We start from the raw sequence: 57,552 nt of genomic DNA on the forward strand, positions 1-57,552 counted from the left end.
TTTCTCAGTAATCTGCCACAGCTCCGCAGTTTCCGTCACATAACCGGCGGCAATCGCGGCATCCATCTGTGGGCGGATCACCTGCTCTGACAAACCGGTGTAGCGGCTGAACTCGCTGCGCGGCGCCGCTTCAAGCAGACGAAAGCGGTTCATAAAATATTCAAACGGCTTGTCACTCGCCGCGACCTCATACTGCTTCTCGCGGTAGTTGCCCTGCATAAAGCCGCGCGGATGACGAGTTTTCACCGTGCGGATAATGCGGCCATCAGGCTGGGTCAGCTTACCGTGCGCACCGCAGCCAATCCCCAGGTAGTCACCGAAGCGCCAGTAGTTGAGGTTGTGTTCACAGCGATAACCGGGCTTCGCATAGGCGGAGGTTTCATACTGCTCGTAACCAGCGGCGCGCAGCAGCTGATCGCCCTGTTCGAAAATATCCCACAGTGCATCATCATCCGGCAGCACCGGCGGCCGTGAACCAAACAGGGTGTTGGGTTCAATGGTGAGCTGATACCAGGAGAGATGCGGCGGATTAAGCGCAATCGCCTGGCGCAGATCGTCGAGCGCCTCCTCCAGCGACTGATCGGGCAGGCCATGCATCAGGTCGAGGTTAAAGCTGCGCAGCGACAGCGACTGCGCCAGTTCAGCGGCGCGGATCGCCTCTTCCGGGCCATGAATGCGGCCAAGACGTTGCAGCTTCTGCGGACTGAAGCTCTGCACACCAATGGAAATACGGTTGATCCCGGCACGCTGATAGGCGCTGAAGCGGTCAGCTTCCACTGTCCCCGGATTCGCTTCCATCGTCACTTCCGCATCTTCCGCGAGCGTCAGGCGCGCCCGCACGCCATCCATCAGCATCTGCATTGCGCTACTGCTCAGCAGGCTGGGCGTACCGCCACCGATGAAGATAGTACGCACTTCCCGGCCATTGATCAGCGGTAAATCGATCTCCAGGTCGCGCAGCAGGTGCTGCACATATTCAACGTGCGGCACCTCATCTTTCAGCGCGTGGGAGTTGAAATCACAGTAGGGGCACTTCTGGACGCACCACGGAATGTGAATGTAGAGACTTAACGGCGGCAGATTAGGCATTACGCATCGCTTCCAGCAGCAGCGTCAATGCTTTACCCCGGTGTGAAACGGCACCTTTTTCCGCTTTGCTCAACTCGGCCGCGGTTTTACCCAGCGCCGGGACAAAGAAAATCGGGTCGTAACCAAAGCCACCTGCTCCGGCGGCGGCGCGGGTGATCTCCCCCTGCCAGCTGCCGTGGAACACCAGCGGCGTAGGATCTTCCGCATGACGCAGATAGACCAGCACACAGTGAAACTGCGCCTGACGCTCTCCGTCCGGCACGGTTTCCAGCGCCTGCAACAGCTTCTCCAGATTCTGTTGATCGCTGGCCCCTTCACCGGCGTAGCGCGCCGAGTAGATGCCAGGCGCGCCGCCCAGCGCGTCGACCGCCAGACCAGAGTCGTCGGCGATGGCTGGCAGCCCGGTTATCTGCGCCGCGTGACGCGCTTTGAGAATCGCGTTCTCAATAAAGGTCAGGCCGGTCTCTTCCGCCGATTCGACGCCAAGATCGGTCTGCGCGACGATGTCCAGACCAAAGGCGGAGAGCAGCTCCGCCAGTTCACGCACTTTGCCGGGATTACCGGTGGCGAGCACAACTTTTTGCATAACAGTTCCAGTTTGATTCATTTACAGCAGATACCAGAGACCCGGGAACAGGTCCATGCCGAGAAAGTTCAGGGCATACAGCACCAGGATGACGATCATCGCGGAGAAATCGATGCCGCCCATGGCAGGCAGAATACGGCGGATCGGGGCCATCATCGGTTCGGTTAACTGCACCAGCAGATAGTCGACCGGGCCACGACCCTGGCTGATCCAGCTCATCAGCGAGCGGATAATGATCACCCAGAAGACCAGATAACCCGCCGATTTAATCAGCGACAGCAGGCCAACCAGCAGGTTGGTGGGATCGACCGAGAAAGCACCTACCTGAATCAGCAGTAAAATCGGGTATTTCAGCGTGGTCAGCACAAACGCCAGCAGCAGCGAGGCGGTGTCAATCGGACCCAGCGCCGGTAGCACGCGGCGCAGTGGCTTAACAACCGGCTGCGTCACTTTCACCACAAACTGCGCCACCGGATTGTAGAAATCGCAGCGGGACCACTGCATCCAGATGCGTAGCAGCAGCACCATGACGTAGAGATCGATCAGCGTTTTTACTAAAAACGTCAGTGTTAACATGAAGTTCCTCTATTATTGTTGTGGGTTGTGCGCATAATCTCGTGCGCCAAATATGGCGGTGCCGATACGCACCATCGTACTGCCTGCGGCGATAGCCGCCTCCATGTCATCGCTCATTCCCAGCGAGAGCGTATCAATGCCAGCATACTGCTGTTGCAGCAGCCGGAAGGCCTCAGCCATCTGCTGACACACCGCCAGCTGCCGCTGATAATCCTGCTCCGCCGCCGGGATCGCCATTAATCCGCGCAGACGCAGCTGCGGCAGAGCCGCGATCTGCTCAGCCAGCCCGGAAACCGCATCCAGCATGATGCCAGATTTGCTGTTCTCGTCACTGATATTTACCTGAATTAACACATTCAGCGGCGGCAGCGTCGCCGGCCGCTGATCGTTGAGCCGCTGGGCGATGCGCTGGCGGTCAATGGTGTGGCACCAGGCAAAGTTCTCCGCCACCAGACGGCTTTTGTTGGACTGCAACGGGCCGATGAAGTGCCACTCCAGCTGAGGATGTGTAGCCAGAGCCTGGACCTTTTCAACCCCCTCCTGAACGTAATTTTCACCAAAGGCGATCTGCCCGGCGGCCGCCGCTTCTTCGACCGCGCTCGCAGGTTTAGTTTTGCTGACTGCAAGCAGGGTAATTTCTTCTGGGGCGCGGCCGCAACGCGCGGCGGCGGCGGCGATTCGCTGCCGCACTTGCTGTAGGTTGTGCTGGATTGAAGTCATAGTCAGGAGAAATCATGAATCTGGATGAAATGGTGGGCCTTAGTGTAAAGCATAATGCCGCCGATCTGCACCTTTGCAGCGGACATTTGCCTTACTGGCGGCGGCAGGGCAGGCTGGAGGCGATCCCGCACCTGACGCCGCTCTCATCCGGCTGGATGGCGCAGTTTGTCGCCCAATGGCTCGACGACCCCCAGCGTCAGCAACTGCAACGCGAAGGGCAGCTCGATTTCGCCCTGAGCCTGGAGAGTGGTCAGCGGCTGCGCGCCAGTCTGTTTATGCAGCGTAACGGCCTGTCGCTGGCGCTGCGCCTCATCGCCAGCGCGTGCCCGACGCTGGAGAGCCTGCAACTGCCCGCCATTGTCCCGGCGCTGCTGGAGCAGCAGGATGGGCTGATCCTGGTGACGGGGGCCACCGGCAGCGGCAAATCCACCACGCTGGCGGCGCTGGTCGATGCCCTGAACCGCCAGCAGGCGCGCCATATCATCACCCTGGAAGATCCAATTGAGTTTATCCATCACAGCCAGCGTTCCCTGATCCAGCAGCGTGAAATCGGCCTGCACTGCGGGTCGTTCTCACTGGGAATCAAAGCGGCGCTGCGGGAAGATCCCGATGTGATTCTGCTGGGCGAACTGCGCGACAGCGACACCATCCGTCAGGCGCTGACGGCGGCGGAGACCGGTCATCTGGTGCTGGCGACCCTGCACACCCGCGGCGCGGCGCAGGCGGTGGATCGACTGGTGGATGTCTTTCCGGCGGAGGAGAAGCATCTGGTGCGCACCCAGCTGGCGGGTAGCCTGAAAGCGGTGATTGCTCAGCGGCTGGTGCCTGCTGTGGATGGCGCGCGCATCGCACTGTTTGAGGTGCTGATCGCCACGCCGGGCATCGCCAACCTGATCAGAGAGGGCAAGATGCACCAGATCCCAGGGCTGTTACAGACCGGGGCGCAGGCCGGTATGCAGACCTTTGAGCAGAGCAGGCTGGCACGGCAGGCGGCCGGACTGATTCAGTAATGGTTTTCGAACCAGTCCTGCAAAATGATGGCGGCAGACTGGGAATCGACCGATCCTTTGTTGAGCGCGCGGTAGCCGCCGCGCTCAAACAGGCCAGCTCGCGCTTCAACCGTGCTGAGGCGCTCATCCTGCAACTCAACCCGGATGCCAAAGCGACCGTGCAGGCGATTAGCAAATTTACGCGCGCGCGCGGTTAACGGCTGCTCGGTGCCATCCATATTCAGCGGTAAACCGACCACCACGAAATCGGGTTGCCACTCTTTCAGCAGTTTTTCAATCAGCAGCCAGTCTGGGGTGCCATCCTGCGCTTTCAGGGCGGTAAGGGGACGGGCGCTACCGGTAAGTTGCTGACCCACGGCGACACCAATACTTTTGGTGCCGAAGTCGAATCCTAACAGGGTTTGTGTTGACATCAGGCGTGTCCGGCGTCGCTGGCCATATTGTGAATATCGACGCCAATACTGCGCGCCGCTTCGCGCCAGCGCTCTGAAATCGGCGTCTGGAACAGGATATTGCTGTTGGCTGGCGTGGTCAGCCAGGCATTTTCCATCAGCTCATTCTCCAGCTGATCTTTTTCCCAGGCGCAGTAGCCGAGCGCCACCAGCACATTACTGGGCTGCGACGCAGTACCAATCGACTCCAGCACATCACGGGAGGTGGTGATGATCGTGTTGTCTGAAATACGAATGCTGGAGGTAAAGGTGCGTTGAGCTGAGTGCAGAATAAAGCCGCGATCTTCCGCCAGCGGACCGCCGGTAAACACCGGTTTGTCCAGCTTGATTGCCGGATCGCGATTGTCAGCAGAGATTTTGAGTTTCTTCAGAATCCCCTCAACCGTCAGGTTTTCCATGGGTTTATTGATGATCAGTCCCATTGCTCCTTCTTCATTGTGTTCGCAGATGTAAACCACAGAACGCTTGAAGAAAGGATCCTGCAATGAAGGCATGGCAATCAAAAAGTGATGTTGTAAATTCATTCTCACAGGATGTACCAAAAAAATGACCGGCACGCGAAGACCGCACCGGTCTTGGGTTGATCACGGAGCCTCGCCCCGGCGTTATGCTCAGCCCAGGCGCTTCTCAATGGCATCCATCAACATGCCGGTGATGGAGATCGGGAACGCAGCCTCAATTTCACGAATGCAGGTTGGGCTGGTCACGTTAACTTCAGTCAGTTTATCACCGATGATGTCCAGACCGACAAAAATCAGTCCTTTTGCTTTCAGCGTCGGCCCCACGCGGCGGGCAATTTCCCAGTCGCTTTCACTCAGCGGACGCGCTTCACCGCGACCACCGGCCGCGAGGTTGCCGCGCGTTTCGCCGCCCTGCGGGATGCGTGCCAGGCAGTAAGGCACCGGTTCGCCATCCACGACCAGCACGCGCTTATCACCTTCGGAGATCGCCGCGATGTAGTTCTGCGCCATGCAGAAGCGACTGCCATGCTCGGTCAGGGTTTCGGTAATCACGCCAAAGTTAGCGTCATCTTTCTTCACGCGGAAAATAGAGGCGCCGCCCATGCCATCCAGCGGCTTCATGATCACATCGCCATGCTCCTGCCAGAAGGCGCGCAGCTGCTCTTTGCTGCGGGTCACCAGCGTGTCTGGCGTGAACTCAGCGAACCAGGCGGTGTAGAGCTTTTCGTTACAGTCGCGCAGGCTCTGCGGTTTGTTCACGATCAGCGTACCCAGCTCCTCTGCGCGCTCCAGAATGTAGGTCGCATAGATAAACTCGGTATCGAAAGGCGGATCTTTGCGCATCAGCACCACGTTCAGATCGGCCAGCGGGATCACCTGCTCAGTGCCAAACTGATACCAGTTGTCCGGGTTCTGCTCCACGCTCAGCAGCCGGGTGCGGGCAGAGGCCACGCCACCGCGCATCGAGAGATCGTGCATCTCCATGTAGTGAATTTCGTAACCACGGCGCTGTGCTTCCAGCAGCATAGCGAAGCTGGAGTCTTTTTTAATATTGATGGACGAAATCGGGTCCATCACGATGCCAAGTTTAATCATTATTATCTCCTCGGGGAGGCGGCGTTTACCGTCTCATCTGGTTCGGTCAGCAGCGGGCCGATGGGCCAGGATGCGATGTCTGCTCTGCTGCCCGCTGAAAGTATCGCTTAACCCAGGTCGCCAAACCTCACCTGAAGTGCCGTAATGGCCGTCAGGGCGGTGGTTTCGGTGCGTAAAACCCGTGGGCCAAGCAGAATGTCGGTAAAATCGTGCTGCGCCGTCATGGCAATCTCATCGGCGGACAATCCGCCTTCAGGACCAATCAGCAGCCGGACCCGCTCAACGGGCTGCGGCAGCGTATTGATACTCTGGCTGGCCCGTGGATGCAGATTGAGCTTCAGGCCGCTATCCGCTTCCGCACACCAGGCTTCCAGCGTCATCGCTTCGCGAATTTCCGGCACGCGATTACGGCCGCACTGCTCGCAGGCGGCAATGGCAATTTTCTGCCACTGTTGGATCTTCTTCGCCAGACGCTCAGCATCCAGCTTTACGCCACAGCGCTCGGAAAACAAGGGTGTAATGACATTCACGCCCAGTTCGATCGATTTCTGGATAGTGAATTCCATTTTTTCACCGCGCGACATCACCTGGCCCAGATGCAGAAAGAGCGGGGATTCGCGATCGTCCGGCTGGCTCGCTGTGACCGATACTTTTACACGCTTTTTATCAACATGCGTGATCTCTGCTGCAAAAGTCAGATTAGTGCCATCAAACAACTCCAGATGCTGACCTGCGGTCATCCGCAGCACCCGGCCCACATGATTGGATGCATCTTCATCCAGCGTAATTTCACTGCCAAGGCTTAATGGCCCGGCGTGATAGATGCGAGGTATGCGCATAAGATCCCTGAGGAGCAGACGCCGCGCTGAAAACCGCGACGTCGTTGGAAAACCGCTAGTTTAGGGCAGGGTTTTCAGCGCTGGCAAGCCTGGAGCACATAAGGGTTATGATTGCCCTGTACCCGCGCGATGCGCTGGTCGCGTTCGCACTCCCATTTTGTCACCGGATAGAGCTTATCCCAGGCGGTAAACAGCTGGGTTTGCTGGCGTGAAAGGCGCAGATGGTACTGGTCACGCATATAGAAGTAGGTGCGGGCAATGGCACCGCGGGCGCGGGCGGGCGGCTGCGCCTGTTTGAGTCTGAAGTCGATCTTCATATCACACTGGCCATACTGCTGCTCACTGCCGTTCCACTGGCTGTAGGCGAAGTTGCCGCGGTCACCATTCACTTCCCCCACCGCCGGTTGCAGGTTATGCAGATCGGTTTCGATGCGGCGGTAGTCAGGATCTTTGCTGCAATTTTTGCGGCCGCCCTCCTGCCAGCACTGGCGCTGATGACCAAACTCCCAGGCGGGCATCACATGTTCCCACTCAATACGTGAGGCGCGATTAGCGTTTTTACGCACCTGATAGCCACAGCTGTTGAGGTCGGGGATCCCCTTTTTTCCCTGCCACTGAATCTTACAGCCGCAGTAAAAGGAGCCCGGTGCATCGGCGTTGATCGCCGCCGCAAAGGCTTTGGCCTGCTGGAAGTTATTCTGGTGGTAATTATTCAGGTTCAGGGCGTTGGCGGCAGGCGTGAACAGCAGCACCAGCGCCAGACTCATTATGCGAGACATATTCCAGATTTCTACTCAGTGCGAAAAAGGGCGGCAGGTTAACAGAATGTCGGATAGGGCGGAATGGGAATCCTTCTCAGGAAGCGGCAAATTCACCCGCTGTCAGCAGGCTGCCGCAGTGAACGCAGCGATATTCACTCTCTTTGCGCAGCACGCGATTGTGGCGGCGCACCGTCAGCTGATGCTGCTGGCACTGACAGCGGTAAGCAAAGGTGCGGCTGCGCACAGAAGCGATCTCAAACTGATGGGTACGGCGGGCGGGCACCCCCAGCACCTGCTCCATCATCCACTGCCACTCTTTGCCGTGCGGCGCGACGCGACCAAACTGCTTCCACACCAGCAGATGCGCCAGCTCATGCGGCACTACTTCATCGATAAACGCCTGCTGATTTTCCAGCAGCAGCACCGGATTGATACGGATCTCCCAGGCGGCGAGCCAGGCGGTACCCGCCGCCGTACCGCGCTGCTGATAGAGCAGTTTCGGTTCAGGATAGTCGGTTTTCAGCGTCTGGTTCGCCCGTTCAAGTGACTGGCGCAGCGACCGCATGACGGCTTGTTGCAGGGCGATGGGGAGGCGAGGTGTTTTCATGCTGCTCAGAATAATCGCCACCGCGCCGGAACTCAATCTCGCCAGCGAAAACCACCCGCCATGCGATGCTGCTCTCAGGCGGCAGAGCCAGAGCGGGAGATTGATCAGGGGTAATAAGATCGGGCGCGGGAATGCTTATTATCCGCCGCTGAGCGGGGTGGCCACGCAGCCGGGGAAATTTTGGGGTTTAAATATTGTTATGGCCTTTTTTAGAATATTCTATTGTTAAAATTTATGGCGGGATGAATGGATGAAAAGCGAAAGGCACGGGGCACGGATAAAGCGATGAATGATAAGAACAGGATCAGGAAACAACGGATTGTGCTGGTAACGGATTTGATGGCGGGTCGCGGCGGGATGGAAAATGTGACCTGTCAGTTGATTACGGCTCTGAATGCGCAAGCCAACACCGAAGCGGGACTGTTTATCATCAACAGTGGTGAAGAGAGCCACTCCCGCGCCTGGACCGCCAACGCCGTGTTAGCCGAGAGTGTCTGTACCCTGCGCAATAAGAAAATAAAGAACCTGATACATACGCTGAGAATGGCGGCCTTTTTACGTCGGTATCAGCCCGATCATGTGCTGACCCTTAACACCATTCCCTGTCTGATGACGCGCCGGGCTATCACTCTTTCGCGCCGCAACATCGTGCTGTCGAGCTGGATGCACCTGCCACCGCGTGAACGCTATCGCCCCCACTATCTGCTGCGCGCCGACCACCATTTCGCTATCAGCAACCAGATTAAGCAGCAGCTGGTGGAGCTGGGCGCCCGCGCCGCCGACGTTGATGTGATCTATAACCCGATCAAACGTAACGACACGGTGATCGGCAGACCGCAGGCGCTGACGTTTCTCTATATCGGCCGCATCCATTTTAAGCGTCAGAAACAGCTTAAAGATCTGTTTGATGCGTTACAGCAGCTCGATGTGCCCTGGCGGCTGGAGGTAATAGGCGACGGGGAAGATCTGGCGCACTGCCAGCACTATGTGACGCAGCTTGGCATTCAGGATCGCATCACCTGGCATGGCTGGCAGGAGCACGCCTGGGATTATGTGGTCAGCCAGATTAAACAGGTGAGCTGTCTGGTGATGACCTCTAACTTTGAAGGCTTCCCGCTGATCCTGCTGGAGGCGATGTCGCGCGGCGTCTATTGCGTCTCATCGGACTGCATCAGCGGTCCGGCGGAGATTATTCAGAACGGGGTCAATGGTCAGCTCTATCCCACCCATGACACCATGGCGCTGGCGGCGATTCTCAACGCCATGGGTGCGGATTTCACCTTTCCCGATCATCAGGTGATTAAATCGAGCATCGCCGGTTTTTATGAGGAGAACTATATGAAGCACCTGATGGACGTCTTTAATCGCCTCTCTGAGGTTAAGCATGACGAATAGATCTGAACAGCGTGGATTAACGTTAATGGTCAATTTTTCAGTGCTGGCGCTCTGCCTGGCGCTGGCGCTGAATATGTTTGTGACCGGTTTGCCGCAGAAAATATTTTACGTGGTCTCTTATCTCTCGGTGGCGTCAGTGCTCTATGGCCTGGTGCGCAGAAGGGAAGATTTCCGGGGAAACGGCTTTTATCTCGCCCTGTTTGCGGCGCTGATCATCTTCGCCCTGATCCGCCTCGCCTGGGCTGTCCACGTTAAGGGGATTGAGACCGCCCCCTCAACCGATGCCATCACCAACATCAGTAACTATCTGCTCGGGGCGAAGCGGCTGCTGCTGGGGGCCTTTGTGCTGCTCAGCCTGGCGGTTTATGGCCATCGCGTCTCGTTAACCACGCTGCGCGCGGGCAGGGTGCTTCTCCTGCTGGGGCTGCTGATTACGCTGGGCTTTGGTATCCATGAGCATCTCTATACCGCCAATATCCGCATCAAGCTCACCACCGAAGCGGCCTCGATGTCCTCCTATATGATTCTGTTTATCTACTGCGCCTGGCTCTGGCTGAGCCGCTATGAGACGCACTCCTGGTGGAAGGTGGCCGATGTTGTCGTGCTGGCGGTGACTTTCGCGCTGCTCTACCTGTGCGCGACCCGCGTGACTCTTATCGCGCTGATCGCTGTGGGGCTGCTGTTCCTGTTGCAGACCTACCGGCTTTCCCTGCTCACCAACTGGCGTATTGGCACGCTGGCGCTGGGGGTGCTGGCGGTTCTGGTCCTGATGACCAGCAACCGCTGGCTGGAAGGGGTGCAGGACATTGAGAACTTTGGCACCAACAGCTCAACGTCGCTTGGCGCGCGTGTGGCGATCTGGGGCGGGGCGATGGACTTTATTGAGCATCACGGCGGTTTCGCCACCCCGGATGCGCGCACCACCGAGGCGCGCCAGTTCATCACCGCGCACTATCCTCACAACGTGGAAGGCTACACCAACGTTAAGTACAACATGCACAACGAGTTTCTGGAAGTGACCACGCTTCAGGGCTGGCTGGGTACGCTGTCGCTGGCGCTGCTCTATCTGGTGGCGCTGGCGGGCGGGATGAAGCGGTGCGACCTGCGTGGCGTGGCACTGCCGCTGCTGGCGCTGTTTATCGCCGGGCTGACCGATTCAGTGCTGCCCTATAATCAGACCGCCACCATTTTCATCATGGCGCTGGCGCTCTGCTGCTTACCGCGCTCGCTGCCGACGGCAGCGCTTACGTCAGAACGATAAACTACGGCACAAACAAAAACGGCGGGGTTTCCAGAGAAACCCCGCCGTTTTTTTTATCGCTCTGCGTTAGTCGCGTGAACCGATGTCGCGCAGTTTTTTACCAGCCATCAGATTACGTTCGATGTGCTCCAGTGAGACGTTTTTGGTCTCCGGGATCAGCATCAGCGTCAGCAGAATAAAGAACAGGTTAAGCGCCGCGTAGACCCAGAAGGTGTTGGCGTTGCCCAGCGTGTTCAGCATGGTCAGGAAGGTTGCCCCGACAATCATGTTGGCGATCCAGTTGGTGGTGGTGGAGACGGTGATACCGAAGTCGCGGCCTTTCAGCGGCTGAATTTCGGAACAGAGTACCCAGATCAACGGACCGGCTGACATCGCAAAACCGATGATAAACATCAGCAGCATACCCACCGCGAAGTACTGTGCGCCCTGCGAATGGATGCCGAAATGCAGCATGGTACCCAGTACGCCCATACCGGCCGCCATCACCATAAAGCCCAGAATCAGGGTAGGTTTACGGCCCCAGCGATCCACCAGACCAATGGCGATAAAGGTGGCCAGCACGTTAACCAGACCCACAATCACCGTACCCCACATCTGCTGGGTGGTATTGGCGAAGCCCGCGATTTCAAAGATTTTTGGCGCGTAGTACATGATGACGTTCATGCCGGTAAACTGCTGCATCACCTGCAACAGGATGCCGAGGTAGACCGCACGACGGAAGTGGCTGCTGCTGGTGAACAGACCCCAGCCAGACTGTTTGATCTTCAGACTTTCACGGATCTCATCCAGCTCACGTTTCGCCTGCTCACTGGTGTCACGCAGACGATCCAGCACCCGTTGTGCATCGCGGAAGTTTCCTCGCGCCGCCAGCCAGCGCGGGCTGTTAGGCAGGAAGAAGACGCCGACCAGCAGCAGTAAGGCGGGGATGGTGATGATGCCCAGCATCCAGCGCCAGTTGCCGGTAAAGCTGAAAGCAGTATCGGAGAGATACGCGCCCAGAATACCGATGGTGATCATCAGCTGATAAAGCGAAATCATACTGCCGCGAATCTTTTCTGGTGCAATTTCAGAAAGATAGAGCGGAGCGGTATAAGAGGCGATACCCACCGCCAGGCCCAGCAGAACGCGGGCGCTGATCAGCATTTCCGGGTTAGGCGACATGGCTGACCAGAGAGAGCCGATGACGAATAAAATCGCGCCGGCCATCAGGCTTTTTTTACGGCCGAGGCGGGATGACATCCAGCCGCTGCCGATAGCCCCGACCGCGGCACCAAACATCATGGAGCTGACGATCCACTCCTGCTGATGTGCGGTGACGTTAAAGTCTTTTGCGATAAATGGCAGAGCACCGGCGATTACCCCGATGTCCAGACCGAACAGCAGACCCGCAAGGGCCGCCAGAAAGCAGACAAATAAGGTCATCGCCTTATTTGAGGTTCTGCTTTTGTGTGTATTGCCAGGCATTGTAGCCTCCAGGTTTATCCATCGTTGTTTTTATCAATGTTAAGAAACTCTTTGCGCGAAAAAAGTGAAACCGATCACATCGGTGTAATCGTTTACACACGCTGAAACCCTGAAATTCAGCATTTTTTACCCGGAAAGGTTAATTAACCAGTGAGGTATAGCACTCATTAAGTTTCTGACAATGCTCTGTTTATTGGCTATCAGACGACGCTGAAAATAACGCATTTTCAGCAGAATAACTACGTGGCGTAAATCCTAAATAGAAGATAAACAAAGCGTTTCCATTTGTAATCGTTAACATATGGCCGTCAGAAAAGGCGCAAGGAAGTGTAGCTGAGATCAGAAAATTTGCCGCAGGCGGGGCAGGGATCGGCGGATTTGCGCTTCAGAGGCGGGGTTCAGGCATAAAAAAACCCTGCCGCAGCGGCAGGGTTCTGATTGCGGACGCTAACCTTACAGGCCAGCCGCTTCGCGCAGCAGTGCCGCTTTGTCGGTTTTTTCCCATGGGAAATGTTCGCGACCAAAGTGACCGTAAGCGGCGGTCTCTTTGTAGATCGGGTGCAGCAGGTCGAGCATCTGAATCAGACCGTAAGGGCGCAGATCGAAGAACTCACGCACCAGCAGGGTCAGCTGTTCAGTGGAGACTTTCTCGGTGCCAAAGGTTTCCACCATGATGGAGGTCGGTTCTGCCACGCCGATGGCGTAAGAGACCTGAATTTCACAACGGTCAGCCAGACCGGCCGCAACGATATTCTTCGCCACGTAGCGCGCCGCATAGGCTGCTGAACGGTCAACTTTAGACGGATCTTTACCTGAGAAAGCACCGCCGCCATGACGCGCCATGCCGCCGTAGGTATCGACGATGATTTTACGGCCGGTCAGACCGCAGTCGCCCATCGGGCCGCCGATCACAAAGCGACCGGTTGGGTTGATGTGATATTTGGTGGAGGCGTTCAGCCACTCGGCAGGCAGCACCGGCTTGATGATCTCTTCCATCACCGCTTCCTGCAAATCTTTCTGGCTGATGGACTCAGCGTGCTGAGTCGACAGCACGACTGCGTCGATGCCGACGATTTTGCCATCGTCATACTGGAAAGTGACCTGGCTCTTGGCATCAGGACGCAGCCACGGCAGCGTGCCGTTTTTACGCACTTCAGCCTGACGCTGTACCAGACGGTGCGCGTAGGTAACGGGCGCAGGCATCAGCACATCGGTTTCATTGGTGGCATAGCCGAACATCAGGCCCTGGTCGCCCGCGCCCTGTTCCAGTGGCTCGGTACGGTCAACGCCCTGATTAATATCCTGAGACTGTTTACCAATCGCGCTTAATACCGCGCAGGAGTTGGCGTCAAAGCCCATATCGGAATGAACATAGCCGATTTCACGTACGGTATTACGGGTGATCTCTTCAATATCGACCCAGGCGCTGGTGGTGATTTCACCGCCAACCAGCACCATACCGGTTTTAACGTAAGTTTCGCAGGCCACGCGCGCTTTAGGATCCTGTTCAAGGATGGCATCAAGCACGGCATCGGAGATCTGGTCGGCGATTTTATCAGGATGTCCTTCTGATACGGACTCGGACGTAAAAAGGTGTTTAGCCATTCTGTTCTTTACCTTACATATGATTTGAAGACGACTGCATAGCGCAAGTGAGTGCAGGCTGACTTAACGCCGGTTCAGGCAAAGCTGCGAGCAGTGAGGTTGTGTCAGCACTAGCGGCCAACACCGCCTGGATATTAACCTGTTTAGATGGAAAACCATCTGGACGGCTATTTTAGGATAGAGGCTGAACGAATTGCCAGCCCTTTTTCCGTTTCCGCACTTTATCTGCAAAGGTTATCGGCATAATTTCCTGACTCTGCACGCAATTATCCGATAATCTTTTTGCATTTTACCCCGCCAGACTGTATAAAACGCCGCTGCTTCGAGAGCAGCAAGGATGACGCCGCTGATGGCGTTGCGCCCGTCAGACTCTGGTCTGGCTTTCACCCAGGTTGTTTTCCATATGCCCCTGGCATGTGTGGAGGTGATACGAGTAATGAACCACGTTTTTTCGCTTCCCGGTTCTCTGCGCTGCGGCGCTGCGCTGGCTGTCCCCTGCCTCCCATCTGTTTCTCTTTCCTGTCGGCAATATGTTCGATGCGGTAATTTTACCGACACAGGCGCCGGTTAACCTGTACCACTATCCTTACGGTTTTGTCTCTTTGCTGCGCGCGCGCAGCGGAACGACACACGTTATCTATGGTCCTCTTATTACAGATCTGTTAAATGCTCGCTGTTTCAACGGATATGGCCAGGGTGTTTTACACTTAACTCATGCGTGAATCGCGCTGACGACGACGTCAGCTGAACAGGACATTGCGTTTAATGTGGCAACAGGTTTTCAGATTAGTAGCCGTAAAGCCGGTTAACAGTTCTATCTTTCAACGGAAAATTGAGGTTCGCGATGTCTGACGACATGAAGAATATCAAAGGTTCGTCAGCTGGCGAACAGGGTGCACTCCGCTCCATGCAGGAGGTTGCAATGAACGATCAGGATGCGAGCAAAATGTTGCGTACCTACAACATCGCCTGGTGGGGTAACAACTATTACGACGTGAACGAACTGGGTCATATCAGCGTCTGTCCCGACCCGGATCGCCCGGAGGTGCGCGTTGATTTAGCCCGGCTGGTTAAAGAGCGCGAAGCGCAGGGCCAGCGTCTGCCCGCCCTGTTCTGTTTCCCGCAGATCCTGCAACACCGTCTGCGCTCAATTAACGCGGCGTTTAAACGGGCGCGTGAATCTTACGGTTACAAAGGCGACTACTTCCTGGTCTATCCGATTAAAGTTAACCAGCACAAACGGGTGATCGAATCGCTGATCCACTCCGGCGAACCGCTGGGACTGGAAGCGGGCTCGAAAGCGGAGCTGATGGCGGTGCTGGCCCATGCCGGCCAGACCCGTTCGGTGATCGTCTGTAACGGCTACAAAGACCGCGAATATATCCGTCTGGCGCTGATTGGCGAGAAGATGGGCCATAAGGTCTATCTGGTGCTGGAGAAGATGACGGAAGTGCGGCTGGTGCTGGAAGAGGCGGAGCGTCTGAATGTGGTGCCGCGTCTCGGCATCCGTGCGCGTCTCGCCTCACAGGGCTCCGGCAAATGGCAGTCAAGCGGTGGCGAAAAGTCGAAGTTTGGCCTGTCAGCCACGCAGGTGCTGAAGCTGGTTGAGATCATGCGTGAAGCGGGCCGCATCGACAGCCTGCAACTGCTGCATTTCCATCTCGGTTCACAGATGGCGAACATCCGCGACATCGCTACCGGGGTGCGTGAGTCGGCGCGCTTCTATGTGGAGCTGGCGAAGCTGGGCGTCAACATCAAATGTTTCGACGTCGGCGGCGGTCTGGGCGTCGATTACGAGGGAACGCGCTCGCAGTCTGACTGCTCGGTAAACTACGGTCTCAACGAGTACGCCAATAACGTGATCTGGGCGATTGGCGACGCCTGTGATGAGCATGGTCTGGAGCATCCGACGGTGATCACCGAATCGGGTCGCGCCGTGACCGCGCACCACACCGTGCTGGTCTCTAACATTATTGGCGTTGAGCGTAATGAGTTCAGCAAGCCGGAAGCGCCGGAGATGGCTGACGCGCCGCGCCCGATCCTCAGCATGTGGGAAACCTGGCAGGAGATGCATGAGCCGGACACCCGCCGTTCGCTGCGCGAATGGCTGCACGACAGCCAGATGGATCTGTTTGATATTCACACCGGCTACTCGTCAGGGATTTACGATCTCAAGCAGCGCGCCTGGGCTGAGCAGCTCTATCTGAGCATCTGCCACTATATTCAGCAGCATCTCGATCCCAGCAACCGCGCGCACCGTCCAATCATCGACGAATTGCAGGAGCGGATGGCGGATAAGATCTACGTTAACTTCTCACTGTTCCAGTCGATGCCGGATGCATGGGGTATCGATCAGCTGTTCCCGGTGCTGCCGCTGGAAGGGCTGAACAAGAAGCCGGAGCGCCGCGCGGTGCTGCTCGATATTACCTGTGACTCCGATGGCACCATCGATCACTACGTGGATGGCGACGGCATCGCCACCACCATGCCGATGCCGGAATATGACGTGGATAACCCACCGATGCTCGGCTTCTTTATGGTCGGTGCCTATCAGGAGATCCTCGGCAACATGCACAACCTGTTCGGGGATACCGAGGCGGTGGATGTTTACGCCTTCGAAAATGGCGATGTCGAAGTGCAGCTCTCCGATGAAGGCGACACCGTGGCGGACATGCTGCGCTACGTACAGCTTGATCCCAACGAGCTGATGGCGCTGTTCCGTAACCAGGTGCAGTCCTCCGATCTGGATGAGGAGCTGCGGGCGCAGTTCCTGGAAGAGTTCGAGAGCGGCCTCTATGGTTACACCTATTTAGAAGATGAGTAATCGATGCTGACGACCGGTAATCGGAGATTGCAGTTGCCGTTAATTCTGTCGATAATCTGACACACTCAATCCCTTCCTCGTCGGGCCTAACGACGCGGCGGGGATTTTTTATATCTATACCTTCATGACTGGCGGGCCTGGCCCGACTTACGCATTCAGAGAGAGCAATTTATGTATAACACCCTTGGCCATCAGTACGACAACTCACTGGTTTCCAACGCCTTTGGTTTCATGCGTTTTCCGCTGAATTTCCAGCCTTACGACAGCGACGCAGAATGGGTTATCACCGGCGTTCCGTTTGACGCCGCCACCTCGGGTCGTCCGGGCAGCCGTCTGGGGCCGGGCGCGATCCGCCAGATCTCCACCAATCTTGCCTGGGAAGGCTGCCGCTGGCCGTGGGATTTCGATCTGCGCCAGCGTCTGAACGTCGTCGACTGCGGTGACCTGGTTTACGCCTTTGGCGACTCGCAGGATCTCTCCGACAAGTTACAGGCCCATGCTGAAAAACTGCTGGCCAACGGCAAGCGCATGATGACCTTCGGCGGCGACCACTACGTGACGCTGCCGCTGCTGCGCGCCCATGCCAAACACTTCGGTAAAATGGCGCTGGTCCATTTTGATGCGCATACCGACACCTACTCCAACGGTCCGACCTTCGACCACGGCACCATGTTCTTCACCGCGCCGAAAGAGGGACTGATCGATCCCAACCATTCGGTGCAGATCGGTATCCGTACCGAATTCGATAAGAGCCTGGGATTCAACGTGCTGGATGCGGCGCAGGTTAATGATCGCAGCGTCGACGATATTCTGGCCGAAGTGAAGCGCACCGTCGGCGATCTGCCGGTCTATCTGACCTTTGACATCGACTGTCTGGACCCGGCTCATGCGCCTGGCACCGGTACGCCGGTGATTGGCGGCCTGACCACGGACAAAGCCACCAAGCTGATCCGCGGTTTGCAGGGGATGAACATCGTCGGGATGGATCTGGTGGAAGTCGCGCCGGGTTACGATCATGCCGATCTCACTGCACTGGCCGCCGCCACGCTGGCGCTGGATATGCTGCATGTGCAGGCCGTGAACAAAGGCTGATACGCCAGAGCCTGCCGGGTTGACCTGGCGGGCTCTGTACCCTTCGCAGCACGCTTCTTCTCCTTCCTGTTATTCCGCTCTCCTTTCTGCCCGCCCGAGTCCTGACGCGGCTTGCGCCAGGCGTGATAGCCCATCAGCAGCTAAACTTGTTCACATCGATTTTTAGTGTGGAGGTAATCACATGGGCTTTCTTGATGAACTGGTGGGATCGTTACAGGGCAGTGAAGGGCATCCGCCCGGCCAGTTGCAGGCGGTCTGGCACTGGGTGCAGGAGCAGGGCGGTATTGAGGTGCTGCTGCAAAAATTTCAGCAGGGCGGGTTAGGGGAGCTGTTTGCCTCCTGGATAGGCACCGGTCATAACCAGCCGATTGCCCATGATGAGATCCAGTCGGCGTTTGGTCAGGCGGAGTTGCAGTCACTGGCGGATAAGCTGGGGACGGATGTGCATGGCGCGGCGGGCACGCTGGCAACTATTCTGCCGCAGCTAATCGATAAATTATCACCGCAGGGACAGATGGATGAGGCGTCGCTGCATGAGAATAAGCTCGACCTGGGTTCGATGGTCGATCAGATATTTAAGCGCTGATTTACGCCTCCGCTGCCGCGGGAGCGCGTAACCGGAGCACGCACCGTCACGGCGGGCGTGCTCCGCGTTAACTATTTCTTCGCGTCGGCAGCAATCCGCTCACGGATATGCTGGGCGCGGGCTTCCGAGGCGGGATGCGAGTCAAACATCGAGCTCTGACGGCCCTGTTCCAGCTTCGCCAGTTTCTCGAAACTGTCCACCAGACCCATCGGGTCGATGTTGCGCTTCTTCATCAGGTCGTAAGAGTAGTCATCAGCCTGGGACTCCTGGGTCTGTGAGAACTGTGCGTTGACCAGTTTTTCACCCAGCTCACCCAGCTGTGACTGCGACAGCGAACCAATCACGCCGCCAACCGAGGCCGCCGCGGTGCGAGCCGCGGTGGTGGCATAGGCCAGCTGCATCGCTTTACGGGTATGGCCCAGCGCAACGTGGCCCATCTCGTGGCCCAGCACGCCTTCCACTTCATTGTCGTTCATCATATCCATCAGGCCGCTGTAAACGCGGATACAGCCGTTGGCCATCGCCCAGGCGTTGACATCTTTGGTCAGATAAACTTTGTAGTTGGCGGGAACACCATTGATGTTGTCGCCCAGCGCGGCGGCGATTTTATTCAGGCGCTGCTGATAGTCGCTGCTGGCCGGTGCAATCTGGTTCTCTTTATCCATCTGCTCACAGGATTGATCGCTCAGCTGCTTCACCTGATCGTCGCTCAGGGTGTAAGCCTGATACGCCTGCGCGCCCGATTGCATCAGCGCATTATTGTCCAAACCCTGACAGCCGCTGAGCAGCGTCGCCAGTCCAAGAGCTAACACCGTTTTCTGGATTTTCATTCCATTTCCCATTCATAACAAGGTAAGAAAAACAAACACCTGAAACTCTGTCAGATGATTAAACGATTTGGTTATAGCGCGCCACCCACTACTTTGCTAGCAGAGTTGGCCGGAAAAGCCATACGAAGCGGTTACATTTAGCGTTTTACAGCATGTACTTTTGCCATGATTTTCATGTACATTGATGGGCAACTTTTTCCTTGTTTTGCCCGGTAACTCATTAATAACAATAAGTTAAGGCGCGAAGCATTAATCCGACCTGGAGTAGAAAATGCCCTCTCGTAAAGAGCTTGCCAACGCCATTCGTGCGTTAAGTATGGACGCAGTACAAAAAGCCAAATCGGGACATCCGGGTGCCCCGATGGGCATGGCGGACATCGCCGAAGTACTGTGGCGCGGCTATCTGAACCACAACCCGACGAACCCGCTGTGGGCCGACCGCGACCGCTTTGTGCTGTCGAACGGCCACGGCTCCATGCTGATCTACAGCCTGCTGCACCTCACCGGCTACGATCTGCCGATGAGCGAGCTGAAAAACTTCCGTCAGCTGCATTCGAAAACGCCAGGTCACCCGGAGTATGGCTACACCGCCGGCGTGGAAACCACCACCGGTCCGCTGGGGCAGGGCATCGCTAACGCGGTCGGCTTCGCCATCGCCGAGCGCACCCTGGCGGCACAGTTCAACCGTCCGGGTCATGAGATCGTAGACCACAACACCTATGTCTTCATGGGCGATGGCTGCATGATGGAAGGGATCTCGCACGAAGTCTGCTCGCTGGCCGGTACCCTGAAGCTGGGCAAGCTGGTGGCGTTCTATGATGACAACGGCATCTCCATCGACGGCCACATTGACGGCTGGTTCACCGACGACACCGCGAAGCGCTTTGAAGCCTACGGCTGGCACGTGGTGCGCGGCGTGGACGGTCACGACGCTGACGCGATCGCTAAAGCGATCGACGAGGCGAAAGCGGTCAGCGATAAGCCTTCCCTGCTGATGTGCAAAACCGTCATCGGCTTTGGTTCACCGAACAAAGCGGGCACCCACGACTCGCACGGCGCACCGCTGGGCGATGACGAAGTGGCGCTGACCCGTAAACAGCTGGGCTGGAACCACGCACCCTTTGAGATCCCGTCTGAAATCTACGCTGAGTGGGACGCGAAGGAAGCGGGCCAGGCGAAAGAGTCGGCATGGGATAAGAAATTCGCCGCCTATGCGCAGGCGCATCCTGAACTGGCCGCCGAGTTTAAACGTCGCGTCAGCGGCGGGCTGCCTGCGAACTGGCAGCAGGAGTCGCAGAAGTTCGTTGAGCAGTTGCAGGCCAGCCCGGCCAAAATCGCCAGCCGTAAAGCCTCGCAGAACGCCATCGAAGCCTTTGGTAAACTGCTGCCGGAGTACCTGGGCGGCTCGGCCGACCTGGCCCCGAGCAACCTGACCCTCTGGTCCGGCTCTAAGCCCATTAACGAAGACGCGGCGGGCAACTATATCCACTACGGCGTGCGTGAGTTCGGCATGACCGCCATCGCCAACGGCCTGGCGCTGCACGGCGGCTTCCTGCCTTACACCGCCACCTTCCTGATGTTCGTTGAGTACGCGCGTAACGCGGCGCGTATGGCGGCGCTGATGAAGATCCGTCAGATTATGGTCTACACCCACGACTCTATCGGCCTGGGCGAAGATGGCCCGACGCATCAGCCGGTTGAGCAGATGGCGAGCCTGCGCACCACGCCGAACATGAGCCTGTGGCGTCCGTGCGACCAGGTGGAATCGGCGGTGGCGTGGAAATATGCCATCGAGCGTCAGGATGGCCCGACGGCGCTGATCTTTTCCCGTCAGAACCTGGCGCAGCAGGAGCGCAGTGCCGCCCAGCTGGCTGACGTGGCGCGCGGCGGCTACGTGCTGAAAGATTGCGACGGCACCCCGGAGCTGATCCTGATCGCTACCGGTTCAGAAGTGGAACTGGCGGTCGGTGCCTGGGATAAGCTGACCAGCGAAGGCCGCAAAGTGCGCGTGGTCTCTATGCCGTCAACGGATGCCTTTGATAAGCAGAGCGATGCCTACCGTGAGTCCGTGCTGCCGAAAGCGGTCAGCGCGCGCGTGGCTATCGAAGCGGGCATCGCGGATTACTGGTTCAAGTATACCGGCCTGAACGGCGCGATCGTCGGCATGACCGGCTTCGGTGAATCCGCCCCGGCGGACCAGCTGTTTGAGATGTTTGGCTTCACCGTCGACAACGTGGTGGCAAAAGCGAAAGCGCTGCTGGCGTAAGCGGGCCTGCTGGTCTGGCACTAAACTTCGGGGGCGACGCTGTCGTCCCTGTTTTTTATTCCTGTAGTAATAACGCTCTTTTACTCAGATTTGTGACGCAGATCCAAATATAAGCAGTCGGATTGATCACAATCATTCCTGTTATTCCTTCCTTCTATTATTGTGGCTGAACCGTTTCAGTTGCCGGGCGACAGGCTCCGGTTTCGGACAATGCCGGGTAAGAATCTCCTGTACAAAATGCAGCGAAACGCTCAGGCTAACGGCACGTTTTTTTCAGTCTGACGTGGCAGGAGAGAAATGACGGTACGGGTAGCGATAAATGGTTTTGGCCGTATTGGACGCAATGTCCTGCGCGCGCTGTATGAAACGGGCAGACGTGCTGAGATCACCGTAGTCGCCATTAATGAACTGGCGGAAGCGACCGGTATGGCGCACCTGCTGAAATATGACACCAGCCATGGCCGTTTCGCGTTTAACGTGCGCCAGGAGCGCGATGTGATGTGGGTAGGGGACGATACCCTGCGCATTCTGCATCGGGCAGAGATTGCCGATTTGCCGTGGCGTGAACTGGGTGTGGATGTGGTGCTGGACTGCACCGGCGTCTATGGCTCGCGCGCCGATGGCGAAGCGCATTTGCAGGCGGGCGCGAAGAAAGTGCTGTTCTCCCATCCCGGCGGCAACGATCTCGACGCCACCGTGGTATTTGGGGTTAATCAGCAGGAGCTGAGCGCCAGCGACCGCATCGTTTCCAACGCCTCCTGCACCACCAACTGTATTATCCCGGTGATTAAACTGCTGGATGATGCGTTTGGCATCGAATCCGGCACCGTTACCACGATCCACTCCGCGATGCACGATCAGCAGGTGATCGACGCTTATCACAGCGATCTGCGCCGTACCCGCGCCGCCAGCCAGTCGATCATCCCGGTGGATACCCGGCTGGCCGCAGGCATCACCCGCATTTTTCCGAAATTCAACGATCGGTTTGAGGCGATAGCCGTTCGCGTGCCAACGATTAACGTCACGGCCATCGATCTCAGCGTTTCCGTGCGTCAGGCGGTAAAGGCGTGTGAAGTCAACACCCTGTTGCAAAGCGCGGCAGAGGGGGCATTTCGTGGTATAGTTGACTATACGGAATTACCGTTAGTCTCAGTAGATTTTAACCATGATCCGCACAGTGCCATTGTGGACGGCACCCAAACGCGGGTCAGCGGTCAACACCTTATCAAGACCCTGGTCTGGTGTGACAACGAATGGGGCTTTGCTAACCGAATGCTCGACACGACGTTAGCGATGGCCGCAAGCGGTTTCAGGTAAGACGCGGTCTGCGTCTGGCAAAACTTATGAGAATCAACGAGAGGGTTCACCATGTCTGTAATTAAGATGACCGATCTGGATCTGGCTGGCAAACGCGTTCTGATCCGTGCCGATCTCAACGTGCCGGTTAAAGAAGGTAAAGTGACGTCTGACGCACGTATCCGTGCTTCCCTGCCTACCATTGAAGCCGCGTTGAAACAGGGCGCGAAAGTAATGGTTACCTCTCACCTGGGTCGTCCGACCGAAGGTGAATATAACGAAGAGTTCTCGCTGCTGCCGGTAGTTAACTACCTGAAAGAGAAGCTGAGCGGTACAACCGTAACCCTGGCAAAAGATTACCTCGACGGCGTGGAAGTGGGCGCAGGCGAGCTGGTGGTGCTGGAAAACGTTCGCTTTAACAAAGGCGAAAAGAAAGATGACGAAGCGCTCTCCAAAAAATACGCCGCCCTGTGTGACGTGTTTGTGATGGACGCCTTTGGTACCGCGCACCGCGCGCAGGCTTCAACCCACGGCGTTGGCAAATTTGCGCCTATCGCCTGTGCCGGTCCGCTGCTGTCAGCAGAGCTGGAAGCCCTGGGCAAAGTGATGAGCAACCCGGAGCGTCCGCTGGTGGCTGTGGTGGGCGGTTCTAAAGTCTCCACCAAATTTGACGTACTGCAATCGCTGGTCAAAATCGCGGACACCGTGATTGTCGGTGGCGGCATCGCCAACACCTTTGTTGCCATCGACAACAACGTCGGCAAGTCACTCTATGAGCCAGACTTCGTTGAAGCGGCGAAAGGTTTGCGCGATCAGTATGGTATTCCGGTGCCAACCGACTCCCGTGTCGGCACGGAATTCTCTGAAACTGCGCCAGCAACCGTGAAAAAGGTTTCTGAAGTCGCGGATAACGAAGAGATTATGGACTTCGGTGATGAAACCGCGCAGGCGATGGCTGCCATTCTGAAGAATGCGAAAACCATTCTGTGGAACGGTCCGGTTGGCGTATTCGAGTTCCCGAACTTCCGTAAAGGCACGGAAATCGTGGCGAACGCGATCGCTGACAGCGAAGCCTTCTCGGTTGCTGGCGGCGGCGATACCTTAGCGGCTATCGACCTGTTTGGCATCGAAGACAAAATTTCCTACATTTCTACCGGTGGTGGCGCGTTCCTGGAGTTCGTGGAAGGCAAAAAACTGCCTGCCGTTGCCATGCTGGAAGAGCGTGCGAAGCAGTAATCCTTTGGGGGCGATGCCCAGCGGCATCGCCTGAAGTCTTGCCCGGTCTGGGCGTTTAAATCGCGGTCCCCACAGGGGATCAACGGTCACGAAACAGGACACAATCATGTCTAAAATTTTTGATTTCGTTAAACCCGGCGTTGTCACTGGTGATGACGTACAGAAGATCTTCAAAGTTGCAAAAGAGAACAAGTTTGCACTGCCAGCAGTAAACTGCGTCGGGACCGACTCTATCAATGCGGTACTGGAAGCGGCGGCCAAAGTTAAGGCTCCGGTTATCGTCCAGTTCTCCAACGGCGGCGCGGCGTTTATCGCCGGTAAAGGCTTCAAAACTGACAAACCTCAGGGCGCGGCGATTTTCGGTGCTATCGCGGGTGCACACCATGTTCACCTGATGGCTGAACAGTATGGCGTGCCGGTTATCCTGCACACTGACCACTGCGCTAAGAAACTGCTGCCGTGGATCGACGGTCTGCTGGACGCCGGTGAAGAGCATTTCAAAAAAACCGGTAAGCCGCTGTTCTCTTCTCACATGATCGACCTGTCAGAAGAGTCACTGGAAGAGAACATCGAAATCAGCAGCAAATATCTGGCGCGCATGGCGAAAATCGACATGACGCTGGAGATCGAACTGGGCTGCACCGGTGGTGAAGAAGATGGTGTGGATAACAGCCACATGGACGCATCTGCACTCTACACCCAGCCAGAAGATGTGAACTACGCTTACGAAAAACTGAATGCCATCAGCCCGCGTTTCACTATTGCGGCCTCATTCGGTAACGTGCACGGCGTTTATAAGCCAGGTAACGTTAAACTGACCCCAACCATCCTGCGTGATTCACAGAAATATGTGTGTGAAAAACATGGCCTGCCGCACAACGCGCTGGACTTCGTTTTCCACGGTGGTTCAGGTTCTTCCGCAGCAGAAATCGAAGAGTCTATCAGCTACGGCGTGATCAAGATGAACATCGATACCGATACCCAATGGGCGACCTGGGACGGCATCCTGCAATACTACAAAAAGAACGAAGGCTACCTGCAATCGCAGCTGGGTAACCCGGAAGGCGCTGACAAGCCAAACAAAAAATATTACGACCCACGTGTCTGGCTGCGTTCTGCCCAGGCCTCTATGGTGGTGCGTCTGGAGCAGGCTTTCAAAGAGCTTAACGCTGTCGACGTGCTGTAACTGAAGCTACGTTACCGTACAAAAAAGGCCCGAAAGGGCCTTTTTTTATGCATCTGTCGCGGAAAATCCCCCTTAAACCACCCGCTGTTTGGCGCTTCAAACAATAATTGATTACCCTTTAGCACGGAGTGTCGGATTACATCTGGCAATTTTGGTCTATTCCCGGCGGGAATCTAACAACAGGGCTTATGAATGGAAGAGTTAAACGTCGTCGACGGCTTAAATAACGCAGGCAGCTGGCTGGTGCGTAATCAGGCGCTGATCCTGAGCTACGCCGTTAATATTGTTGCGGCTATCGCCATCATTATCGTCGGGATGATTATCGCCCGTATCATTTCTAACACCGTAAACCGTTTGCTGCGCGCCCGACACATTGACGCCACCGTGGCCGATTTTCTGTCGGCGCTGGTGCGCTATGGGGTGATTGCCTTTACCATTATCGCGGCGCTTGGCCGGATTGGGGTACAGACCGCCTCGGTGATCGCGGTGCTGGGTGCCGCCGGTCTGGCCGTGGGCCTGGCGTTGCAGGGCTCGCTCTCCAACCTGGCGGCTGGCGTGCTGCTGGTCACCTTCCGCCCGTTCCGTACCGGTGAGTTTGTCGACCTGGGCGGCGTCATGGGGACCGTACAGCAGGTGCAGATCTTCTCCACTACCCTGAAAACCGCTGATGGCAAAATCGTAGTGGTGCCAAACGGCAAGATTATCAGCGGCAACATCGTCAACTTCTCGCGTGAACCGATTCGCCGTAATGAGTTTATTATTGGCGTCGCCTATGAGGCTGATGTCGATGAAGTGATCGCCCTGCTGCAACAGGTGGTTGAAGCAGACAGCCGGGTGCTGAAAGAGATGGGAATTCAGATTGGCCTGAACGAACTGGCGGCCTCCTCGATGAACTTCGTGGTGCGTTGCTGGAGCAAAAGCAGCGATCTGCAAAATGTTTACTGGGATCTGCTGAAGAACTTCAAGCGGGCACTGGATGCCAAAGAGATCGGCATTCCTTATCCGCAGATGGATGTGCATCTGCATCAGAAATCGCAGCCTGAGACGGTCGATCCTCAGGTTCAGCGCTAATCCTTGTTCCCTCATGGGCGACCCGCGTCGCCCATTCATTTTGCTAATCGCAGATTAATTTTTTCAATTTCCGCTAATCCTCCGCGCTCCTTATACTTCTCCTCCTCTACCGATGTGAGGAAATCATCCCATGTTATCTCTCTACTTTCAGGGGCTTGCCCTTGGGGCCGCGCTGATCCTGCCGCTGGGGCCACAGAACGCCTTCGTGATGAATCAGGGAGTAAAGCGTCAGTACCACCTGATGACGGCGGCGCTCTGCTCGCTAAGCGATATTCTGCTGATTTGCGGCGGCGTCTTTGGCGGTAGCGCCCTGCTGAGCCAGTCTCCGCTGCTGCTGATGCTGATCACCTGGGCGGGCGTCGCCTTTCTGCTGTGGTATGGCTGGGGCGCGCTGCGTAGCGCCTGGCGCGGCGATGTGGATTTAACCGACGGCCAGCCGTTGAAGCAGAGCAGGGGACGGATTATCGCCACGCTGCTGGCGGTAACCTGGCTCAATCCGCACGTCTATCTCGACACCTTTGTGGTGCTGGGCAGTCTTGGCGGCCAGCTACCCACCACCACGGCGCGTCAGTGGTTTGCCCTCGGCACCATCAGCGCTTCGGTGCTGTGGTTTTTCGGTCTTGCTCTGCTGGCGGCCTGGCTCTCACCGCGTCTGCGTACCGCCAGAGCACAGCGCATTATCAACCTGCTGGTGGGGGCGGTAATGTGGTTTATCGCGCTGCAACTGGCGCGCCAGGGCATTGCCGGTTTCTGACGAGAGTGCGACCAGGCTGCGGTTATTGCCGCGCGGCGGCCGAACTTTTGCCATAATGACCACTCAAAGCATGGCGCATAGCGATGCGCTGCTGGGCTTCGCCGGTTGGAAGCCGTCATAGTGACCTTTTCAAGGAGGACTTTCATGAAACTGAAAGCATTGGCTCTGGCCGCAATTATGAGCGCAGGGGCATTGCCCGGCGTACAAGCTGATGAGTTACCGAACGGGCCGCACGTGGTGACATCAGGCAAGGCGACGGTTGATGCGCGTCCCGATATTGCTACGCTCTCAATCGTGGTGAACGTGTCGTCAAAAGATGCCGCGGATGCGAAAAAGCAGGCCGATGACCGGGTTGCGCAATATTTCGATTTCCTGCAAAAAAACGGCATTGAGAAGAAAGATATTGATGCGGCAAATCTGAGCACCCAGCCAGAGTACGATTATACCAAAGAGGGCAAATCGGTACTGAAAGGCTATCGGGCGGTGCGTCAGGTGCAGGTGACTCTGCGTCAGCTGGATAAACTGAATGACCTGCTGGATGGCGCGCTGAAGTCAGGTCTGAACGAGGTGCGCAGCGTTGAGTTAGGCGTGGCAAACCCGGAAAGCTATAAAGAGCAGGCGCGTAAGGCCGCGATTAAAAATGCGATTCAGCAGGCCTCGCAGCTGGCTGAGGGCTTTAACGCGAAGCTGGGATCGATCTACAGCATCCGTTATCAGGTCGCCAACTATCAGCCGATGCCGATGAACCGCATGTTTAAGGCCTCCGCTGCCCCGGAGACTTCGGCACAGGAAACCTACGATCAGCAGAGCATTAACTTTGACGATCAGGTTGATGTGGTGTTTGAGCTGAAACCCGCGACGCCATAAAGCAAAACGGGGCGCAGGCCCCGTTTTTATTTTCAGGCTGCGACCTCATCCTGACGCAGAACCCGATGACCATGCGCAATCAGCGCGTCGGTCACCCGCCGCATCAGCCGGCTCTCCGGCGCAAAACGGTGCCAGTAAAGCATCCGGCGCTGGCAGAGGCCCGGCGTTAAATCGATCAGCTCACCGCTCGCCAGTTCACGCTCAATCTGCAAGTGCGGGATCATGCAGCAGGTCGAACCCTGTCGCGCCATCTGCACAAAGGCTTCAGAAGAGTTCACGATATGGCAGGGCACGCTGCCAGGTGAGAGATCAAAATTCTGTTGCAGGAACGCCTGATGCATATCATCAAGGTGGTCAAAGGCCACCGCAGGCGCTTTCAGCAGGGCAGAGCGGGTGACGCCGTTGGGGAAAAAGCGATCGGCGAAGTCGCGCGACGCCACAAACAGATAGTCGAGCGCGCCGAGCTGATCCACCAGACAGCTTGGCAGCGGCTGAGGCTGAATACTCACCGCTCCCACCACTTCACCGCGCCGCAGACGTTCCTGGGTGCGGGTCTCATCTTCAACCTGTAAATTCAGGCGCACCGGCGAATCAGCCAGCACATCCTTGAGCGCCGGCAGCAGCCAGGTCGCCAGACTGTCGGCGTTAACCGCCAGCGAGAGCAGCAGCGGGGTGGTGCCGCTGTTCTCATCGCCCAGCCACTCCTCCTCCAGCAACTCCACCTGATGCAGCAACGCCAGCAGTTTCTGACCCTGTTCGGTCGGACGCGGCGGCACGGTGCGCACCAGCAGCGGCTGACCAAACAGGTTCTCCAGCTGCTTAATACGCTGTGAAACCGCCGACTGGGTGATACACAATTTTTGTGCGGCACGTTCAAATCCGCGTTCACGAATCACTGAATCCAGCGCCTGAAGCGTTCGATAATCCGGGCGTTTCATTGTTCTTCTCTCTCCTTCAGGGTGGACGTTACTATGCCACAAAAGTGTCACCGCGGAGGGCACTCCTTTTTTGTGGGCTGGCTTCCAAAGCGATAAATCGATGACGGTCAGCCGCGCATTTTCAGCGGGCCTTGTTTTATACTACGCGCACTTCGTTGTCGCACAGGTTTTAAACATACCATGACCCAGGATGAACTGAAAAAAGCCGTTGGCTGGGCTGCACTCGATTATGTGCAACCTGGAACCGTTGTTGGCGTGGGCACCGGATCGACCGCTGCTCACTTTATCGATGCGCTTGCCACGGTCAGGCACAAGATTGAGGGAACAGTCTCCAGCTCGGATGCGTCAACCCAGAAGCTGAAAAGCCTGGGCATTCAGGTGTTCGATCTTAACGAGATTGATGAGCTGTCGATCTATGTTGATGGTGCGGATGAGATCAACCCGCAGATGCAGATGATCAAAGGCGGCGGCGCGGCGCTGACGCGCGAGAAGATTGTGGCGGCGGTGGCGCAGACCTTTATCTGTATCGCAGACGCCTCAAAAGAGGTCGACGTGCTGGGACGTTTCCCGCTGCCGGTTGAGGTGATCCCGATGGCGCGCAGTTATGTGGCGCGTGAGCTGGTCAAAATGGGCGGCCTGCCTGAGTATCGTCAGAATGTGGTCACGGATAACGGCAACGTCATCCTGGATGTCTACAACCTGCGAATTCTCGATCCCATTGAGCTGGAAAAAACCATTAACGCCTTGCCGGGCGTGGTCACCGTCGGTCTGTTTGCGGCACGCGGTGCCGATATTGCCCTGATTGGCGGACCGGATGGGGTTAAAACCATCAAAAAATGATCTGTCCGGCGTCGCCCGGACGCCGGTTATTTTTACCTGCAAATCATCTTTTCTCCGCGGGGTGAAATTTGGTGACTTATGTCACATAAGCGTCATCCACCTCCGGTTCGTTCTTCCATCATCACCGACCTCATGATTTTGTCCGGCAATGTGCGGTTGCCAGGCTGTGGCGTGCTGGCAGCCGGGCAATCGTTTGTATTGCCCGACGCGAATTTTTTGATATTTTGACAGAAGGCTGGCTTATGGTACTCCTCATTGAATGCTGAATAGGATTGGGAAATGGCAAAGGTATCACTGGAAAAAGATAAGATTAAGTTCCTGCTGGTGGAAGGTGTCCATCAGAGCGCGCTGGAGAACCTGCGGGCTGCGGGCTACACCAACATCGAATTCCACAAAGGCGCGCTGGACTCCGATGCGTTAAAAGCATCGATCCGCGATGCCCACTTTATCGGTATCCGTTCCCGCTCCCAGCTCACTGAGGAGATTTTCGCGGCGGCTGAGAAGCTGGTCGCCGTTGGCTGTTTCTGTATCGGTACCAACCAGGTCGATCTCCAGGCGGCAGCGCGCCGCGGTATTCCGGTGTTCAACGCGCCGTTCTCGAATACCCGCTCGGTGGCGGAACTGGTGATTGGTGAGATGCTACTGATGCTGCGCGGCATCCCGGAAGCCAACGCCAAAGCACACCGCGGCATCTGGAACAAGAACGCCAAAGGCTCGTTTGAAGCGCGTGGTAAAAAACTCGGCATCATCGGTTATGGCCATATCGGGATGCAGCTGGGCGTGCTGGCAGAGAGCCTGGGGATGCATGTTTTCTTTTACGATATTGAAAACAAGCTGCCGCTGGGTAACGCCACCCAGGTTCGCCATCTGGCCGACCTGCTCAATATGAGCGACGTTGTCAGCCTGCACGTGCCGGAAACCGTGTCGACGCAGGATATGATCGGTGCGGAGCAGCTGGCGCAGATGAAGCCTGGCGCGCTACTGATTAACGCCTCGCGCGGTACGGTGGTGGATATTCCGGCATTGTGTGAGGCGCTGGCCAGCAAGCAGGTGGGCGGCGCGGCTATCGACGTCTTCCCGGTCGAGCCAGCCACCAACAGCGATCCCTTTATCTCTCCGCTGAGCGAGTTCGATAACGTGATCCTGACACCGCACATTGGCGGCTCGACGGAAGAAGCGCAGGAGAACATCGGTATTGAAGTGGCAGGCAAGCTGGCGAAATACTCCGATAACGGTTCAACACTCTCCGCGGTTAACTTCCCGGAAGTATCACTGCCGATCCATGGTGCCAGCGCCAGTCGTCTGCTGCACATCCACGAAAACCGTCCTGGCGTGCTGACCGCCATTAACCAGATTTTCGCCGAGCAGGGCATCAACATTGCCGCTCAGTATCTGCAAACCTCGCCGTTTATGGGCTATGTGGTTATCGACATTGATGCTGAGCCGGAAGTGGCTGACAAAGCCTTGCAGCTGATGAAGGCGATTCCGGGCACCATCCGCGCCCGCCTGCTTTACTAAGCGATATCTACCGCAGGTGGCGCTGATAGCACCCCCTGCGGTGGCTGCAAAGTCTCCGATCTGCTCTTCTACTCCCACTGCCAGAGTCTGGACGGCGTCAGTACCGCCGGCAAAGGCACATCCCACTCAGCCACCGGCAGGCTCTCCACCCGCTGACAATCATGCGCCAGACCCACCGGCAGAAAACCGTGCTGCCGCCAGTTATGCAGTGTGCGATCGTAGAAGCCACCGCCCATTCCCAGCCGTTGTCCCTGCTGATCAAAGGCCACCAGTGGCACCATCATCACATCCAGCTGATCCAGGGTGATCAATTGCCGGATGTCCAGCGGTGGCTCAGGAATACGCAGTTTATTGCGCACCAGTTGGGTGTCGGGAGAGTAGCGCAGGAACAGCAGATTACCGGGTGAGAAGGGGTGTAAAACCGGCAGAAAGATCGTTTTTTTCTGATGCCAGAGTCGGGCGATCAGCGGGCGGGTATTGAGTTCACCATCAACCGACAGAAACAGCGCGATGTTATCGGCCGCCGCCAGCGGGGCGTAATTGAGAGCGTGTTCAGCGAGTTGTTCTGCCGCCAGCGCCTGCTGCTCATCGGTTAAGGCCCGACGCAGATGGCGCACATGCTGGCGTATCGCCTGACGTTGTGTCATTGAAGGTTCAGACATGATTTCCCCGCCCGATAAGTCGCCTGGCAGCCACTATAACATGTCGATCAGGGGAAAAAAGCAGGACTACCAGAACTACAGGAAGGGAGATCTCCGAGATGCCGCCGTAGGCTGTAACCCTTGAACCCTTGGTTCAAGGTGAACATGCCGTCACAACCATCAGGCTTCTCGGACGAACCGAGCATGCTCACAGGTTGTGGAGCGTCACATTCTGTTTTTTTGAAATATCGGCTCAGGGGACTGGCCCACATGCAAACATCTCAGAGAAAATTTACCTCACCGTTACCGTGACAAAGTAACCATGAAGTTTTATTCGAACTTCGCACCCTCACGTTCAGAGATGCGACCCTGCTCAACCAGTGCCTGTTCAATCGTCTGCTGCAACATACGGATACGCTGTTCCATATTAGCAGCATAATCGCGCGTTTTCACTTTCTCTTGCGCCAGCTCATGGCAGACGTTTAACGCGGCGATGAACACCAGTTGTTCTGTATTTGTGACTCTAGTGCGAACTTTTAGATCTTGCAACCGTTGATTGAGATCTTCAGCCGCGTTATTGAGCGCATCTTGCTGCTCTGGCGGACAATTCACTCTCAACGAACGACCAAAAATTTGTAAATCTACCGGTTGTGCAGACATGCCACCTTCCTGACTGATTACTTCGCTCGCAACTCCCTTAGCAGTCAATGGCTTGGGAGGCGGGCAACTATATAGACCCACGAAATAAGATACAACCCCTTTTCTGGAAACCTTGAGGCAGCTAGTGGTAGCATAACACGAACTTATTCTGCCAACGACGATGAAAACTTATGTCCTTACAGAACGCAACCCCCGATTACAACGCGCTGGCGGCGGTGCTCTTACAGCAGGGCACAGGAATGACGCCCGCGGAAATGCATGGTCTGCTGAGCGGTATTCTCTGCGGCGGCAACCAGGACACCAGCTGGAAAACGCTGGTGCACGATCTGGCCAACGAAGGCATGGCGTTTTCACACTCGCTGTCGGTGCCGCTGGAGGCGCTGCACGAGCACACCGCGACCACGCTGGAGGATGAAGGTTTTCTGTTCCAGCTGCTGCTGCCCAGCGATGATGACATCACGGTTTTTGATCGTGCCGACGCGCTGGCTGGCTGGGTTAACCATTTTCTGCTCGGCCTGGGCGTAACACAGCCTAAACTGGATAAAGTCACCGGCGAAACCGGCGAGGCGATTGACGATCTCCGTACCATCGCGCAGCTCGGCTATGAGGAAGATGAAGACCAGGAGGAGCTGGAGCAGTCGCTGGAAGAGGTGATTGAGTATGTCCGTGTCGCGGCACTGCTCTGCCATGATACTTTCACCCGTCCGCAGCCCACCGCGCCTGAAGTGCAAAAACCGACGTTACACTAAACCTGACGTTTCAGGTCATTGAGTCCAACCGGTCCGTTTACAGGGAGTGCAGTGATGATTTCACTGGAGAGATTCCAGCAGCGTCGCCAGACGCTGCTCGCGAAGATGGCACCTGGCAGCGCAGCACTGATTTTCGCTGCGCCTGAGGTGACGCGCAGCAACGACAGCGAATACCCGTTCCGCCAGAACAGTGACTTCTGGTATTTCACCGGCTTCAATGAGCCGCAGGCGCTGTTAGTTCTGATCAAAAGTGATGAGAATCATAATCACAGTGTGCTGTTCAACCGCGTGCGTGACCTGACCGCGGAAATCTGGTTTGGCCGTCGGCTGGGCCAGCAGGCCGCCCCGGAGAAACTGGGCGTCGATCGCGCGCTGCCCTGGAGCGACATCGCTGAACAGCTGCACCTGTTGCTCAACGGCCTGGATGTGGTTTACCACGCGCAGGGCGAGTATGCCTATGCTGATACGCTGGTCTTCAGCGCGCTTGATAAACTGCGCCGCGGTTTCCGTCAGAATTTCAGCGCCCCTGCCACGCTCACCGACTGGCGTCCCTGGGTGCATGAGATGCGCCTGTTTAAAGATGCGGATGAGATTGAGCTGCTGCGCCGCGCGGGCAAAATCAGCGCGCTGGCGCATACCTGCGCTATGCAGGCCTGTCGGCCTGGCATGTTCGAGTATCAGCTGGAAGGGGAGATTCACCACGAATTTAACCGGCACGGTGCGCGCTTTCCCTCCTACAACACCATTGTGGGGGCCGGTGAAAACGGCTGCATTCTGCATTACACCGAAAACGAAAGTGAAATGCGGGACGGGGAGCTGGTGCTGATCGACGCAGGCTGTGAGTTTCATGGCTATGCGGGCGACATTACCCGCACCTTCCCGGTCAACGGCAAATTCAGCGTCGCGCAGCGCGCTATTTATGACATTGTGCTGGCCTCGCTTAACCGTGCGCTCACCCTGTTCCGGCCTGGCGTCAGCATTCGCGAAGTGAATGATGAAGTGGTGCGCATTATGGTCAGCGGCCTGGTGGAGCTGGGTATCCTGCATGGCGAAGTCGACAGCCTGATCGCGGAAGAGGCGCATCGGCAGTTCTTTATGCATGGCCTGAGCCACTGGCTGGGGCTGGATGTGCATGACGTCGGCCATTACGGTACTCCAAGCCGCGACCGCGTGCTGGAACCGGGCATGGTGCTGACCATTGAACCGGGTCTCTATATCGCACCGGACGCCGATGTGCCGGCGGAATATCGCGGCATCGGTATCCGCATCGAAGATGACATCGTGATCACCGAAAACGGTATCGAAAATCTCACCGACAGCGTGGTGAAAGAGGCTGATGCTATCGAGGCGCTGATGGCGGCGGCGAAACAGGCATGACGATTCTGATTGCCGGGGGCGGCATGACCGGGGCGACGCTGGCGCTGGCGATCTCCCATCTTACCCAGGGCAGCCTGCCGGTGACGCTGATTGAGAGCAGTGAACCAGCCAGCCGGACGCACCCCGGCTACGATGGCCGCGCCATTGCGCTCTCAGCCGGAACCTGCCAGCAGCTGGCGGATATTAATCTCTGGCAGCGCATCGCCAGCTGTGCCACGCCAATTACCGATATTCATGTCTCCGATCGCGGTCATGCGGGCTTTGTTTCGCTGGCCGCAGCTGACTACGCGATTCCGGCGCTGGGCCAGGTGGTTGAGCTGTTCGATGTCGGGCAGCGGCTGTTCGCTGAACTGAAAAAAGCACCCGGCGTTTCGCTGCGCTGTCCGGCCCGCGTGGTTGCGGCGAATCGCAGCGAGCAGCAGGTCGAGGTGACGCTGGACAGTGGCGAACAGCTCAGCGGCCAGCTGCTGGTCGCCGCGGATGGCACGCGCTCTGCGCTGGCGGCCTCCTGTGGCATTCAGTGGCAAAAAGACGATTACCAGCAGCTGGCGATGATCGCTAACGTCTCCAGCGCGCTGCCTCATCAGGGCCGGGCGTTTGAGCGCTTCACCGAGCATGGCCCGCTGGCGCTGTTGCCGATGTCCGGCAATCGCCTGTCACTGGTCTGGTGCCATCCGCTGTCGCAGCGGGATGTGCTGGAGCAGTGGAGCGACGCTGAATTCCTCAGCCAGTTGCAGCGCGCCTTTGGCTGGCGGCTCGGCCGGTTTACCCACACCGGTCAGCGAGAATGCTATCCGCTGGCGCTGCAACAGGCACAACAGCTGGTGACGCATCGCGTGGCAGTGGTGGGCAATGCGGCGCAGACGCTGCATCCGATTGCCGGTCAGGGCTTTAACCTTGGCCTGCGCGATGTGATGTCGCTGGCCGAAACGCTGGCCGCCGCCCATCGGCAACAGCAGGACCCCGGCAGCTACGCGGTGCTGGATCACTATCAGCAGCGTCGCCAGCCCGACCGTAACGCCACCATCGGCATGACCGACGGGCTGGTGCGTGTCTTTGCGAACCGTTATGGCCCGCTGATCGCAGGACGAAATCTGGGCCTGCTGGCGATGGATCATCTGCCGTGGCTACGAAATCAACTGGCTGAGCGCACGCTTGGCTGGGTTAAGCGTTAATTAAGAGGCTGAGATGCAAACTTTTGATGTGGTGATTGCCGGTGGCGGTATGGTGGGACTGGCGGTAGCCTGCGGATTGCAGGGCAGCGGGTTGCGCATCGCCGTGCTGGAAAAAGCGCCTGAGCCGCCGCTGACGCTGAGTGCGTCACCCTCGATTCGCGTGTCGGCGATTAATGCCGCCAGTGAGCGGCTGTTGCAGAAGCTGGATGTCTGGTCAACCATCCTCTCGCTACGCGCCAGTGCTTATCACGGCATGGAAGTGTGGGATCAGGACAGCTTCGGCGCTATCGCCTTTGATGATGAGCAGCAGGGCTTGTCACATCTGGGTCATATTATCGAAAACCCGGTTATCCACAGCGCACTCTGGCAGCGCGCCAGCGCCTGTAGCGACGTTACGCTGATGGCACCCGCGCAGTTACAGCAGGTGGCGTTTGGCGATAACGAAGCCTTTATCACGCTACAGGATGGCAGCATGCTGAGCGCGCGGTTAATGATCGCCGCTGACGGTGCCAACTCCTGGCTGCGTAACAAAGCGGATATTCCGCTGACCTTCTGGGATTACGATCACCATGCGTTAGTGGCTAACGTCCGCACTGAGAAGCCGCACGATGCGGTGGCGCGCCAGGTGTTCCAAGGTGACGGCATTCTGGCTTTCCTGCCGATGCAGGACCCGCATCTGAGTTCAATCGTCTGGTCGCTCTCTCCTCAGGAGGCGAGCCGACTGGAGACGATGCCGGAAGCGCTGTTCAATCAGCAGCTGTCGGTCGCCTTTGATATGCGGCTGGGTCTGTGCCAGCTGGAGAGTGAGCGTAAAACCTTCCCGCTGGTGGCGCGCTATGCCCGTAACTTCGCGGCGCACCGCCTGGCGCTGGTGGGCGACGCGGCCCACACCATTCATCCGCTGGCGGGTCAGGGGGTGAACCTCGGCTTTATGGACGCCGCCGAGCTGATTGGCGAGATTCGTCGTCTGCATCAGCAGGGGAAAGATATTGGCCAGCATCTCTACCTGCGCCGCTACGAGCGCAGCCGCAAACACAGCGCCGCCATGATGCTGGCGGGCATGCAGGGCTTCCGCGAAATGTTTGCCGGTAATCATCCGGCGAAAAAACTGCTGCGCGACGTCGGCCTGAAACTGGCTGACAGCCTGCCGGGAGTGAAACCGATGATGCTGAAACAGGCGATGGGGCTGAACGATCTGCCTGCCTGGCTACGATAATTTTCTGACCCATTGAAAAGCCAGCCTGCGCTGGCTTTTTTTATGCCTGAAGCGCCCCTGCACCAGCAAAAGGCAGCGTTGCACCAGCAGCGTTCATCGTTTGATTTATTCTAATTTTGCCACTGAATTCGCATTACTTTTTCTTATCCAGCGTCGTTTGCAGGCCGGGATTTTTTTAACATCCTGAACGCCATCCCGCATAAATTTGCTGCGTATATTTAAACACCCTGCATTTATTGCGCGATTAATCACAAAATTGCAGTTTTTTATCCTGTCAGTCAGCGATCCTGGTTAGGCTGTGCCTCTGCTTTCGACCCCGGTTTGCTTATGGTTAATCGTCAGATTCGGTGGTAACGTCAGCCGTAAGAGAACGTTTGCGTCGGCACGGTTTCCGGCGCGCTTTGCCCTCATTCGCTTCTGCACAGGATGGTTATGACTCAGCAAACAGCTCTGTTTGAACAGCATCAGGCCTGCGGTGCCCGCATGGTGGATTTTCATGGCTGGATGATGCCGCTGCACTACGGCTCCCAGATGGACGAACATCACACCGTGCGCAGTGACGCCGGGATGTTTGATGTCTCGCACATGACCATTGTCGACCTGACAGGCCCGCGCACCCGTGAGTTTCTGCGCTACCTGCTGGCCAACGATGTGGCCAAACTGACTCAGCCAGGCAAGGCGCTCTACAGCGGCATGCTGAACGCTTCCGGTGGCGTCATCGACGATTTGATTGTTTACTTTATGAGCGAGGAATTCTTCCGGCTGGTGGTGAACTCCGCGACCCGTGAAAAAGATCTCGCCTGGATAGCCGATCATGCGCAGGGTTATGGCATTACCCTGACCGAACGCGATGACCTGGCGCTGATTGCCGTCCAGGGCCCACAGGCGCAGCAGAAAGCGCAGACGCTATTCAGCGATGAGCAGCGTCAGGCTGTCGCTGGCATGAAGCCCTTTTTTGGCGTGCAGGCGGGCGAACTCTTTATCGCCACCACCGGCTATACCGGTGAGGCGGGCTATGAGATCGCTTTACCGGCAGAGCAGGCGGCTGACTTCTGGCAGCGCCTGCTCTCGGCTGGCGTCAAACCCGCCGGGCTGGGGGCGCGTGACACCCTGCGTCTGGAGGCCGGTATGAACCTCTATGGTCAGGAGATGGATGAAGGCGTGTCGCCGCTGGCTGCCAATATGGGCTGGACCATCAGCTGGGAACCAGCCGATCGCGCCTTTATCGGTCGTGAGGCGCTGGAACAGCAGCGTGAGCACGGCACCGACAAGCTGGTCGGTCTGATCATGACCGAAAAAGGGGTGCTGCGCAGCGGCCTGCCGGTGCGTTTCACCGATGAGCAGGGAGAGCCACAGCAGGGGATTATCACCAGCGGTTCCTTTTCGCCCACGCTGGGCTACAGCATCGCTTTAGCGCGCGTACCCGCCTCGATTGGCAGCAGCGCGATAGTTGAGATCCGTAACCGCCAGATGCCGGTGCAGGTTACCCGTCCCATTTTTGTCCGCGCCGGTAAACCGGTTGCCCAGTAAATTTTATTCAGGAGAAATGGCCAATGAGCAATGTGCCTAACACATTAAAGTACCGCGACAGCCACGAATGGGTGCGCAAAGAAGACGATGGCAGCTACACCGTGGGCATCACTGAACATGCGCAGGAGTTACTGGGCGACATGGTGTTTGTCGATCTGCCTGAAGTGGGCGCAACCTTCTCAGCCGGTGAAGAGTGCGCGGTTGCGGAGTCGGTGAAAGCCGCGTCAGATATTTATGCGCCGATCAGCGGTGAGATTGTCGCGGTGAATGAGGCGCTGAGCGATTCACCAGAGCGGGTCAACAGCGAGCCTTATGAGGGCGGCTGGTTATTTAAAATCAAAGCCAGCGATGCGTCTGAAATCGACGCGCTGCTGGATGCGGAGGCGTACAAAGCCTCTATCGACGAGTAGTCGTCAGGCGGCCTTGTCGTGAGGCCGCAGATTTCTGTTTGCTCCCCCGGTTCCCCAGCCCGATTCAGGATTTACTGCTAATGACTCAGACTCTCAGCCAGCTTGAACACAACGGTGCATTCATTGAGCGCCATATCGGTCCTTCACCCGAGCAGCAAGCCCAGATGCTTGACGCAATTGGCGCCCGTTCGCTGGAGGCGTTAATCGGCACGATTGTACCGGCGGACATTCAGCTGCCCGGCCCGCCAGCGGTGGGCGAAGCGGCCACGGAACAGCAGGCGCTGGCGGAACTGAAAGCGATCGCCAGCCAGAATCTGCTTTACAAATCCTGGATCGGCATGGGCTACAGCGCGGTGATCACCCCGTCGGTGATCCTGCGCAACATGCTAGAGAATCCGGGCTGGTACACCGCCTATACTCCCTATCAGCCCGAAGTTTCACAGGGTCGACTGGAGGCGCTGTTAAACTTCCAGCAGCTGACGCTCGATCTCACCGGCATGGATATTGCCTCTGCCTCGCTGCTGGACGAAGCGACCGCTGCCGCCGAAGCGATGGCGATGGCGAAGCGCGTCAGCAAAATTAAAAACGCCAATAAATTCTTTATCGCTGATGATATTCATCCGCAGACGCTGGATGTGGTGCGCACCCGCGCGGAGACCTTCGGCTTTGAGCTGATTATCGATCGTGCCGATAAAGCGCCCGACCACGACGACCTGTTTGGTGTGCTGCTGCAACAGGTGGGCACCACCGGCGAAGCGCACGATTACACGTCGCTGATTAGCACGCTGAAAGCCCGCAAAGTCGTGGTCAGCGTGGCGGCGGATTTTATGTCGCTGGTCCTGCTGGAAGCGCCAGGCAAACAGGGCGCAGACATTGTCTTTGGTTCCGCTCAGCGCTTCGGGGTGCCGATGGGCTATGGCGGACCACACGCCGCGTTCTTCGCCAGCCGCGATGAGTATAAACGCTCCATGCCGGGCCGCATCATCGGTGTCTCGCGCGACGCCGCAGGCAACACGGCGCTGCGCATGGCGATGCAGACCCGTGAGCAGCATATCCGCCGTGAAAAGGCCAACTCCAACATCTGTACTTCGCAGGTGCTGCTGGCCAACATCGCCGGTCTCTACGCGGTGTTCCACGGTCCGGCGGGCCTGAAGCGGATCGCATCCCGCATCCACCGTTTCACCAATATTCTGGCGGCCGGTCTGCAACAGGGCGGCCTGAAGCTGCGCCATCAGCACTGGTTCGACACCCTGACAGTGGAGGTTAACGATAAAGCGGCGGTGCTGAATCGCGCCCTGAGTTTCGGCGTTAACCTGCGTAGCGATATTCATCACGCGGTTGGTATCACCCTGGATGAAACCACCTGTCGGGAAGATATTCTGGCGCTGTTTGCCATTCTGCTGGGCGACGACCACGGTCAGGATCTGGAGAAACTCGACCGCGAAGTGGCCAGCGAAAGTCACTCCATCCCGGCCGGACTGCAACGTAACAGCGCAATCCTGACTCATCCGGTGTTTAACCGTCATCACAGTGAAACCGAGATGATGCGCTACATGCACAGCCTGGAGAAAAAGGATCTGGCGCTGAACCAGGCGATGATCCCGCTCGGCTCCTGCACCATGAAGCTCAACGCCGCCGCTGAGATGATCCCGATCACCTGGCCGGAGTTTGCCGAACTGCATCCGTTCTGCCCGGCGGAACAGGCCAGCGGCTATCTGCAAATGATCGGTCAGCTTTCGCAGTGGCTGGTACAGCTCACCGGCTACGATGCCCTCTGCATGCAGCCAAACTCCGGTGCCCAGGGGGAATATGCCGGGCTGCTGGCGATCCGCCGCTACCATGAAAGCCGTGGCCAGGGCGATCGTCATCTCTGCCTGATCCCCAGCTCGGCACACGGCACCAACCCGGCCTCCGCCCAGATGGCGGGGATGGATGTGGTGGTGGTGGCCTGTGATAAGCAGGGCAACATCGACCTCGGCGACCTGCGTGAAAAAGCGGCTCAGGCGGGCGAGCAGCTCTCCTGCATCATGGTGACCTATCCTTCCACCCACGGCGTCTATGAAGAGACAATCCGTGAGGTGTGCCAGATCGTGCATCAGTATGGCGGTCAGGTCTATCTGGATGGTGCCAACATGAACGCCCAGGTGGGCATCACCACGCCTGGCTACATTGGCGCGGATGTGTCGCACCTTAACCTGCATAAAACCTTCTGCATTCCGCACGGCGGCGGCGGACCCGGCATGGGGCCGATTGGCGTGAAAGCACATCTGGCACCTTTTGTGCCGGGCCACAGCGTGGTGCAGATCGATGGCGTGCTGACGCAGCAGGGCGCAGTCTCGGCGGCTCCGTTTGGCAGCGCCTCCATTCTGCCGATCAGCTGGATGTACATTCGCATGATGGGTGCGGAAGGGCTGAAACAGGCGAGTTCAGTAGCCATTCTGAATGCCAACTATATTGCCAGCCGCTTGCAGTCTGCCTATCCGGTGCTCTACACCGGTCGTGACGGCCGGGTGGCGCACGAATGCATTCTCGACATCCGTCCGCTGAAAGAGCAGACCGGCATCAGTGAGCTGGACATTGCCAAACGCCTGATCGATTACGGTTTCCACGCCCCGACCATGTCCTTCCCGGTCGCCGGTACGCTGATGGTGGAGCCGACAGAGTCTGAGAGCAAAATCGAGCTGGATCGCTTTATCGACGCGATGCTGGCTATCCGTATCGAAATCGATCGGGTGGCGGCGGGGGAATGGCCGCTGGAAGATAACCCGCTGGTTAATGCGCCGCATACCCAGCAGGAAATCGTCAGTGAGTGGTCACATCCTTACAGCCGTGAACTGGCGGTCTTCCCGGCGGGCAGCCATAACAAATACTGGCCAACGGTAAAACGGCTGGATGATGTGTTTGGCGACCGCAACCTGTTCTGCTCCTGCGTTCCGATGAGCGACTATCAGTAAGTCGCGGTGCAGCAGTAAACCGATCACCCAGGGCCGATTCGTCGGCCCTTTGTTATGGAGAAGCAGCATGAAACTCGCACTAGTGACAGGCGGCAGTCGCGGTATCGGGCGGGCCACGGCGCTGCTGCTGGCAGCCCGCGGCTATCAGGTCGCGGTGAACTACCGTCAGCGCGAGTCTGAGGCGCAGCAGGTGGTCAGCCAGATTCAGCAGCAGGGCGGCGCGGCCTTTGCGGTTCAGGCTGATATTGCCGATGAAGCGCAGGTGATGGCAATGTTTGCCCAGCTCGATCAGCACACCGCACCGCTGACGTTGCTGGTGAACAACGCCGGGATCCTGTTTCAGCAGTGCCGCACCGAGCAGCTGGACGCGGCGCGCCTGCACCGGGTCTTTGCCACCAACGTCATCGGCACCTTTCTCTGCTGCCGCGAAGCGGTGAAGCGGATGGGCACCCATCACGGCGGTCAGGGCGGGGCGATTGTCAACGTCTCATCGGCGGCGGCACGCATCGGCGCGCCGGGTGAATATGTCGATTACGCCGCTTCCAAAGGGGCGATGGACACGCTGACCAAAGGGTTGTCACTGGAGGTGGCGCAGCAGGGGATTCGGGTCAACGGTGTGCGGCCGGGATTTATTTACACCGAAATGCATGCCGACGGCGGAGAGCCAGGCAGAGTCGATCGGCTTGCCAGCGCGATCCCGATGGGGCGCGGCGGCAGAGCAGAGGAGGTGGCGGAAGCGATTGTCTGGCTGGCCAGTGACGCGGCCTCTTACGTCACCGGCAGCATCATAGACGCTGCCGGTGGGCGTTAATCTTAAGCGCCGCTGCGTCGCGGATCAGAGGTTATCGCCGTTGCTGGCGATAACCTGCTGATACCAGCTGAAGCTCTTCTTCTTCGAACGGGAAAAATCGCCAGTGCCATCATCGTTTTTATTCACATGAATAAAGCCGTAGCGCTTGTTGTACTGGCCGGTGGTAAACGAGACGCAATCCAGGCAGCCCCACGGCGTATACCCCATCAGTTCAACGCCATCCAGCGCCACCGCTTTTTTCATCTCTTCGATGTGCGCGCGCAGATAGTCGATGCGGTAATCATCTTCAATTACGCCACCGGCGTCAGGCTGGTCGATAGCGCCAAAGCCGTTTTCGACAATAAACAGCGGCTTCTGATAACGCTCATAGAGTGCGTTCATCGCATAGCGCAGGCCCACCGGGTCAATCTGCCAGCCCCAGTCTGACGCTTTGACATGCGGGTTTTTCACTACGCCTTCAAAGCCGGTGATTGGATCGTCGACGCCGCTGGCATCGGTCTTCACGGCGTTGCTCATGTAGTAGCTGAAGCCAACATAGTCTGCACAGCCTTCGCGCAGCGTTTCGGCATCCTCCGCTTCCATCTGAATCTCATAACCCTTGCGTGCCCACTCTTTCAGGACGTAGGCCGGATAATAGCCGCGCATCTGCACGTCACTGAAGAGATAGCGCTGATGCATCGCCTCCTGGGCCAGCATCACATCGTCCGGGTGACAGGAGAAGGGATAGACCGGCACCATCGCAATCATGCAGCCAATCTGAAAGTCAGGATTGATGGCGTGGCCGAGTTTTACCACTCTGGCGCTGGCGACAAACTGATGGTGGATCACCTGATACATCGCCTGTTCAGGCTTCTCATGCTCAGTGAAGATCACCCCGGAACAGCAGTAACCAAACAGCGGATAGTGCCAGTTACGCTGGTTGTTGATCTCGTTGAAGGTCATCCAGTACTTCACTTTGTTTTTATAGCGGTTCAGCACCACTTCACTGAAGCGCACAAAGAAGTCGACCACTTTACGGTTATGCCAGCCGCCATACTCTTTGACCAGGTGATAGGGCATTTCGAAGTGCGACAGGGTGATCACCGGTTCAATACCATACTTCAGCAGCTCATCGAACAGGTCGTCATAGAATTTCAGACCCGCTTCATTGGGCTGCTGCTCATCACCATTCGGGAAGATGCGGGTCCAGGCAATCGAGGTGCGGAAACATTTAAAGCCCATCTCAGCAAACAGTGCGATATCCTGTTGGTAGTGTGAGTAGAACTCCACGCCCTGATGGTTGGGGTAGAAATGACCGGGCTGCACGCCATCGGTGATCACACGGTCAACGCCATGTGAGCCACCGGTCAGTACGTCCGCAATACTGACGCCTTTGCCGCCCTGATCCCAGCCGCCTTCAACCTGATGTGCGGCGACCGCGCCGCCCCAGAGAAAACCTTCCGGTAACTGTAATTCTGCACTCATGCTTCACTCCATGACGGATATTGAAATTGAGCTGAGTGTAGCAAGGCAATAAGCAAAGTCACGATATAACAACGCCGGGAAATGTCTCTTTGTCACATCGTAAAAACAGGCTGTTTTATTTTCCCAGCTGACGTCCGATGGCTTCGATAATATAGGTGACCGGCACCTGGGTGGTAATGTCAGAATTATCCGCCATCCGGATAATCGGCACATGGTAGCAGAGATTAAAATCACTGATTTTCGCCAGCGAGCAGCTCTCAGTGTTGGTTATCGCAATGATTTTGCACTTGTTCAGGCTGAACTGGCTGGCGATGCGCAGGATTTCCGCGGTCTCACCGGAGACCGAGAGAATAATCGCGATGGCGTTTTCATAGAGATCGGGGCTGACCGGATAATAGGGATCGTCAATCGCGTGACTGAATTTACCGAGGTTGGAGAAAAAACGGGCACCATATTTTCCCAGGCTGCCGGAGGTCCCGACGCCAATAAAAAAGACCCGCTCAGCCTGATTAATTTTCTGCGCCGCGTCAGCAATCAGCTGTTCAAACTCCGGGTTATTAATACTTTTAAAAAAGCTCAGCATCTCGCTGACGCCAGCCCGGTTGAGTAGCGGCGCAGGCTGCTGTTCATCCAGACGCAGCCGGATACGAAACTCCGCCCAGCCTTCGCAGTCCATCTTACGGCAGAAGCGCAGCACGGTGGTGGTGGAGACGCCCGCCTGCTTCGCCAGCTCGCGGATCGTCATGTAGCTGACACTTTCGCGGTGTCGGATGATGAACTGATAGACCTGCATTTCCAGATCGTTAAGGCGGGCGAGATCGCGATGCGAAAACATGGGTGACTCATTGAACAGTTGACCAGCCAGCAGTCTACCAGATTCGGCTGCGGGTTTGAGCGTTACACCGTCTCACAGATTAATTTCAGCGTACATGTGTACACTGAAAAGGTTATTGGCTACGCTGTGTCACGTTCTTACCGTGATTGATCAGTCTCAGGACACCACTATGACCATCGCAACGACTTCCACACATCGACCTGCCGCGGGCTATTCCGTCGCCGAAGAAATTGCCAACAGTATCAGCCACGGTCTGGGCTGCCTGTTCGGCATTGTCGGACTGGTGCTGATGCTCAATCAGGCGATTGAGAGCGGGGCCGACACCATCACCTTTATCAGCTACAGCCTCTATGGCGGCAGCATGATCCTGCTGTTTCTGGCCTCTACGCTCTATCACGCCATCCCGGCGGGTCCGGCCCGACCCTGGCTGAAAAAAGCGGACCACTGCGCCATCTATCTGCTAATCGCCGGCACCTATACGCCGTTTTTGCTGGTGGGTCTGAGGACGCCACTGGCATATGGCTTAATGGCGGTGATCTGGGGGCTGGCGCTGGCAGGCATCCTGTTTAAGCTCACGATTGCGCATCGCTTTAAGGCGCTGTCGCTGGTGACCTACCTCTGCATGGGCTGGCTGTCGCTGATTGTGGTTTATCAGCTGGCGATGATCCTGCCGCCGGGCTGCATCTGGCTGCTGGCCGCGGGCGGGATTATCTATTCGCTGGGGGTGATTTTCTATGTGGCGCGCCGCATTCCCTTTAATCACGCCATCTGGCATGGGTTTGTGCTGGGTGGCTCTCTCTGCCACTTCTGCGCGATCTACTTTTATGTGCGGTAAGCTGTCCATGCCCTTCCCCGGCGGGAAGGGCGCAGCGATAAATTACTCCTCTGCCAGCGAGTAGGGCAGTGGCTGAATAGTCAGGTGGCCGCCTTCATCCCCTTCGACGCGCAGCACGCTATCTGGCTCCAGGTCATTATTCATCACCACCTGAATCCAGCTGATGCCGTCATCTAACTGAACGGCGGCCAGCACGCTGCCGGTACGACGCCAGCGTTCACCCATCTGCAACTCCAGCGGGCCGTTGGCCTCTGGCAGATGGCTGGCCTGACCCGCCAGCCAGTAAAGCGCGCGTTTATTGGCACCGCGATATTTTGCCCGCGCCACCATCTCCTGACCGGCATAGCAGCCCTTTTTAAAGCTGATGCCGTCCAGCGCCTGTAGGTTGGTCGCCTGCGGAATAAACTGCAAACTGGTGGCTGGCTCGATTACCGGAATACCGGCTTCAATATCCAGCGCCAGCCACTGCTGACCATCGTTGAACTGCGCATCCTCAGTGAGCTGCTGCTTCAGCGTTTCCGCCTGCGCTGGCGAAGTGACCATCAGGAACCGTTCCGCGGGATGGGCAAACCACAGCAGCGTGGTTTCGCCCTGCTGCACTACCGGCTTCTCACTGTCGGGCAGGTTCTCAAACAGATTCGCCAGCGCGGCGCGTGCCTGGAATCCGGCGACGCCCAGCACCACCGACTCATCATCGGCCGTCATGGTCACTTTGGAGAACACCGCGTATTTCTTTAACTCGGCCAGCTGGCTGTCGCGCAGGGCGCGACGAATCAGATAGGCGTAGCCTTCGCCGCGATGGAACAGGCGCAGCGTGCTCCACATCTTGCCTTTGGCATCACAGTGGGCGGCAGGCGCGTGATGGTCCGCATCCAGCGCCGCGACATCCAGGGTTAACTGACCCTGTAAATAGGCGGTGCTGTCGGCACCGGTAACGGAAACCAGCGCCCAGTTATCCAGTGACATCAGGGTTAACGGCAGACGTGACGACGCGGCAGGCTGGCGCGGCGGTAAAGTAAAAGTGGGCATGGAGGTATCCTGTATATGAAGGTTCATCCGAAACAATGTCATCAATGTTAAAAGAGCCGACTGCCAATGCAACCTGTTTACCGAAAACGGCGCACAAAAGGCGTGATACCCCTGCAAACATCCTGCCGGAAATGCGGCACGTTGCACAGCCCGCGATGCTCTGCCTGCGAGCCGCGTTAAACCAGGTTACACTAGTCGCCACGTTGTGAATTGTGGAAACTGACGTATGGATATTGATGATAAATCACGAATTCAGTGGGCCTGCCGCCGTGGCATGCTGGAACTGGATATCGCTATTATGCCGTTCTTCAAATATGAGTATGACACGCTGAGCGACAGCGATAAGCAGCTCTTTATTGCCCTGCTGAAAAGCGACGATCCCGACCTGTTTAACTGGCTGATGAACCACGGCGAGCCAGCCGATCCTGAGCTGAAGCGGATGGTGCGTCTGATCCAGCAGCGTAACCATGAACGCGGTCCGGTGGCAATGTAAGCTGCGGCCCTCCCGCCTGGCGCGCGGATTACAGTACGCCTGGCTGGTGGCCGCGATGACGGGCGTGCTGCTGCTGCCGCTGAGCGGCGGGCTGATAAAAGGGGGCATTATTCTGCTGCTGCTGGCGGAAGGCGGCTGTAATTATCGGCGGCTAAGGCAGCGACACGGCCTGTTGCAGCGGGAGAGCGCCCACTGCTGGATCTGGCAGGGAAAGCGCTGGCGACCCCTCCAGCCACTGCGCTGGCTGCCGATTGGCGTGCTGCTGGTGGCGAAAAATGAACAGGGGGCGACGCTGCGCTGGTGGCTGATGCATGACAATATGCAGCCGGGCGAATGGCGTGCGTTACGCGCCTGCTGTTTCAGCAGGGCGCGGGATTAACGGCTGACGAAGCATGCTGGCCGGTTAAAGCAGGTCGGCGGTTTCGGTCAGCACCTGCTCACACCACTGCTCCACCCGCTCGTCAGTCACCTCGAACTGGTTCACATCATCCAGCGCCAGGCCGACAAACTGCGTGCCATCGGCGCTGAGCGGTTTCGGGCTGGTGAATTCATACCCTTCCAGCGGCCAGTAGCCGACAAAACGCACGCCCATCGGCTGCAACAGATCATGCAGCATACCGAGCGCATCCAGGAACCATTCACCATAGCCAATCTGGTCGCCCATGCCGTAGAGCGCCACAATCTTGTTGCGCAGATTGAGGGTCGACAACTGTGGCCAGATCGCTTCCCAGTCCTCCTGCAACTCACCGAAATCCCAGGTCGGGATGCCCATGATCAGCAAATCGTACTGCTCCATCAGGCGCGGGTCGTCATCTTTGACGTTATGCAGGGTGACTAACTCTTCGCCAATAAAATCGCGAATTTTCTCCGCTACGATTTCGGTGTAACAGGTACTGGAACCGTAAAAAAGACCGATTTTCATGCAGATAACACTCTGTAAATACTGACTTTGGCGCAATTGTACCAGAAGCGCTGCTGAATCAGGCATAATGAGCATGTTTTTACACCGAACGGCGGAGATAACGTGCAGGACAGCGAACTGACCGACCAGTTTCTTGATGCGCTCTGGATTGAACGTAATCTGGCGCAGAACACTCTCTCCTCCTATCGCCAGGATCTCCAGACGCTGACCGGCTGGCTGACGCAGCATAAGCTGACGCTGCTGAGCGTAACGCCGCTGGATCTACAGCAGTTTCTGGCGGAGCGACTGGAGGGAGGCTACAAGGCGACCAGCTCTGCGCGGCTGCTCAGCGCCATGCGTCGGCTGTTCCAGTATCTTTATCGCGAAAAGCTGCGCCCGGACGATCCCAGCGCATTACTTGCTGCGCCCAAACTGCCGCAGCGCCTGCCAAAAGATCTCACGGAAGCGCAGGTCGAGCGGCTGCTTCAGGCCCCGGATGTCAATATCCCGCTGGAACTACGCGATAAAGCGATGCTGGAACTGCTCTACGCCACCGGGCTGCGCGTCTCTGAACTCACCGGCCTGACCCTCAGCGACATCAGCCTGCGTCAGGGCGTGGTGCGGGTGATCGGTAAAGGGGATAAAGAGCGGCTGGTGCCGTTAGGTGAAGAAGCGGTTTACTGGCTGGAGCAATATATGGAGCATGGTCGTCCCTGGCTGCTCAACGGTCAGACGATTGACGTGATGTTTCCCAGCAATCGGGCACAGCAGATGACGCGCCAGACCTTCTGGCATCGTATCAAGCATTACGCCACGCTGGCGGGCATCGACAGTGAAAAGTTATCACCCCATGTGATGCGACATGCCTTTGCGACCCATCTGCTGAACCACGGGGCCGATCTGCGTGTCGTACAGATGTTGCTGGGCCACAGCGATCTCTCCACCACCCAGATTTATACGCACGTCGCTACCGAGCGTCTGCGTCAGTTGCATCAACAACACCATCCGCGAGCATAATCCGCGGCGATAAGGATAAAGATGAACAAGCATTTTGCCATGCTGGCGCTGTTAGCCAGCGCCTTTTCCGGTCTGGCACAGGCCGATGAGAGCGCCATTCAGCAATCCCTGAAAAAGCTCGGTCTGAACCAGACAGAGATCAGCCCATCCCCGCTGCCAGGCTTTAAAACCGTGCTGTCGGAAAGCGGCGTGCTCTACGTGACCGATGACGGCAAGCATATGATCCAGGGACCGCTGTATGACGTCAGCGGTAAGCAGCCGGTTAACGTCACGAACCAGTTGCTGGACAAAAAAGTCGAGGCGCTGGTGCCGGAAATGATCATCTATAAAGCGCCGAAAGAGCAGCATGTGGTGACGGTCTTTACCGACATCACCTGTGGCTACTGCCACAAGCTGCACGAGCAGATGGCCGATTACAACGCCCTTGGCATCACCGTGCGCTACCTGGCGTTCCCGCGCGAAGGTTTAAATGGTCAGATTGAACCGGCGATGAAAGCGATCTGGTGCAGCGCCGACCGTAACAAAGCCTTTGATGCGGCGATGAAAGGCGACACGCCGAAGATGGCCGCGCCGGACAGCTGCAAAATCGATATTGCTCAGCACTACAAACTGGGTGTGCTGTTCGGCATTCAGGGCACGCCCGCGATGCTGACTGACACTGGCATGATGATCCCAGGTTATCAGGCACCGCAGGAGCTGAAACAGGTGCTGGACAATCAGAAGCGTGGTGGTTAATCGGTGGTAAAACAGGATGTAGAACTCCGTCGCCGTGAGGTGACGGTGAAAGATGCGTTACCGGCGACGCTGCCGCCGCTGCTGAAACGCCTCTATCTGCAACGCGGCGTCAGCGATGCGGCTGAGCTTGAGCGCGGCGCAAAAAATCTGCTGCCGTTTCAGTCGCTAAGCGGGATCGACAGCGCGGTGGCGCTGTTACATCAGGCGCTGCTGGATGGCCGCCGCATTATGGTGGTCGGTGACTTTGATGCCGATGGCGCCACCAGTACCGCGCTGACGGTGATGGCGCTGCGCAGCATGGGCGGCGGCAACGTACAGTATCTGGTGCCTAACCGCTTCGAAGATGGGTACGGCCTCAGCCCGGAAGTGGTTGAGCAGGCGCGGGCGCGTGGTGCCGCGATGATCCTGACGGTCGATAACGGCATCTCCTCCCACGCTGGCGTGGAGTGCGCGCATCAGCACGGGATTCCGGTACTGATCACCGACCACCATCTGCCCGGTGAAACCCTGCCCGCTGCCGAGGCGATTGTTAACCCCAATCTGCCGGACTGTAATTTTCCCTCGCGGGCGCTGGCGGGCGTCGGGGTCGCTTTTTATCTGATGCTGGCGCTGCGTGCCTACCTGCGTACCCAGGGCTGGTTTGGTGCCACCCGCAGCGAACCCAATCTGGCGGAGATGCTGGATCTGGTGGCGCTCGGCACGGTTGCCGATGTGGTGCCGCTCGACGTCAATAACCGCATTCTGGTGTGGCAGGGGCTGAGCCGTATCCGCGCCGGTAAGTGCCGGCCAGGCATTCGCGCGCTGCTGGAGATCGCCAATCGTGACGCGCGTCAGCTGGCGGCCAGCGATCTCGGTTTTGCGCTGGGACCACGCCTCAATGCGGCAGGCCGGCTCGACGATATGTCAGTGGGCGTGGCGCTGTTAATGACCGACGACCTCAGCCAGGCGCGGATGTTAGCCAGTGAACTCGACGCACTGAACCAGACGCGCAAAGAGATAGAGCAGGGCATGCAGAGCGAGGCGCTGGCGCTCTGTCAGGCGCTGGAGCGTGAGCAGCGCGATCTGCCGCTCGGACTGGCTTTCTATCACCCCGAATGGCATCAGGGTGTAGTGGGGATCCTCGCCTCACGGCTGAAAGAGCGCTTCCATCGTCCGGTCATCGCTTTCGCCCCCGCCGGAGACGGCACGCTGAAAGGGTCGGGCCGCTCGATTGCCGGCCTGCATCTGCGTGATGCGCTGGAGCGGCTCGATACGCTCAATCCGGGGCTGATGCTGAAGTTTGGCGGCCACGCGATGGCGGCGGGTCTGTCGCTGGAGACCGCGCGCTATGAGGAGTTCCGCCAGCGCTTTGCCGATCTGATCGGTGAGTGGCTGGATGGCGAGTCGTTGCAGGGCATCATCTGGTCTGATGGCGCGTTACAGCCGCAGGAGTTCTCTTTGCAGACCGCTGAAATGCTGCGGGAAGCGGGTCCCTGGGGACAGGCTTTCCCGGAACCGGCGTTTGACGGCAAATTCAGACTGCTGCAACAGCGGCTGGTGGGCGAACGGCATCTTAAAGTGATGGTTGAACCGCTGGGCGGCGGGCCGCTGATTGACGGTATCGCCTTTAATGTCGATACCACTTTATGGCCCGATAGCAGCGTGCGCCAGGTTGAGCTGGCCTATAAACTCGATATTAATGAGTATCGTGGTAATCGCTCGGTGCAGCTGATTATCGACCATATCTGGCCACTGAACTGAGTTAAACAGGCTGACGCGCGTCAGCCTGCTGGTCCCCTGCGTTAACCTGTCGGGCAAGAGGCTAATGCGACACGTCATGCAAGCCCGGCATCAGCCCGCTGTCTCAGCGCTACAATCTGCCGCCAGTTTCGGGTAAACTTGTGCGTTAATTTTCCTATCCCATCGAACGTAAAAAAGACGCTAAAGCCATGTTTGAAATTAACCCGGTCAAAAACCGTATTCAGGACCTCAGTGAGCGCAGCGACGTTCTTCGGGGGTATCTTTGACTACGATGCCAAGAAAGAACGCCTCGAAGAAGTAAACGCCGAGCTGGAACAGCCGGATGTCTGGAACGAACCTGAACGCGCCCAGGCGCTGGGCAAAGAGCGCTCCTCACTGGAAGCGATCGTTGAAACGCTGGATCAGATGTCGCAGGGCCTTGAAGATGTGCAGGGGCTGCTGGAGCTGGCGGTAGAAGCAGAAGACGAAGAGACCTTCAACGAAGCGGTCGCCGAGCTGGATGTCCTGGAGGGCAAACTGGGCGAACTGGAATTCCGCCGCATGTTCTCTGGCGAGTATGACAGCGCCGACTGCTATATCGATCTCCAGGCGGGTTCCGGCGGCACCGAAGCGCAGGACTGGGCCAGCATGCTGATGCGTATGTATCTGCGTTGGGCCGAAGCCAAAGGCTTCAAAACCGAAATTATCGAAGAGTCTGAAGGCGAAGTCGCTGGCATTAAATCGGTGACCATTCGCGTGTCAGGCGACTACGCCTTTGGCTGGCTGCGCACTGAAACCGGCGTGCATCGCCTGGTGCGTAAAAGCCCGTTTGACTCCGGCGGTCGTCGTCACACCTCCTTCAGCTCTGCCTTTATCTACCCGGAAGTGGATGACGATATTGACATCGACATCAACCCGGCCGATCTGCGCATTGACGTCTACCGTGCATCGGGCGCGGGCGGTCAGCACGTTAACCGGACAGAATCTGCGGTACGTATTACCCACATTCCAACCGGCACCGTGACCCAGTGTCAGAATGATCGTTCTCAGCACAAGAACAAAGACCAGGCGATGAAGCAGATGAAGGCGAAGCTGTACGAGCTTGAGATGCAAAAGAAAAATGCTGAGAAGCAGGCGCTGGAGGACAATAAGTCCGACATTGGCTGGGGAAGTCAGATCCGTTCTTACGTTCTCGATGATGCGCGCATCAAAGATCTGCGCACCGGCGTAGAAACACGTAACACCCAGGCGGTGCTGGACGGCGATCTGGATCGATTCATTGAAGCTAGTTTAAAAGCAGGGTTATAAGGAACCGACATGTCTGAACAACAACCGCAGAGCGCTGACGCCGCCGTTGAGTTAAATAACGAACTGAAAACGCGCCGCGAGAAGCTGAGCGCGCTGCGTGCCAATGGCGTGGCGTTTCCTAACGATTTCCGTCGTGACAGCCTCTCGAACCAGCTGCACGCCAGCTATGACGACAAGAGCAATGAAGAGCTGGAAGCGCTGGGCATTGAAGTCAGCGTCGCCGGCCGCATGATGACCCGCCGCATTATGGGTAAAGCCTCATTCGTGACCTTACAGGATGTGGGTGGCCAGATTCAGCTTTACGTCTCGCGTGATGACCTGGCGGAAGGCATCTACAACGAGCAGTTCAAGAAGTGGGACCTCGGCGATATTCTCGGCGCGCGTGGCAAACTGTTCCGAACCAAAACCGGCGAACTGTCGATTCACTGTTCAGAACTGCGCCTGCTGACCAAAGCGCTGCGTCCGCTGCCGGACAAGTTCCACGGTCTGGCCGATCAGGAAACCCGTTACCGTCAGCGTTATCTTGATCTGATCGCCAACGAAGAATCGCGCAAGACTTTTACAATCCGCTCACAGATTATGGCCGGTATCCGCCAGTTCATGGTAGGCCGTGACTTTATGGAAGTGGAAACCCCGATGATGCAGGTGATCCCGGGCGGCGCGTCGGCGCGTCCGTTCATCACCCATCACAATGCGCTGGATATTGATATGTATCTGCGTATTGCGCCAGAACTCTATCTGAAGCGTCTGGTGGTAGGTGGTTTTGATCGCGTGTTCGAGATCAACCGTAACTTCCGCAACGAAGGTATTTCGCCACGCCATAACCCAGAGTTCACCATGATGGAACTCTATATGGCCTATGCGGATTACAAAGATCTGATCGAGCTGACTGAAAGCCTGTTCCGCACGCTGGCGCAGGATGTGCTGGGCAGTACGGTGGTGCCTTACGGTGAGCAGCAGTTTGACTTCGGTAAGCCGTTTGAAAAACTGACCATGCGTGAAGCGATCAAGAAATATCGCCCGGAAACCGATCTGGCCGATCTGGAAGACTTTGATAAAGCAGTGGCGATTGCTCAATCCCTGCATATTAAAGTTGAGAAGAGCTGGGGCCTGGGCCGCGTTGTCACTGAGATCTTCGAAGAGACAGCGGAAGCGAACCTGATTCAGCCGACCTTTATCACCGAATATCCGGCGGAGGTCTCGCCGCTAGCGCGTCGTAACGATCAGAACCCGGAAATCACCGACCGCTTTGAGTTCTTCATTGGTGGCCGTGAAATCGGTAACGGCTTCTCGGAGCTGAACGATGCGGAAGATCAGGCGGAGCGTTTCCTGCAACAGGTGAATGCCAAAGATGCGGGTGACGACGAAGCGATGTTCTACGATGAAGATTACGTCACTGCGCTGGAACATGGCCTGCCGCCAACCGCTGGCCTGGGCATCGGTATCGACCGTATGGTAATGCTGTTTACCAACAGCCACACCATCCGCGATGTGATTCTGTTCCCGGCACTGCGTCCTGGCAGTAAATAAGCCGGACCGGTTCAGGTATAAGCTGCACCCCAAAGGTCTTTAACGGACTGAGTAGGGTGCAGTTTTTTTATTGTGTACAGCACTCTATCCCCTCTCAGTTCCGCTCTGTGGGTTTATCAGCAGGATAATATTGTTGATTCCCGTCAAAATATCGCGTCAGAAAAACAGTTGCTGATAGATCTGCGTCATTGAAAAGGCTCTGCAATAAAAGCTACAAAGCCCGCAGCGCAGGCATATAAAACATTTCAGAATTCGTTTATTAAAAATCAGTTATTCCCATCGTATTATTAATGCGTAAAACCGGAGTTTGTAGCCGTAAAATCATCCTGCTGGCTGGGAGTTGATAATTAACTGGCGAAATATTGTACGCAGGGATGATAAAAACAGGCTCATTTGGTCAACCAGCTTCCTGTTTTGTGATAATATTTTGATGGAATCAAATCTATTTTCATGGTGTCAGCGCAATTATATCGCTAAAATTAAATTGCTATTTAATGGCACAGGTTATAGAAAATGTTCTATAGAGGTTAAGGCCGGATTTATGAGTAAGCTGGCTTTGCATTTAACCGTATGATTTAAGCTGATAATTCTCATCCCTTGCTCATTCCCTGTATGACGATTATTCCTGAAAATAAAAATAACAATTCTATTTTGACAATTAATGTTGCTTTGTTAACAGCATTTTTTGCGCAATAAAATAAAATATAATAGTTATACGATACCCCGCGCATTAAGGTTGAATAGTCTATTTCATACCTCATATTTTTAATCATAATAATAAATGATTTACAGGGATAGTTATGATGAGTAATGAAATTTTCATTATTGGTAAAAATCATTTTTTGCATAATGGGCTTCGTGAAATAATAAGAGAAGGTTTTTCGGGGAAAAAGAGTCGTTTTACAATCAGACAGGTAAATCTGGTAGAATTGATGCAAATCGATGCCAGTTATAAAACCAAAAAGAGATACAGCATTGCTATCGTACCCGCTCACATGTATGAAACATTACATATCTTTGCGGGTATGGAGCAGATAAAAATGGTTCCGGGTAATCTCAGTTTAGCGGACATTAACGCATTACTCAGTGAGGTGGTCGCTTCAGATATCAGCCAGAGCAGGGTTAATGCTAACAACAGCCTTTGTCTGACAGCCAAAGAAAGGCGGTACTGTTATCTGGTATATAGCGGCATATCAAACAAAAAAATTGCGCGTTATTTTCAATGTACCGAGAAGAATGTCAGCTATCTGAAGAGAAAGATTATGTCCAAGTGGCAGTGTAAAAATAGTCTGGATTTTTATAAAACCATCAACTATTTCTACGCGGAAAGCGATGAGGTGCATGGCGAGAGCGCTGCTATCTAACCCATGTGGTAAGCGCTTACGTTCAGCATAAGCCGGATAACCAGAGTGGTGACAGAACCAGTCTGGTTATCCTTATGCCGGGCGACAGGCTCAAAGCGTAGTTTGTTCAGGTCTGGCTTCCCGCCTTTATATCTCCGATGTCGATAACTTCCACCCGGTAATCTTCCGCATGGGCATGTCCTATCCAGCCAGCTCCCATCTGGCACTGCGTAACTTCTCCAGTAGCACAGCGTAGCCTGAAGTTTTTAATCACAGCGGCATAGTCGCTTCACGTACTTCAGCCCGGTCGATAGCAGCTGGCTGCCTGTCAGCTTCATGTTTCTCCTCCGCCATCAGTTAAAACGCCGTCTTCTGATTACACCGCAACAGGCTAATCCTGACTGAACGACGTCGGGGTCGGGTGCATCGGGGCAGTTGAAGGGTTTTTGCTGCAACGTCCCCCTGCAAATAGGCTCAGGTTTGGTGATGGCATGACTCCGGCAGAACTATCGCGACTCCGCAGGTTTTACGGCACCACAAACCCAGGCAATCAGGTACTGCTGGATGTATTGCATGCTAATTATTATTCTGGTATCTATTGCGTGTCATAATAGGATGAATGATATTTACAGCTATCTCTCATTATAAAAATTAACTTCATTCAGCAAATGATTACTAAAGGGCAGGTTTTAGCGGGTTAATCGTGGGTTAATCAACAAAGTATTAATTAATGGTCTTTTTTAGCAGGTTTAACAGCCTGGTTTTATACTATTCCTCGCTGTTGGATGAATTTTGAAAATGGATAGGCGTCCTTTGTGGCGCTGAGTTGCCACTATTTTCTGATCAGGACTGCCCAATAAGCCAAATTCACCTGCGGTATAAGCACTGTCCATAAGGATTATTTAGGGGGCTGTGCAGAATTTTTCAAAAAAATCTCATTCTGGCGGCGCGAAATATCTTAAAAAGAAACATGGTTAATTTAATAACTGGTTAACATTCCAATCGAATGGAAATAGGGCGAGAGCGCTGCTTTATCCTCATTTGACTATGTGGTGTTTAATTCAGGTTTTTCCATCTGGATAATTCCTATATGAAATCTGTTTTGAATATTTTCAGCAGGAGGGTATAAATGCCGCCGTTAGCAAGAAGGTAAGGAAAGGTATAGATATGTATACAAGGCCCCTTACCTTCATACTGAATATAGAAAGTATGATCCAAAGATAAATGGGTCAGCCTTTTATGTAACGACGAGCAGTTTGCCTCGAGCAAACAATTTAATTTAAGGATGATATAAATGAAAAAGATTCAACTGGCTGTGGTTCTGGGTATGGCACTGGCAAGCGGCAGCGCATTAGCAGCAGGTCAGGGCAGCGGTACTGTTCACTTTACTGGCGAAATCATTGATGCACCTTGCTCAATCACTGCGGATACCGTTGAGCAGACTGTTGACCTGGGCCAGGTTTCAAGCTCAGCGCTGAAAGCAGGCGGTAAATCTACTCCTAAACCTTTCAGCATCAAACTGGAAGATTGCGACGTATCCAGCCTGACTAAAAAGACTGTAACTGCAACCTTCACCGGTAAAGCAGCCACCTTTG

53 protein-coding genes and 1 other RNA gene (2 of these 54 only partly in view) are annotated in these 57,552 nt (G+C 56.4%); 33 read left to right on the top strand and 21 right to left on the bottom strand.

The window, feature by feature from the left end; genetic code table 11:
* The 4 genes in view from hemW to ACCW71_RS05515 are tightly spaced (at most 21 nt apart) and all read right to left on the bottom strand, a layout consistent with a single transcriptional unit that may run on beyond the window.
* A protein-coding gene (hemW, locus tag ACCW71_RS05500; protein ID WP_436370070.1) for a radical SAM family heme chaperone HemW crosses the window boundary here: on the bottom strand, positions 1-1,089 show its 5' portion. 51 nt of this gene lie to the left of the window's left edge; 1,089 of the gene's 1,140 nt are visible here — the first part of the coding sequence; the start codon lies at positions 1,087-1,089; its stop codon lies off the left edge, out of view.
* Positions 1,082-1,675 carry an XTP/dITP diphosphatase gene (locus ACCW71_RS05505; RefSeq protein ID WP_436370071.1) on the bottom strand — a complete coding sequence of 198 codons (594 nt, stop codon included), beginning with the start codon at positions 1,673-1,675 and terminating at the stop codon, positions 1,082-1,084. The genes hemW and ACCW71_RS05505 overlap by 8 nt, the downstream gene beginning before the upstream one ends.
* Before the next feature lie 21 nt (positions 1,676-1,696).
* Entirely contained in the window at positions 1,697-2,251 is a 555-nt protein-coding gene (locus tag ACCW71_RS05510; RefSeq protein WP_436370072.1) for a YggT family protein, read from the bottom strand.
* 12 nt (positions 2,252-2,263) lie between these two features.
* Positions 2,264-2,971, bottom strand: coding sequence for a YggS family pyridoxal phosphate-dependent enzyme (locus tag ACCW71_RS05515; protein WP_436370073.1), 708 nt, complete (start codon positions 2,969-2,971; stop codon positions 2,264-2,266).
* A 14-nt stretch (positions 2,972-2,985) separates the two neighbouring features.
* Between ACCW71_RS05515 and ACCW71_RS05520 the strand changes: the two genes are divergently transcribed.
* Positions 2,986-3,981 (top strand): type IV pilus twitching motility protein PilT, encoded by a 996-nt coding sequence (locus ACCW71_RS05520; protein WP_436370074.1) that lies wholly within the window; start codon positions 2,986-2,988, stop codon positions 3,979-3,981.
* Here the strand turns inward: ACCW71_RS05520 and ruvX are convergent.
* The 6 genes from ruvX to ACCW71_RS05550 form a co-directional block, all read right to left on the bottom strand.
* Positions 3,975-4,394: a Holliday junction resolvase RuvX gene (ruvX, locus tag ACCW71_RS05525; protein WP_427104305.1), complete on the bottom strand. Its 420-nt coding sequence runs from the start codon at positions 4,392-4,394 to the stop codon at positions 3,975-3,977. The two genes, ACCW71_RS05520 and ruvX, sit on opposite strands and share 7 nt — an antisense overlap.
* Positions 4,394-4,957 (bottom strand): YqgE/AlgH family protein, encoded by a 564-nt coding sequence (locus tag ACCW71_RS05530; RefSeq protein WP_436370075.1) that lies wholly within the window; start codon positions 4,955-4,957, stop codon positions 4,394-4,396. The genes ruvX and ACCW71_RS05530 overlap by 1 nt, the downstream gene beginning before the upstream one ends.
* Before the next feature lie 87 nt (positions 4,958-5,044).
* Positions 5,045-5,989, bottom strand: a complete 945-nt coding sequence (gene gshB, locus ACCW71_RS05535; RefSeq protein ID WP_436370076.1) for a glutathione synthase — start codon at positions 5,987-5,989, stop codon at positions 5,045-5,047.
* Between the two features lie 107 nt (positions 5,990-6,096).
* Positions 6,097-6,828, bottom strand: a complete 732-nt coding sequence (gene rsmE, locus ACCW71_RS05540) for a 16S rRNA (uracil(1498)-N(3))-methyltransferase (protein WP_436370077.1) — start codon at positions 6,826-6,828, stop codon at positions 6,097-6,099.
* A gap of 74 nt (positions 6,829-6,902) precedes the next feature.
* On the bottom strand, positions 6,903-7,607 hold the full coding sequence (endA, locus tag ACCW71_RS05545) for a deoxyribonuclease I (RefSeq protein WP_436370078.1): 705 nt from the start codon (positions 7,605-7,607) through the stop codon (positions 6,903-6,905).
* A 76-nt stretch (positions 7,608-7,683) separates the two neighbouring features.
* Positions 7,684-8,196, bottom strand: a complete 513-nt coding sequence (locus ACCW71_RS05550) for a SprT family zinc-dependent metalloprotease (RefSeq protein ID WP_436370079.1) — start codon at positions 8,194-8,196, stop codon at positions 7,684-7,686.
* 246 nt (positions 8,197-8,442) lie between these two features.
* Between ACCW71_RS05550 and ACCW71_RS05555 the strand changes: the two genes are divergently transcribed.
* Entirely contained in the window at positions 8,443-9,591 is a 1,149-nt protein-coding gene (locus ACCW71_RS05555; RefSeq protein ID WP_436370080.1) for a glycosyltransferase, read from the top strand.
* Positions 9,592-9,616: 25 nt separating this feature from the next.
* Positions 9,617-10,852, top strand: a complete 1,236-nt coding sequence (locus tag ACCW71_RS05560) for an O-antigen ligase family protein (RefSeq protein WP_436370081.1) — start codon at positions 9,617-9,619, stop codon at positions 10,850-10,852.
* A 66-nt stretch (positions 10,853-10,918) separates the two neighbouring features.
* On the opposite strand, the gene ACCW71_RS05565 is transcribed toward ACCW71_RS05560, so the two are convergent.
* Positions 10,919-12,316 carry a sugar porter family MFS transporter gene (locus tag ACCW71_RS05565; protein ID WP_436370082.1) on the bottom strand — a complete coding sequence of 466 codons (1,398 nt, stop codon included), beginning with the start codon at positions 12,314-12,316 and terminating at the stop codon, positions 10,919-10,921.
* Positions 12,317-12,769: 453 nt separating this feature from the next.
* A complete protein-coding gene (metK, locus tag ACCW71_RS05570; RefSeq protein ID WP_436370083.1) occupies positions 12,770-13,921 on the bottom strand; it encodes a methionine adenosyltransferase in 1,152 nt (383 codons plus the stop codon).
* An 844-nt stretch (positions 13,922-14,765) separates the two neighbouring features.
* On the opposite strand from metK, the gene speA reads away from it, so the two are divergent.
* The 3 genes from speA (at position 14,766) to ACCW71_RS05585 (ending at position 18,423) form a co-directional block, all read left to right on the top strand.
* The gene (speA, locus tag ACCW71_RS05575; protein ID WP_436370084.1) at positions 14,766-16,745 is read left to right on the top strand and encodes a biosynthetic arginine decarboxylase; all 1,980 of its coding nucleotides are present in this window, start codon (positions 14,766-14,768) and stop codon (positions 16,743-16,745) included.
* Between the two features lie 171 nt (positions 16,746-16,916).
* Entirely contained in the window at positions 16,917-17,837 is a 921-nt protein-coding gene (speB, locus tag ACCW71_RS05580) for an agmatinase (protein ID WP_436370085.1), read from the top strand.
* Positions 17,838-18,018: 181 nt separating this feature from the next.
* Positions 18,019-18,423 (top strand): YidB family protein, encoded by a 405-nt coding sequence (locus ACCW71_RS05585; protein WP_436370086.1) that lies wholly within the window; start codon positions 18,019-18,021, stop codon positions 18,421-18,423.
* A 71-nt stretch (positions 18,424-18,494) separates the two neighbouring features.
* On the opposite strand, the gene ACCW71_RS05590 is transcribed toward ACCW71_RS05585, so the two are convergent.
* Complete coding sequence (locus tag ACCW71_RS05590) at positions 18,495-19,253, bottom strand: M48 family metallopeptidase (protein WP_436370087.1); 759 nt, start codon at positions 19,251-19,253, stop codon at positions 18,495-18,497.
* Between the two features lie 271 nt (positions 19,254-19,524).
* Between ACCW71_RS05590 and tkt the strand changes: the two genes are divergently transcribed.
* The 7 genes from tkt to ACCW71_RS05625 all read left to right on the top strand — a co-directional run bounded on the left by tkt (position 19,525) and on the right by ACCW71_RS05625 (position 27,929).
* On the top strand, positions 19,525-21,519 hold the full coding sequence (gene tkt / locus ACCW71_RS05595) for a transketolase (protein ID WP_436370088.1): 1,995 nt from the start codon (positions 19,525-19,527) through the stop codon (positions 21,517-21,519).
* Positions 21,520-21,816: 297 nt separating this feature from the next.
* A complete protein-coding gene (gene epd / locus ACCW71_RS05600) occupies positions 21,817-22,836 on the top strand; it encodes an erythrose-4-phosphate dehydrogenase (RefSeq protein ID WP_436370089.1) in 1,020 nt (339 codons plus the stop codon).
* Positions 22,837-22,887: 51 nt separating this feature from the next.
* Positions 22,888-24,051, top strand: coding sequence for a phosphoglycerate kinase (gene pgk / locus ACCW71_RS05605; RefSeq protein ID WP_436370090.1), 1,164 nt, complete (start codon positions 22,888-22,890; stop codon positions 24,049-24,051).
* Positions 24,052-24,157: 106 nt separating this feature from the next.
* Positions 24,158-25,237: a class II fructose-bisphosphate aldolase gene (gene fbaA / locus ACCW71_RS05610; RefSeq protein ID WP_436370091.1), complete on the top strand. Its 1,080-nt coding sequence runs from the start codon at positions 24,158-24,160 to the stop codon at positions 25,235-25,237.
* 192 nt (positions 25,238-25,429) lie between these two features.
* Entirely contained in the window at positions 25,430-26,308 is an 879-nt protein-coding gene (mscS, locus tag ACCW71_RS05615) for a small-conductance mechanosensitive channel MscS (protein WP_436370092.1), read from the top strand.
* A 130-nt stretch (positions 26,309-26,438) separates the two neighbouring features.
* Positions 26,439-27,062: an arginine exporter ArgO gene (gene argO / locus ACCW71_RS05620; protein ID WP_436370093.1), complete on the top strand. Its 624-nt coding sequence runs from the start codon at positions 26,439-26,441 to the stop codon at positions 27,060-27,062.
* A 144-nt stretch (positions 27,063-27,206) separates the two neighbouring features.
* Entirely contained in the window at positions 27,207-27,929 is a 723-nt protein-coding gene (locus tag ACCW71_RS05625) for an oxidative stress defense protein (RefSeq protein WP_436370094.1), read from the top strand.
* 32 nt (positions 27,930-27,961) lie between these two features.
* Here the strand turns inward: ACCW71_RS05625 and ACCW71_RS05630 are convergent, their stop codons facing one another.
* Positions 27,962-28,867 carry a LysR family transcriptional regulator ArgP gene (locus tag ACCW71_RS05630; protein WP_436370095.1) on the bottom strand — a complete coding sequence of 302 codons (906 nt, stop codon included), beginning with the start codon at positions 28,865-28,867 and terminating at the stop codon, positions 27,962-27,964.
* 180 nt (positions 28,868-29,047) lie between these two features.
* Here ACCW71_RS05630 and rpiA point away from each other — a divergent pair, with 180 nt between their 5' ends.
* Entirely contained in the window at positions 29,048-29,707 is a 660-nt protein-coding gene (gene rpiA / locus ACCW71_RS05635; protein WP_436370096.1) for a ribose-5-phosphate isomerase RpiA, read from the top strand.
* A 279-nt stretch (positions 29,708-29,986) separates the two neighbouring features.
* Positions 29,987-31,225, top strand: a complete 1,239-nt coding sequence (gene serA, locus ACCW71_RS05640; protein ID WP_436370097.1) for a phosphoglycerate dehydrogenase — start codon at positions 29,987-29,989, stop codon at positions 31,223-31,225.
* Between the two features lie 68 nt (positions 31,226-31,293).
* Here serA and ACCW71_RS05645 read toward each other — a convergent pair whose 3' ends face one another.
* The 3 genes from ACCW71_RS05645 to zapA all read right to left on the bottom strand — a co-directional run bounded on the left by ACCW71_RS05645 (position 31,294) and on the right by zapA (position 32,526).
* Positions 31,294-31,887: a 5-formyltetrahydrofolate cyclo-ligase gene (locus tag ACCW71_RS05645; protein ID WP_436370098.1), complete on the bottom strand. Its 594-nt coding sequence runs from the start codon at positions 31,885-31,887 to the stop codon at positions 31,294-31,296.
* Positions 31,888-31,973: 86 nt separating this feature from the next.
* A non-coding RNA gene (ssrS, locus tag ACCW71_RS05650) (6S RNA) lies at positions 31,974-32,157 on the bottom strand.
* Positions 32,158-32,196: 39 nt separating this feature from the next.
* Complete coding sequence (gene zapA, locus ACCW71_RS05655; RefSeq protein WP_436370099.1) at positions 32,197-32,526, bottom strand: cell division protein ZapA; 330 nt, start codon at positions 32,524-32,526, stop codon at positions 32,197-32,199.
* Positions 32,527-32,696: 170 nt separating this feature from the next.
* Between zapA and ACCW71_RS05660 the strand changes: the two genes are divergently transcribed.
* The 8 genes from ACCW71_RS05660 to ACCW71_RS05695 all read left to right on the top strand — a co-directional run bounded on the left by ACCW71_RS05660 (position 32,697) and on the right by ACCW71_RS05695 (position 42,748).
* A complete protein-coding gene (locus ACCW71_RS05660) occupies positions 32,697-33,275 on the top strand; it encodes a YecA family protein (protein WP_436370100.1) in 579 nt (192 codons plus the stop codon).
* Between the two features lie 54 nt (positions 33,276-33,329).
* Entirely contained in the window at positions 33,330-34,652 is a 1,323-nt protein-coding gene (gene pepP / locus ACCW71_RS05665; protein WP_436370101.1) for a Xaa-Pro aminopeptidase, read from the top strand.
* On the top strand, positions 34,649-35,827 hold the full coding sequence (ubiH, locus tag ACCW71_RS05670; protein ID WP_436370102.1) for a 2-octaprenyl-6-methoxyphenyl hydroxylase: 1,179 nt from the start codon (positions 34,649-34,651) through the stop codon (positions 35,825-35,827). Before pepP ends, ubiH begins: the two co-directional genes overlap by 4 nt.
* Before the next feature lie 13 nt (positions 35,828-35,840).
* Positions 35,841-37,043 carry an FAD-dependent 2-octaprenylphenol hydroxylase gene (gene ubiI, locus ACCW71_RS05675; protein WP_436370103.1) on the top strand — a complete coding sequence of 401 codons (1,203 nt, stop codon included), beginning with the start codon at positions 35,841-35,843 and terminating at the stop codon, positions 37,041-37,043.
* A 432-nt stretch (positions 37,044-37,475) separates the two neighbouring features.
* Positions 37,476-38,573 (top strand): glycine cleavage system aminomethyltransferase GcvT, encoded by a 1,098-nt coding sequence (gene gcvT / locus ACCW71_RS05680; RefSeq protein WP_436370104.1) that lies wholly within the window; start codon positions 37,476-37,478, stop codon positions 38,571-38,573.
* 23 nt (positions 38,574-38,596) lie between these two features.
* Positions 38,597-38,983: a glycine cleavage system protein GcvH gene (gcvH, locus tag ACCW71_RS05685; RefSeq protein WP_436370105.1), complete on the top strand. Its 387-nt coding sequence runs from the start codon at positions 38,597-38,599 to the stop codon at positions 38,981-38,983.
* An 80-nt stretch (positions 38,984-39,063) separates the two neighbouring features.
* The gene (gene gcvP, locus ACCW71_RS05690; RefSeq protein ID WP_436370106.1) at positions 39,064-41,937 is read left to right on the top strand and encodes an aminomethyl-transferring glycine dehydrogenase; all 2,874 of its coding nucleotides are present in this window, start codon (positions 39,064-39,066) and stop codon (positions 41,935-41,937) included.
* A 67-nt stretch (positions 41,938-42,004) separates the two neighbouring features.
* Positions 42,005-42,748, top strand: coding sequence for an SDR family oxidoreductase (locus ACCW71_RS05695; RefSeq protein ID WP_436370107.1), 744 nt, complete (start codon positions 42,005-42,007; stop codon positions 42,746-42,748).
* Positions 42,749-42,772: 24 nt separating this feature from the next.
* Here ACCW71_RS05695 and ACCW71_RS05700 read toward each other — a convergent pair whose 3' ends face one another.
* Positions 42,773-44,212 (bottom strand): 6-phospho-beta-glucosidase, encoded by a 1,440-nt coding sequence (locus tag ACCW71_RS05700; protein WP_436370108.1) that lies wholly within the window; start codon positions 44,210-44,212, stop codon positions 42,773-42,775.
* A 115-nt stretch (positions 44,213-44,327) separates the two neighbouring features.
* Entirely contained in the window at positions 44,328-45,047 is a 720-nt protein-coding gene (locus tag ACCW71_RS05705; protein WP_436370109.1) for a MurR/RpiR family transcriptional regulator, read from the bottom strand.
* A 169-nt stretch (positions 45,048-45,216) separates the two neighbouring features.
* Between ACCW71_RS05705 and trhA the strand changes: the two genes are divergently transcribed.
* Entirely contained in the window at positions 45,217-45,882 is a 666-nt protein-coding gene (gene trhA, locus ACCW71_RS05710) for a PAQR family membrane homeostasis protein TrhA (protein WP_436370110.1), read from the top strand.
* A 42-nt stretch (positions 45,883-45,924) separates the two neighbouring features.
* On the opposite strand, the gene ygfZ is transcribed toward trhA, so the two are convergent.
* Positions 45,925-46,911, bottom strand: a complete 987-nt coding sequence (gene ygfZ / locus ACCW71_RS05715) for a tRNA-modifying protein YgfZ (RefSeq protein WP_436370111.1) — start codon at positions 46,909-46,911, stop codon at positions 45,925-45,927.
* A 226-nt stretch (positions 46,912-47,137) separates the two neighbouring features.
* Between ygfZ and sdhE the strand changes: the two genes are divergently transcribed.
* Together sdhE and ACCW71_RS05725 are read left to right on the top strand one after the other, a co-directional pair.
* Positions 47,138-47,404, top strand: coding sequence for an FAD assembly factor SdhE (gene sdhE, locus ACCW71_RS05720; protein ID WP_436370112.1), 267 nt, complete (start codon positions 47,138-47,140; stop codon positions 47,402-47,404).
* Positions 47,379-47,783, top strand: coding sequence for a protein YgfX (locus ACCW71_RS05725; protein WP_436370113.1), 405 nt, complete (start codon positions 47,379-47,381; stop codon positions 47,781-47,783). Before sdhE ends, ACCW71_RS05725 begins: the two co-directional genes overlap by 26 nt.
* A 24-nt stretch (positions 47,784-47,807) precedes the next feature.
* Here ACCW71_RS05725 and fldB read toward each other — a convergent pair whose 3' ends face one another.
* Positions 47,808-48,326, bottom strand: coding sequence for a flavodoxin FldB (gene fldB, locus ACCW71_RS05730; RefSeq protein WP_436370114.1), 519 nt, complete (start codon positions 48,324-48,326; stop codon positions 47,808-47,810).
* 102 nt (positions 48,327-48,428) lie between these two features.
* On the opposite strand from fldB, the gene xerD reads away from it, so the two are divergent.
* The 7 genes from xerD to ACCW71_RS05765 form a co-directional block, all read left to right on the top strand.
* A complete protein-coding gene (gene xerD / locus ACCW71_RS05735; RefSeq protein WP_436370115.1) occupies positions 48,429-49,322 on the top strand; it encodes a site-specific tyrosine recombinase XerD in 894 nt (297 codons plus the stop codon).
* Between the two features lie 21 nt (positions 49,323-49,343).
* Positions 49,344-50,057 carry a bifunctional protein-disulfide isomerase/oxidoreductase DsbC gene (gene dsbC, locus ACCW71_RS05740; RefSeq protein WP_436370116.1) on the top strand — a complete coding sequence of 238 codons (714 nt, stop codon included), beginning with the start codon at positions 49,344-49,346 and terminating at the stop codon, positions 50,055-50,057.
* A 3-nt stretch (positions 50,058-50,060) separates the two neighbouring features.
* The gene (gene recJ / locus ACCW71_RS05745; RefSeq protein ID WP_436370117.1) at positions 50,061-51,797 is read left to right on the top strand and encodes a single-stranded-DNA-specific exonuclease RecJ; all 1,737 of its coding nucleotides are present in this window, start codon (positions 50,061-50,063) and stop codon (positions 51,795-51,797) included.
* Between the two features lie 188 nt (positions 51,798-51,985).
* A protein-coding gene (prfB, locus tag ACCW71_RS05750) for a peptide chain release factor 2 (RefSeq protein ID WP_436370118.1) occupies positions 51,986-53,084 on the top strand; the annotation gives its coding sequence in 2 pieces (ribosomal slippage) (positions 51,986-52,060 and positions 52,062-53,084; 1,098 coding nt in all).
* 9 nt (positions 53,085-53,093) lie between these two features.
* Positions 53,094-54,614, top strand: coding sequence for a lysine--tRNA ligase (lysS, locus tag ACCW71_RS05755; protein WP_436370119.1), 1,521 nt, complete (start codon positions 53,094-53,096; stop codon positions 54,612-54,614).
* Between the two features lie 800 nt (positions 54,615-55,414).
* Complete coding sequence (locus ACCW71_RS05760; protein ID WP_436370120.1) at positions 55,415-55,978, top strand: helix-turn-helix transcriptional regulator; 564 nt, start codon at positions 55,415-55,417, stop codon at positions 55,976-55,978.
* Between the two features lie 1,273 nt (positions 55,979-57,251).
* Positions 57,252-57,552: the 5' portion of a fimbrial protein gene (locus ACCW71_RS05765; RefSeq protein ID WP_436370121.1), read on the top strand. The gene runs 245 nt beyond the window's last position; the window shows 301 of its 546 coding nt (coding positions 1-301); its start codon is at positions 57,252-57,254; its stop codon lies off the right edge, out of view.

It is taken from the genome of Pantoea sp. C2G6 (assembly GCF_051336815.1).
Lineage (GTDB): Bacteria > Pseudomonadota > Gammaproteobacteria > Enterobacterales > Enterobacteriaceae > Pantoea.

Coding starts and splice junctions, on each gene's coding strand:
- ACCW71_RS05505 (WP_436370071.1), bottom strand. CDS start 1,675: ATGCAAAAAGTTGTGCTCGCCACCGGTAATCCCGGCAAAGTGCGTGAA.
- ACCW71_RS05530 (WP_436370075.1), bottom strand. CDS start 4,957: ATGAATTTACAACATCACTTTTTGATTGCCATGCCTTCATTGCAGGAT.
- fbaA (WP_436370091.1), top strand. CDS start 24,158: ATGTCTAAAATTTTTGATTTCGTTAAACCCGGCGTTGTCACTGGTGAT.
- ACCW71_RS05560 (WP_436370081.1), top strand. CDS start 9,617: ATGGTCAATTTTTCAGTGCTGGCGCTCTGCCTGGCGCTGGCGCTGAAT.
- ACCW71_RS05760 (WP_436370120.1), top strand. CDS start 55,415: ATGATGAGTAATGAAATTTTCATTATTGGTAAAAATCATTTTTTGCAT.
- ACCW71_RS05725 (WP_436370113.1), top strand. CDS start 47,379: ATGAACGCGGTCCGGTGGCAATGTAAGCTGCGGCCCTCCCGCCTGGCG.
- ruvX (WP_427104305.1), bottom strand. CDS start 4,394: ATGTCAACACAAACCCTGTTAGGATTCGACTTCGGCACCAAAAGTATT.
- ygfZ (WP_436370111.1), bottom strand. CDS start 46,911: ATGCCCACTTTTACTTTACCGCCGCGCCAGCCTGCCGCGTCGTCACGT.
- rpiA (WP_436370096.1), top strand. CDS start 29,048: ATGACCCAGGATGAACTGAAAAAAGCCGTTGGCTGGGCTGCACTCGAT.
- ACCW71_RS05520 (WP_436370074.1), top strand. CDS start 2,986: ATGAATCTGGATGAAATGGTGGGCCTTAGTGTAAAGCATAATGCCGCC.
- endA (WP_436370078.1), bottom strand. CDS start 7,607: ATGTCTCGCATAATGAGTCTGGCGCTGGTGCTGCTGTTCACGCCTGCC.
- serA (WP_436370097.1), top strand. CDS start 29,987: ATGGCAAAGGTATCACTGGAAAAAGATAAGATTAAGTTCCTGCTGGTG.
- trhA (WP_436370110.1), top strand. CDS start 45,217: ATGACCATCGCAACGACTTCCACACATCGACCTGCCGCGGGCTATTCC.
- ACCW71_RS05550 (WP_436370079.1), bottom strand. CDS start 8,196: ATGAAAACACCTCGCCTCCCCATCGCCCTGCAACAAGCCGTCATGCGG.
- mscS (WP_436370092.1), top strand. CDS start 25,430: ATGGAAGAGTTAAACGTCGTCGACGGCTTAAATAACGCAGGCAGCTGG.
- ACCW71_RS05510 (WP_436370072.1), bottom strand. CDS start 2,251: ATGTTAACACTGACGTTTTTAGTAAAAACGCTGATCGATCTCTACGTC.
- ACCW71_RS05695 (WP_436370107.1), top strand. CDS start 42,005: ATGAAACTCGCACTAGTGACAGGCGGCAGTCGCGGTATCGGGCGGGCC.
- argO (WP_436370093.1), top strand. CDS start 26,439: ATGTTATCTCTCTACTTTCAGGGGCTTGCCCTTGGGGCCGCGCTGATC.
- ACCW71_RS05700 (WP_436370108.1), bottom strand. CDS start 44,212: ATGAGTGCAGAATTACAGTTACCGGAAGGTTTTCTCTGGGGCGGCGCG.
- ACCW71_RS05660 (WP_436370100.1), top strand. CDS start 32,697: ATGTCCTTACAGAACGCAACCCCCGATTACAACGCGCTGGCGGCGGTG.
- ACCW71_RS05630 (WP_436370095.1), bottom strand. CDS start 28,867: ATGAAACGCCCGGATTATCGAACGCTTCAGGCGCTGGATTCAGTGATT.
- ACCW71_RS05645 (WP_436370098.1), bottom strand. CDS start 31,887: ATGTCTGAACCTTCAATGACACAACGTCAGGCGATACGCCAGCATGTG.
- pepP (WP_436370101.1), top strand. CDS start 33,330: ATGATTTCACTGGAGAGATTCCAGCAGCGTCGCCAGACGCTGCTCGCG.
- gcvP (WP_436370106.1), top strand. CDS start 39,064: ATGACTCAGACTCTCAGCCAGCTTGAACACAACGGTGCATTCATTGAG.
- sdhE (WP_436370112.1), top strand. CDS start 47,138: ATGGATATTGATGATAAATCACGAATTCAGTGGGCCTGCCGCCGTGGC.
- speA (WP_436370084.1), top strand. CDS start 14,766: ATGTCTGACGACATGAAGAATATCAAAGGTTCGTCAGCTGGCGAACAG.
- epd (WP_436370089.1), top strand. CDS start 21,817: ATGACGGTACGGGTAGCGATAAATGGTTTTGGCCGTATTGGACGCAAT.
- tkt (WP_436370088.1), top strand. CDS start 19,525: ATGCCCTCTCGTAAAGAGCTTGCCAACGCCATTCGTGCGTTAAGTATG.
- ubiH (WP_436370102.1), top strand. CDS start 34,649: ATGACGATTCTGATTGCCGGGGGCGGCATGACCGGGGCGACGCTGGCG.
- ACCW71_RS05555 (WP_436370080.1), top strand. CDS start 8,443: ATGGATGAAAAGCGAAAGGCACGGGGCACGGATAAAGCGATGAATGAT.
- ubiI (WP_436370103.1), top strand. CDS start 35,841: ATGCAAACTTTTGATGTGGTGATTGCCGGTGGCGGTATGGTGGGACTG.
- metK (WP_436370083.1), bottom strand. CDS start 13,921: ATGGCTAAACACCTTTTTACGTCCGAGTCCGTATCAGAAGGACATCCT.
- lysS (WP_436370119.1), top strand. CDS start 53,094: ATGTCTGAACAACAACCGCAGAGCGCTGACGCCGCCGTTGAGTTAAAT.
- ACCW71_RS05585 (WP_436370086.1), top strand. CDS start 18,019: ATGGGCTTTCTTGATGAACTGGTGGGATCGTTACAGGGCAGTGAAGGG.
- gcvH (WP_436370105.1), top strand. CDS start 38,597: ATGAGCAATGTGCCTAACACATTAAAGTACCGCGACAGCCACGAATGG.
- ACCW71_RS05515 (WP_436370073.1), bottom strand. CDS start 2,971: ATGACTTCAATCCAGCACAACCTACAGCAAGTGCGGCAGCGAATCGCC.
- ACCW71_RS05590 (WP_436370087.1), bottom strand. CDS start 19,253: ATGAAAATCCAGAAAACGGTGTTAGCTCTTGGACTGGCGACGCTGCTC.
- rsmE (WP_436370077.1), bottom strand. CDS start 6,828: ATGCGCATACCTCGCATCTATCACGCCGGGCCATTAAGCCTTGGCAGT.
- speB (WP_436370085.1), top strand. CDS start 16,917: ATGTATAACACCCTTGGCCATCAGTACGACAACTCACTGGTTTCCAAC.
- pgk (WP_436370090.1), top strand. CDS start 22,888: ATGTCTGTAATTAAGATGACCGATCTGGATCTGGCTGGCAAACGCGTT.
- ACCW71_RS05705 (WP_436370109.1), bottom strand. CDS start 45,047: ATGTTTTCGCATCGCGATCTCGCCCGCCTTAACGATCTGGAAATGCAG.
- ACCW71_RS05625 (WP_436370094.1), top strand. CDS start 27,207: ATGAAACTGAAAGCATTGGCTCTGGCCGCAATTATGAGCGCAGGGGCA.
- dsbC (WP_436370116.1), top strand. CDS start 49,344: ATGAACAAGCATTTTGCCATGCTGGCGCTGTTAGCCAGCGCCTTTTCC.
- zapA (WP_436370099.1), bottom strand. CDS start 32,526: ATGTCTGCACAACCGGTAGATTTACAAATTTTTGGTCGTTCGTTGAGA.
- gcvT (WP_436370104.1), top strand. CDS start 37,476: ATGACTCAGCAAACAGCTCTGTTTGAACAGCATCAGGCCTGCGGTGCC.
- ACCW71_RS05565 (WP_436370082.1), bottom strand. CDS start 12,316: ATGCCTGGCAATACACACAAAAGCAGAACCTCAAATAAGGCGATGACC.
- fldB (WP_436370114.1), bottom strand. CDS start 48,326: ATGAAAATCGGTCTTTTTTACGGTTCCAGTACCTGTTACACCGAAATC.
- gshB (WP_436370076.1), bottom strand. CDS start 5,989: ATGATTAAACTTGGCATCGTGATGGACCCGATTTCGTCCATCAATATT.